At 71.4% G+C, this 56842-nt stretch carries 56 protein-coding genes and 1 rRNA gene (1 of these 57 running past the window's edge); 42 read left to right on the top strand and 15 right to left on the bottom strand.

Annotated features, from left to right (window positions below; translation table 11 throughout):
• A 5S ribosomal RNA gene (gene rrf / locus OQ02_RS41375) occupies positions 1-98 on the top strand; the annotation flags it as partial.
• A gap of 88 nt (positions 99-186) precedes the next feature.
• Here the strand turns inward: rrf and OQ02_RS41370 are convergent.
• A complete protein-coding gene (locus OQ02_RS41370; protein WP_051772895.1) occupies positions 187-1608 on the bottom strand; it encodes a hypothetical protein in 1422 nt (473 codons plus the stop codon).
• A 153-nt stretch (positions 1609-1761) separates the two neighbouring features.
• On the opposite strand from OQ02_RS41370, the gene OQ02_RS28515 reads away from it, so the two are divergent.
• The 13 genes from OQ02_RS28515 to OQ02_RS28460 all read left to right on the top strand — a co-directional run bounded on the left by OQ02_RS28515 (position 1762) and on the right by OQ02_RS28460 (position 14069).
• Positions 1762-2715: a tetratricopeptide repeat protein gene (locus tag OQ02_RS28515; protein ID WP_231500268.1), complete on the top strand. Its 954-nt coding sequence runs from the start codon at positions 1762-1764 to the stop codon at positions 2713-2715.
• A 128-nt stretch (positions 2716-2843) separates the two neighbouring features.
• Positions 2844-3629 carry an HAD-IIA family hydrolase gene (locus OQ02_RS28510; protein ID WP_033441669.1) on the top strand — a complete coding sequence of 262 codons (786 nt, stop codon included), beginning with the start codon at positions 2844-2846 and terminating at the stop codon, positions 3627-3629.
• 5 nt (positions 3630-3634) lie between these two features.
• Complete coding sequence (locus tag OQ02_RS45070) at positions 3635-3808, top strand: hypothetical protein (RefSeq protein ID WP_197043527.1); 174 nt, start codon at positions 3635-3637, stop codon at positions 3806-3808.
• A 3-nt stretch (positions 3809-3811) separates the two neighbouring features.
• Complete coding sequence (locus OQ02_RS28505) at positions 3812-4618, top strand: TlyA family RNA methyltransferase (RefSeq protein ID WP_033441668.1); 807 nt, start codon at positions 3812-3814, stop codon at positions 4616-4618.
• Positions 4615-5550 carry an NAD kinase gene (locus OQ02_RS28500; RefSeq protein WP_231500267.1) on the top strand — a complete coding sequence of 312 codons (936 nt, stop codon included), beginning with the start codon at positions 4615-4617 and terminating at the stop codon, positions 5548-5550. Before OQ02_RS28505 ends, OQ02_RS28500 begins: the two co-directional genes overlap by 4 nt.
• Positions 5551-5629: 79 nt before the next feature.
• The gene (gene recN / locus OQ02_RS28495) at positions 5630-7411 is read left to right on the top strand and encodes a DNA repair protein RecN (RefSeq protein ID WP_033441667.1); all 1782 of its coding nucleotides are present in this window, start codon (positions 5630-5632) and stop codon (positions 7409-7411) included.
• Entirely contained in the window at positions 7408-8022 is a 615-nt protein-coding gene (locus OQ02_RS28490; protein WP_156077357.1) for a hypothetical protein, read from the top strand. The genes recN and OQ02_RS28490 overlap by 4 nt, the downstream gene beginning before the upstream one ends.
• Positions 8019-8663, top strand: a complete 645-nt coding sequence (locus tag OQ02_RS44185) for a hypothetical protein (RefSeq protein WP_033441665.1) — start codon at positions 8019-8021, stop codon at positions 8661-8663. Before OQ02_RS28490 ends, OQ02_RS44185 begins: the two co-directional genes overlap by 4 nt.
• Before the next feature lie 150 nt (positions 8664-8813).
• Positions 8814-9998 (top strand): putative cytokinetic ring protein SteA, encoded by a 1185-nt coding sequence (steA, locus tag OQ02_RS28480; protein WP_033441664.1) that lies wholly within the window; start codon positions 8814-8816, stop codon positions 9996-9998.
• On the top strand, positions 9995-10933 hold the full coding sequence (locus OQ02_RS28475) for a copper transporter (protein WP_033441663.1): 939 nt from the start codon (positions 9995-9997) through the stop codon (positions 10931-10933). The genes steA and OQ02_RS28475 overlap by 4 nt, the downstream gene beginning before the upstream one ends.
• A gap of 233 nt (positions 10934-11166) precedes the next feature.
• Positions 11167-12855 carry a CTP synthase gene (locus tag OQ02_RS28470; RefSeq protein ID WP_051772894.1) on the top strand — a complete coding sequence of 563 codons (1689 nt, stop codon included), beginning with the start codon at positions 11167-11169 and terminating at the stop codon, positions 12853-12855.
• A complete protein-coding gene (locus OQ02_RS28465; RefSeq protein ID WP_033441661.1) occupies positions 12852-13469 on the top strand; it encodes an NUDIX domain-containing protein in 618 nt (205 codons plus the stop codon). Before OQ02_RS28470 ends, OQ02_RS28465 begins: the two co-directional genes overlap by 4 nt.
• A 213-nt stretch (positions 13470-13682) precedes the next feature.
• Positions 13683-14069 (top strand): DUF2752 domain-containing protein, encoded by a 387-nt coding sequence (locus tag OQ02_RS28460; protein ID WP_033441660.1) that lies wholly within the window; start codon positions 13683-13685, stop codon positions 14067-14069.
• On the opposite strand, the gene OQ02_RS28455 is transcribed toward OQ02_RS28460, so the two are convergent.
• The gene (locus tag OQ02_RS28455) at positions 14058-14660 is read right to left on the bottom strand and encodes a DUF1707 domain-containing protein (protein WP_033441711.1); all 603 of its coding nucleotides are present in this window, start codon (positions 14658-14660) and stop codon (positions 14058-14060) included. The genes OQ02_RS28460 and OQ02_RS28455 overlap by 12 nt on opposite strands.
• Positions 14661-14984: 324 nt before the next feature.
• Between OQ02_RS28455 and xerD the strand changes: the two genes are divergently transcribed.
• The 10 genes from xerD (at position 14985) to OQ02_RS28405 (ending at position 22508) form a co-directional block, all read left to right on the top strand.
• A complete protein-coding gene (gene xerD / locus OQ02_RS28450) occupies positions 14985-15866 on the top strand; it encodes a site-specific tyrosine recombinase XerD (protein WP_156077356.1) in 882 nt (293 codons plus the stop codon).
• A 102-nt stretch (positions 15867-15968) separates the two neighbouring features.
• Positions 15969-16334, top strand: coding sequence for an ArsR/SmtB family transcription factor (locus OQ02_RS28445; RefSeq protein ID WP_033441659.1), 366 nt, complete (start codon positions 15969-15971; stop codon positions 16332-16334).
• A gap of 246 nt (positions 16335-16580) precedes the next feature.
• Positions 16581-17405: a ParA family protein gene (locus tag OQ02_RS28440; RefSeq protein WP_231500274.1), complete on the top strand. Its 825-nt coding sequence runs from the start codon at positions 16581-16583 to the stop codon at positions 17403-17405.
• Positions 17402-17743 carry a hypothetical protein gene (locus tag OQ02_RS28435; protein ID WP_033441657.1) on the top strand — a complete coding sequence of 114 codons (342 nt, stop codon included), beginning with the start codon at positions 17402-17404 and terminating at the stop codon, positions 17741-17743. Before OQ02_RS28440 ends, OQ02_RS28435 begins: the two co-directional genes overlap by 4 nt.
• On the top strand, positions 17740-18579 hold the full coding sequence (locus OQ02_RS28430; RefSeq protein WP_033441656.1) for a segregation and condensation protein A: 840 nt from the start codon (positions 17740-17742) through the stop codon (positions 18577-18579). Before OQ02_RS28435 ends, OQ02_RS28430 begins: the two co-directional genes overlap by 4 nt.
• On the top strand, positions 18513-19196 hold the full coding sequence (gene scpB, locus OQ02_RS28425; protein WP_442973684.1) for an SMC-Scp complex subunit ScpB: 684 nt from the start codon (positions 18513-18515) through the stop codon (positions 19194-19196). Before OQ02_RS28430 ends, scpB begins: the two co-directional genes overlap by 67 nt.
• Positions 19189-19932: a pseudouridine synthase gene (locus OQ02_RS28420; protein WP_033441655.1), complete on the top strand. Its 744-nt coding sequence runs from the start codon at positions 19189-19191 to the stop codon at positions 19930-19932. Before scpB ends, OQ02_RS28420 begins: the two co-directional genes overlap by 8 nt.
• Before the next feature lie 130 nt (positions 19933-20062).
• Positions 20063-20830 carry an ABC transporter permease gene (locus OQ02_RS28415; RefSeq protein ID WP_033441708.1) on the top strand — a complete coding sequence of 256 codons (768 nt, stop codon included), beginning with the start codon at positions 20063-20065 and terminating at the stop codon, positions 20828-20830.
• Positions 20827-21630 (top strand): ABC transporter permease, encoded by an 804-nt coding sequence (locus OQ02_RS28410; protein WP_033441654.1) that lies wholly within the window; start codon positions 20827-20829, stop codon positions 21628-21630. Before OQ02_RS28415 ends, OQ02_RS28410 begins: the two co-directional genes overlap by 4 nt.
• Entirely contained in the window at positions 21627-22508 is an 882-nt protein-coding gene (locus OQ02_RS28405; RefSeq protein WP_033441653.1) for an ABC transporter ATP-binding protein, read from the top strand. The genes OQ02_RS28410 and OQ02_RS28405 overlap by 4 nt, the downstream gene beginning before the upstream one ends.
• Before the next feature lie 547 nt (positions 22509-23055).
• Here OQ02_RS28405 and OQ02_RS28400 read toward each other — a convergent pair.
• Positions 23056-24213 carry a 4-hydroxybenzoate 3-monooxygenase gene (locus OQ02_RS28400; RefSeq protein WP_033441652.1) on the bottom strand — a complete coding sequence of 386 codons (1158 nt, stop codon included), beginning with the start codon at positions 24211-24213 and terminating at the stop codon, positions 23056-23058.
• A 278-nt stretch (positions 24214-24491) separates the two neighbouring features.
• Here OQ02_RS28400 and OQ02_RS28395 point away from each other — a divergent pair, with 278 nt between their 5' ends.
• The 5 genes from OQ02_RS28395 (at position 24492) to OQ02_RS28375 (ending at position 30757) form a co-directional block, all read left to right on the top strand.
• Complete coding sequence (locus tag OQ02_RS28395) at positions 24492-25469, top strand: ABC transporter substrate-binding protein (protein ID WP_231500266.1); 978 nt, start codon at positions 24492-24494, stop codon at positions 25467-25469.
• Positions 25470-25837: 368 nt separating this feature from the next.
• Positions 25838-28870, top strand: a complete 3033-nt coding sequence (locus OQ02_RS28390) for a sensor histidine kinase (RefSeq protein WP_231500265.1) — start codon at positions 25838-25840, stop codon at positions 28868-28870.
• The gene (locus tag OQ02_RS28385; protein WP_033441650.1) at positions 28867-29289 is read left to right on the top strand and encodes a roadblock/LC7 domain-containing protein; all 423 of its coding nucleotides are present in this window, start codon (positions 28867-28869) and stop codon (positions 29287-29289) included. The genes OQ02_RS28390 and OQ02_RS28385 overlap by 4 nt, the downstream gene beginning before the upstream one ends.
• A 47-nt stretch (positions 29290-29336) precedes the next feature.
• Entirely contained in the window at positions 29337-29933 is a 597-nt protein-coding gene (locus OQ02_RS28380; RefSeq protein ID WP_033441649.1) for a GTP-binding protein, read from the top strand.
• 71 nt (positions 29934-30004) lie between these two features.
• Positions 30005-30757: a class I SAM-dependent methyltransferase gene (locus tag OQ02_RS28375; RefSeq protein WP_033441648.1), complete on the top strand. Its 753-nt coding sequence runs from the start codon at positions 30005-30007 to the stop codon at positions 30755-30757.
• On the opposite strand, the gene OQ02_RS28370 is transcribed toward OQ02_RS28375, so the two are convergent.
• From OQ02_RS28370 to OQ02_RS28355, 4 genes are all read right to left on the bottom strand, one after another.
• Positions 30711-32303: a diguanylate cyclase domain-containing protein gene (locus OQ02_RS28370; RefSeq protein ID WP_051772892.1), complete on the bottom strand. Its 1593-nt coding sequence runs from the start codon at positions 32301-32303 to the stop codon at positions 30711-30713. The genes OQ02_RS28375 and OQ02_RS28370 overlap by 47 nt on opposite strands.
• A 136-nt stretch (positions 32304-32439) precedes the next feature.
• Positions 32440-32904: a hypothetical protein gene (locus OQ02_RS28365; RefSeq protein ID WP_231500264.1), complete on the bottom strand. Its 465-nt coding sequence runs from the start codon at positions 32902-32904 to the stop codon at positions 32440-32442.
• On the bottom strand, positions 32870-33502 hold the full coding sequence (locus OQ02_RS28360) for an RNA polymerase sigma factor (protein WP_033441647.1): 633 nt from the start codon (positions 33500-33502) through the stop codon (positions 32870-32872). The genes OQ02_RS28365 and OQ02_RS28360 overlap by 35 nt, the downstream gene beginning before the upstream one ends.
• Before the next feature lie 132 nt (positions 33503-33634).
• Positions 33635-34681 (bottom strand): S8 family peptidase, encoded by a 1047-nt coding sequence (locus OQ02_RS28355; protein WP_231500263.1) that lies wholly within the window; start codon positions 34679-34681, stop codon positions 33635-33637.
• A gap of 226 nt (positions 34682-34907) precedes the next feature.
• Between OQ02_RS28355 and OQ02_RS28350 the strand changes: the two genes are divergently transcribed.
• Positions 34908-37529, top strand: a complete 2622-nt coding sequence (locus tag OQ02_RS28350; RefSeq protein ID WP_051772891.1) for a CHAT domain-containing protein — start codon at positions 34908-34910, stop codon at positions 37527-37529.
• Between the two features lie 61 nt (positions 37530-37590).
• Entirely contained in the window at positions 37591-38025 is a 435-nt protein-coding gene (locus OQ02_RS28345) for a nucleoside deaminase (protein ID WP_033441703.1), read from the top strand.
• Between the two features lie 78 nt (positions 38026-38103).
• On the opposite strand, the gene OQ02_RS42805 is transcribed toward OQ02_RS28345, so the two are convergent.
• The 6 genes from OQ02_RS42805 to OQ02_RS28315 form a co-directional block, all read right to left on the bottom strand.
• Positions 38104-38433 (bottom strand): STAS domain-containing protein, encoded by a 330-nt coding sequence (locus OQ02_RS42805; protein ID WP_033441702.1) that lies wholly within the window; start codon positions 38431-38433, stop codon positions 38104-38106.
• Between the two features lie 86 nt (positions 38434-38519).
• The gene (locus tag OQ02_RS28335) at positions 38520-39608 is read right to left on the bottom strand and encodes a carboxylate-amine ligase (RefSeq protein WP_033441645.1); all 1089 of its coding nucleotides are present in this window, start codon (positions 39606-39608) and stop codon (positions 38520-38522) included.
• A 75-nt stretch (positions 39609-39683) separates the two neighbouring features.
• Entirely contained in the window at positions 39684-40607 is a 924-nt protein-coding gene (locus OQ02_RS28330; RefSeq protein ID WP_033441644.1) for a baeRF2 domain-containing protein, read from the bottom strand.
• Between the two features lie 161 nt (positions 40608-40768).
• The gene (locus OQ02_RS28325; RefSeq protein ID WP_156077354.1) at positions 40769-41134 is read right to left on the bottom strand and encodes a hypothetical protein; all 366 of its coding nucleotides are present in this window, start codon (positions 41132-41134) and stop codon (positions 40769-40771) included.
• A 52-nt stretch (positions 41135-41186) separates the two neighbouring features.
• Positions 41187-41936, bottom strand: coding sequence for a SigB/SigF/SigG family RNA polymerase sigma factor (locus OQ02_RS28320; RefSeq protein WP_033441642.1), 750 nt, complete (start codon positions 41934-41936; stop codon positions 41187-41189).
• A gap of 13 nt (positions 41937-41949) precedes the next feature.
• On the bottom strand, positions 41950-42312 hold the full coding sequence (locus tag OQ02_RS28315) for an ATP-binding protein (protein WP_033441641.1): 363 nt from the start codon (positions 42310-42312) through the stop codon (positions 41950-41952).
• Positions 42313-42525: 213 nt separating this feature from the next.
• On the opposite strand from OQ02_RS28315, the gene OQ02_RS28310 reads away from it, so the two are divergent.
• From OQ02_RS28310 to OQ02_RS28265, 11 genes are all read left to right on the top strand, one after another.
• On the top strand, positions 42526-43311 hold the full coding sequence (locus OQ02_RS28310; protein WP_033441640.1) for an ABC transporter ATP-binding protein: 786 nt from the start codon (positions 42526-42528) through the stop codon (positions 43309-43311).
• A complete protein-coding gene (locus tag OQ02_RS28305) occupies positions 43308-44120 on the top strand; it encodes an ABC transporter ATP-binding protein (RefSeq protein ID WP_033441639.1) in 813 nt (270 codons plus the stop codon). The genes OQ02_RS28310 and OQ02_RS28305 overlap by 4 nt, the downstream gene beginning before the upstream one ends.
• Complete coding sequence (locus tag OQ02_RS28300) at positions 44117-45982, top strand: AMP-dependent synthetase/ligase (protein WP_033441638.1); 1866 nt, start codon at positions 44117-44119, stop codon at positions 45980-45982. Before OQ02_RS28305 ends, OQ02_RS28300 begins: the two co-directional genes overlap by 4 nt.
• Positions 45979-46866, top strand: coding sequence for a branched-chain amino acid ABC transporter permease (locus tag OQ02_RS28295; RefSeq protein WP_033441637.1), 888 nt, complete (start codon positions 45979-45981; stop codon positions 46864-46866). Before OQ02_RS28300 ends, OQ02_RS28295 begins: the two co-directional genes overlap by 4 nt.
• Entirely contained in the window at positions 46863-47963 is a 1101-nt protein-coding gene (locus tag OQ02_RS28290) for a branched-chain amino acid ABC transporter permease (protein ID WP_033441636.1), read from the top strand. Before OQ02_RS28295 ends, OQ02_RS28290 begins: the two co-directional genes overlap by 4 nt.
• 13 nt (positions 47964-47976) lie before the next feature.
• On the top strand, positions 47977-49269 hold the full coding sequence (locus OQ02_RS28285) for an ABC transporter substrate-binding protein (RefSeq protein WP_033441635.1): 1293 nt from the start codon (positions 47977-47979) through the stop codon (positions 49267-49269).
• A 124-nt stretch (positions 49270-49393) separates the two neighbouring features.
• Entirely contained in the window at positions 49394-50194 is an 801-nt protein-coding gene (locus OQ02_RS28280; RefSeq protein ID WP_033441634.1) for a hypothetical protein, read from the top strand.
• Positions 50195-50385: 191 nt separating this feature from the next.
• Positions 50386-50754, top strand: coding sequence for a hypothetical protein (locus OQ02_RS44180; RefSeq protein WP_156077353.1), 369 nt, complete (start codon positions 50386-50388; stop codon positions 50752-50754).
• A gap of 164 nt (positions 50755-50918) precedes the next feature.
• Positions 50919-51527, top strand: a complete 609-nt coding sequence (locus tag OQ02_RS28275) for a DUF4255 domain-containing protein (RefSeq protein WP_033441633.1) — start codon at positions 50919-50921, stop codon at positions 51525-51527.
• Positions 51524-53518: an ATP-binding protein gene (locus OQ02_RS28270; RefSeq protein WP_033441632.1), complete on the top strand. Its 1995-nt coding sequence runs from the start codon at positions 51524-51526 to the stop codon at positions 53516-53518. Before OQ02_RS28275 ends, OQ02_RS28270 begins: the two co-directional genes overlap by 4 nt.
• 99 nt (positions 53519-53617) lie before the next feature.
• Positions 53618-54337: an eCIS core domain-containing protein gene (locus OQ02_RS28265; protein WP_033441631.1), complete on the top strand. Its 720-nt coding sequence runs from the start codon at positions 53618-53620 to the stop codon at positions 54335-54337.
• 33 nt (positions 54338-54370) lie between these two features.
• On the opposite strand, the gene OQ02_RS28260 is transcribed toward OQ02_RS28265, so the two are convergent.
• Both OQ02_RS28260 and OQ02_RS28255 read right to left on the bottom strand, forming a co-directional pair.
• Positions 54371-54760 (bottom strand): hypothetical protein, encoded by a 390-nt coding sequence (locus OQ02_RS28260; RefSeq protein WP_033441630.1) that lies wholly within the window; start codon positions 54758-54760, stop codon positions 54371-54373.
• Positions 54750-56842, bottom strand: partial view of a phage tail protein gene (locus tag OQ02_RS28255; RefSeq protein ID WP_231500262.1) — the 3' portion only. 1243 nt of this gene lie beyond the right edge of the window; the window shows 2093 of its 3336 coding nt (coding positions 1244-3336); its start codon lies off the right edge, out of view; it ends in the stop codon at positions 54750-54752. The genes OQ02_RS28260 and OQ02_RS28255 overlap by 11 nt, the downstream gene beginning before the upstream one ends.

Raw genomic sequence — 56842 nt, 5'->3', positions numbered from 1 at the left:
GGGGAACACCCGGTCCCATTCCGAACCCGGTAGTTAAGCCTTCCAGCGCCGATGGTACTGCACTCGTGAGGGTGTGGGAGAGTAGGACGCCGCCGAACATTCTTCCCTGAAAGGGCTTGTGGTTGGGGGCACATTGATTTGTGCTCCAAACCGCAAGCCCTTTCGGCGTGTCCACAGTAGGAGGAGCTAGTGCCCAGGTTCGGGGATCGACCCGGCGACCGTCAGCGTGGCCAGGGAGACCGACCGCGCCGATCCGACGACGGTGGCCGTGCCCAGGGAAATCGCAAGCCGACCGCGAGCAGTGGCGGTGGCCGTGACGCGCGCGGGTCGGGTGACCGGGCGACCGGTGGACCGCGTCGCGACGACCGGCCCGGCAACGACCGGTACCGCAGCGCTGACAAGCCGCGCGGCGGCGACCGGCGAGATGACAACCGAGGCGAGCGGCCTCGCTACGACAAGCCCCGTGACGACCGTGGCGCGGCTCCGCGCCGGGACGACAACCGGGGTGGGGGCTTCCGCCGGGATTCCGGTGAGCGCCCCCGCTATGACAAGCCTCGTGACGATCGCGGCAGCGCGCCGCGTCGCGACGACCGCACCGGTGACCGGGGCGGGTTCCGGCGCGATGACAGCCGTGGCGAGCGGCCTCGTTACGACCGTGGTTCCGCTGATCGCGGTGCGCCCCGTGGGGCCGACCGCGGTGGTGAGCGCTCCAGCTACCCGCGCCGGGACGACCGACCGAGTGGCGGCTACCAGCGCCGGGACGACCGGTCCGGTGGCGACCGCACCGGTGGTTACCCGCGTCGGGATGACCGGCCGAGCGGTGACCGTGGTGGGTTCCGCAAGGACGACCGCGGTGGCGAGCGCAGCAGCTACCCGCGCCGGGATGACCGTCCGAGTGGCGAGCGGACCAGCTACCCGCGCCGGGATGACCGGCCAAGCGGTGAGCGCAGCAGCTACCCCCGTCGTGACGACAGGGCCGGCGGCGGGCGTCCGAGCAGCGGTGGCGGTTACCCGCGTCGGGACGACCGACCCAGCGGCGACCGCGGTGGGTTCCGCAAGGACGACCGTGGCGGCGAGCGCAGCAGCTACCCGCGCCGGGACGACCGGCCGAGCGGTGAACGGACCAGCTACCCGCGTCGCGACGACCGGCCGAGTGGTGAGCGCAGCAGCTACCCGCGCCGGGATGACCGTCCGAGTGGTGAGCGGACCAGTTACCCGCGTCGGGATGACCGTCCGAGTGGTGACCGCAGCAGCTACCCCCGTCGCGACGACCGTTCCGGCGGCGAGCGCAGCAGCTATCCCCGTCGGGACGATCGGCCGAGTGGCGAGCGGACCAGCTACCCGCGCCGCGACGACCGTGGTGGCACTGGGCGTCCGAGCAGCAGCAGCGGCGGCGGTTATCCGCGGCGGGACGATCGGCCGAGTGGTGACCGCACCGGTGGTTACCCGCGTCGGGATGACCGGCCGAGCGGTGACCGTGGTGGGTTCCGCAAGGACGACCGCGGTGGTGAGCGGCCGAGTTACCCGCGTCGTGATGACCGTGGTGGCGAGCGCACCGGTGGTCACCAGCGTCGGGATGACCGGCCTCGCTACGACAAGCCGTCGCATGACCGGCCTGCGTACGACAAGCCGAGTGACGACCGTCGGGACGCCCGCAGCCGTGATCGGGCCGCGAGGTTCCAGGACCGGGTTGCGCAGGCCGATGACCCGCAGGTCACCAAGGACACCGAGGTCACCGAGGGAACTGCTGCCGACGAGGCCGTGACCGACGCTGTTGTGACCGACGCGGCTGTTGTCGACGCGGCGGTGACCGAGGCGGCTGAGGTCGGCGAGGCGGTGACCGAGGCGGCTGAGGTCGGCGAGGCCGAGGACCAGGACGAGACCGACGGCGAAGCAGAGACCGAGGCTGAGGCTGGGGTCGACGCTGAAGCTGAAGCTGAGGCCGACGCTGAGGCTGATGGGACTGGGGCCGGCGAGCTGGACGCGCCTGCGGCGGCCGAGAGGGCTGTGGCGCCCGAGTCCGACGAGCCGGTGTTCGTGCGGACCCGTACGCCTGAGGTGCCTGAAGGCGCCGACATCATCGCGCTCGACCCCGAGGTCAAGCAGGAGCTGCGCGGGCTGCCCAAGGGTCTCGCCGAGATCGTCGGTCGGCACCTCGCGGCGGCGGGCATGCTGATCGACAGCGAGCCCGAGCTGGCGCTGGAGCACGCGCGGTACGCGCGGTCGAAGGCGGCGCGGGTCGCGGTGGTTCGCGAGGCCGCCGGGCTGACCGCGTACCACGCGGGCGAGTGGGCCGAGGCGTTGTCCGAGCTTCGCGCCGCGCGTCGCATGTCGAACAGCACCGGGCACGTCGCGGTGATGGCGGACTGCGAGCGGGCGCTGGGGCGTCCGGAGCGGGCGATCGAGCTGGCACGTGAGGCGCAGGCGTCGACGCTGGCCCCCGAAGAGGCGGTGGAGCTGCGGATCGTCGCGGCCGGCGCCCGTCGGGACATGGGCCAGCTGGACGCGGCCGTGGTGGCCCTGCAGGGCGACGACCTGGACGAGAAGCGGCGTGAGCCGTGGAGCGCCCGGCTGTTCTACGCCTACGCGGACAACCTGGAGGCCGCGGGCCGCACCGACGAGGCCGTCAAGTGGTTCCTCAACGCGGCCCAGGCGGACGACGACAACGAGACCGATGCCGCCGAGCGGGCGTTCGACCTGAGCCCGCAGGAGTGAGCTCGCGGGCGTGAGCGCCGAACCGGCGTGAACCCCGAAGTCGCAACACAAGTCACACCTGAAGGCTCGGCGCCACCCGGCGCCGAGCCTTCAGACTGTCCACCAGGACACCGCGAACGGAGACGCCTGTGCTGCTGGCCCGCTACGACGCCCTGCTGCTGGACCTCGACGGAACGGTCTACCGGGGCCGGGAAGTCGTCCCGGGCGCGGTGGAGGCGGTCGCCGCCGCCCGTGAGCACGGCACCGGCATCCGGTTCGTCACGAACAACGCGTCCCGCTCGCCGGAAGCCGTCGCCGAGCACTTGAACGAGCTGGGCTTCCACGCCGCGCTGGACGAGGTGAGCACGAGTGCCCAGGCGGGCGCGGCGATGCTGCTGGACCTGGTGCCCGCCGGTACCACCGTGCTGGTCCTCGGCACGGACGCGTTGGCGGAGCAGGTGCGGCTGCGCGGGTTCCAGCCCACGGACCGCGCCGACGACGCCCAGGCCGTGGTGCAGGGTTTGTCGCAGGACCTGGGGTGGCGTGAGCTGGCCGAGGCGTGCGTCGCGATCCGCAACGGCGCGCACTGGGTCGCCTGCAACGTGGACGCGACGCTGCCCACCGAACGCGGTCTGCTGCCGGGCAACGGTTCCCTGGTCGCCGCCCTGAAGACGGCTACCGGCGTGGAACCGCTGGTGGCGGGCAAGCCGGCGACGCCGTTGCTGGAGCAGGCGGCGAAGTCCGCGGGCGCGCAACGGCCGCTGGTCGTGGGCGACCGGCTGGACACGGACATCGCGGGCGCGGTGCACGCGGGCATGGACTCGTTGCTGGTGCTCACCGGCGTGTCCACGGAGGCGGAGGCGCGGAGCCTGCCCGAGGAGCTTCGGCCGACCTACGTGGCTGCCGACTTGTCGGTCCTGTTTCGGCTACCTTGAATCCCGTGAGCTTCGAGGTTCCCCTTCCCGGCCCGCCGCGTGATCCCGTGGTCGGGATCGACGACGCCCTGGCCGGTCTCGACGGGCTGGATCAGCTCGACGTGGTCGAGCACGTGGCCCGGTTCGACGACGCGCACACGGCGTTGACCGCCGCGTTGTCCACCATCGACAAGGTCTGACCGGTGCCGCGCAGGGCTCGGCTGGACGCCGAACTGGTCCGCCGCGGGCTGGCCAGGTCACGGGAGCACGCGAGCCAACTCGTCGCCGAGGGCAAGGTGACCGTGCGGGGCACGGTGGCCACGAAACCCGCGACCGCCGTCGAGCTGGACACCGCGCTGGTGGTCCGGGAGACCGACGACCCGAACTACGCCTCGCGGGGCGCGCACAAGCTGGTCGGCGCGCTGGAGGCGTTCGAGGCGGTGGCGGTCGAGGGCAGGCGCTGCCTGGACGCGGGCGCGTCGACGGGCGGGTTCACCGACGTGCTGCTGCGCGCGGGGGCACGGCAGGTCGTCGCGGCCGATGTGGGTCGGGGGCTGCTGGACTGGCGGTTGCGCACCGACGACCGGGTCGTGGTCAAGGACAAGACGAACGTGCGGTCGTTGACCCGTGAGGACATCGGTGGTCCGGTCGACCTCGTCGTGGCCGACCTGTCGTTCATCTCGTTGCGGCTGGTGCTGCCCGCGCTGGCCGCGTGCCTCGACGAGGGCGGCGACCTGGTGCCGATGGTGAAGCCCCAGTTCGAGGTCGGCAAGGACCGGCTCGGTTCGGGCGGTGTGGTGCGGGACCCGGAGTTGCGCGCCGAGGCGGTGCTGGACGTGGTCGCGTCCGCGGCCGGGCTCGGCCTGCGGCTGCACGGGGTCACCGCCAGCCCGCTGCCCGGACCGTCGGGCAACGTCGAGTTCTTCGTCTGGCTGCGCCGGGGCGAGCCCCTGGACGCCGCGGACGCCACCGCGCTCGTGCGCGCCGCCGTAGCGGAAGGGCCCCAGTGAACGCCTCCTCACTGAACGCGTCGGTGTCCGGGAACCCGGCGACGCGGGAGATCCTGCTGGTCGTCCACACCGGACGGCGCAGCAACGTGCTGGTGGCCCAGGAGGTCGCGGCGCGGTTCGCGGCGGGCGGGGTGAGGCTGCGGGTGCTGGAGGACGAGGCGCCCGAGCTGGACCCGTCGTGCTTCACGCAGGTGGTGCCGGCCGACGAGAAGGCCGCGGAGGGCGCGGAACTGGTGTTCGTGCTCGGCGGTGACGGCACGCTGCTGCGCGCGGCCGAGTTGGCGCGGGCGGCGGGTGTGCCGGTGCTGGGGGTGAACCTGGGCCGGGTCGGTTTCCTGGCCGAGGCGGACTCGGACGCGCTGTACGAGGCGATCACGCACGTCGTCGACCGCGACTACGAGGTCGAGGAGCGGATGACGGTCGACATCACGACGTCGGTGAACGGCGACGTGCTGGAGAGCACGTGGGCGCTCAACGAGGCCAGCGTGGAGAAGAGCACGCGGGAACGCATCCTGGACGTGGTGGTGGAGGTGGACGGCCGGCCGGTGTCGGCGTTCGGCTGCGACGGCGTGCTGGTGGCCACCCCGACGGGGTCGACGGCGTACGCGTTCTCGGCGGGCGGGCCGGTGGTGTGGCCGGACGTGCAGGCGCTGCTGGTGGTGCCGAGCAACGCGCACGCGCTGTTCGCGCGGCCACTGGTCGTGTCGCCGGGGTCCGTGGTGGCGTTGGAGGTCGACCCGGAGGGGCATCCGGCGGTGCTGTGCGCGGACGGCCGCCGCACGGTGAACCTGCCGCCGGGCGCGCGGGTCGAGGTGGTCGGTGGCCGGACCCCGTTGCGGCTGATCAGGCTGCGGCAGGGACCGTTCACGGATCGGCTGGTGGAGAAGTTCGGGCTGCCGGTGCAGGGGTGGCGCGGCCCGTCCGCCGGCTGACGTTCGACCTGAAGATCAAGTGGGGCGCACCGGCCCCCGAGCACACGCTTTGTCCGTGTCGCCCAGTAGTGTTCGGCACGTGCTGGCCGAGATGCGCATCCAGGGCCTCGGTGTGATCGACGAGGCCACCCTTGAGCTCGACGCGGGTTTCACCGTGGTGACGGGTGAGACCGGTGCGGGCAAGACGATGGTCGTGACCGGGCTCCACCTCCTGGGCGGTGGCCGGGCCGAAGCGTCCCGCGTGCGCAACGGCGCGGACAAAGCGGTGGTGGAGGGGCGGTTCAACGCGCCCGCGGGCAGTCCGGCGGCGAAGGTCGCCGAGGAGGTCGGCGGCGAGCCGGACGACGACGGCAGCGTGATCGCGATCCGCACCGTCGGCGCCGACGGACGTTCCCGCGCCCACCTCGGCGGCCGTTCCGTGCCGGTCGGGGTGCTGGCCGAGCTGGCCGAGCAGCTGCTCGCGGTGCACGGGCAGAACGACCAGCTGCGGCTGCTGCGACCCACCGAGCAGCGCGCGGTGCTGGACCGGTTCGCCGGTGACGAGGTGGCCGAGCCGCTGCGCGCGTACCGGAAGGTCCGCGACGAGTGGCTGCGGGTGGCGACGGAGCTGACCGAGCGCACCGCGAGGTCGCACGAGCTGGCCCGCGAGGCCGAGATGCTGCGGCACGGCCTGGCCGAGATCACCGCGGTCGACCCGAAACCTGGTGAGGACGAGGAGCTGGTCGCCGAGGCGCGCCGGCTCGCCGACGCCGACCAGTTGCGCGAGTCCGCGTCCGGCGTGCAGTACGCGGTGGCGGGCTCACCGGACGGCGACCCGGACGCGCCCGGCGCGATGGGGCTGATCGGGGAGGCCCGGCGGCGGCTGGCGGCGTCCGACGACCCGCAGCTGCGCGGGATGGAGTCGCGGCTGGTGGAGGCGGAGACGCTGCTGGCCGACGTGGGCGCGGAGATCGCCTCGTACCTGGAGCACCTGGACGCCGACCCGGCGCGGCTGGAGCAGGTGCTCGCCCGCCAGGCCGAGCTGAAGTCGTTGACCCGCAAGTACGCGGCGGACGTGGACGGTGTGATCGCGTGGGCGCAGGACGCGTCGTCGCGGCTGTCCGGGCTGGACACGTCGGACGAGGCGTTGGCGGCGTTGGCCGCGCGGCGCGACGAGCTGGCCGTGGAGCTGGCCGGGTACGCGCGGCAGGTCACCACCGAGCGGGTCGCGGCGGCGGAGGAGCTGGGTCGGGCGGTGTCCGACGAGCTGACCGGGCTGGCCATGCCGCACGCCACGGTGGAGGTCGCGGTGCGGCCCCGGGTCGCCGAGCAGGGTGATCCGCAGGCCGTCGAGGTGGACGGGCAGCGGTTGCACGCGGGCTCGGGCGGTGTGGACGACGTGGAGCTGCGGTTGATCGCGCACCCCGGCGCGCCCGCGCTGCCGGTGCACAAGGGCGCGTCCGGTGGTGAGCTGTCCCGGGTGATGCTGGCGCTCGAGGTCGTGCTGTCGCACTCCGACCCGGTGCCGACGCTGGTGTTCGACGAGGTCGATGCGGGTGTCGGCGGTCGGGCGGCGGTGGAGGTCGGTCGTCGGCTGGCCCGGTTGGCGCGCAGCCACCAGGTCATCGTGGTGACGCACCTGCCGCAGGTCGCGGCGTTCGCGGACCGTCACCTGGTGGTGGACAAGACGGCGGACGGCGTGCTGACGCGCAGCGGTGTGCGGAAGTTGGACGAGTCGCAGCGGGTGGTCGAGCTGGCCCGGATGCTCGCGGGCATGGATTCGACGGACACCGGTCGGGCGCACGCCGAGGAGTTGTTGGCGGCGGCGAAGGCGGACAAGGAGAGCGTGCCGGTGGTGCGCCGCAAGGTGCGCAAGAAGTGAGCCGGAGACTCCTTGGGGTCCTGCTGCTCGTGGTGTCCGCGGCGGTGGCCGTGATCGGCACGTTCCTGCCGTTGATGTGGGAGGGCAGCGAGTTCGGCCTCCGCGGGGAGGCCTCGGTCGGGGTCAGCACGACGTCGTGGCGCTTCACCTCGGATGCCGGCGGGCTGGACATCGACCTCCTGCTGGGGCAGAGCCCCCAGTTCGGGGTGCCGATCGTCCTCGCGGCGGTGCTGCTGGTGGTCGCGGCTGTGCTCGTGTTCCTGCCCGAGCACCAGCGGCTGGCCGCCCGGTACACGGCGGTCGGCGGCGCGGGTCTGCTCGTGGGTGCGGTGTCGGCGACGGGCGCGGTGGTCGTGGCCGCGGTGTCGCAGGACGACGAGGTCCCGCTGGACAGCTACGCGGAGCACGTCCGCGAGGGCACCTGGGCGTTGGTCGCGGCGGCGGTGGTCGCGATCGTCGGCACGGTGCTGATCCACAGCCGGCGCGTGGTCGCCGCGGACGGGCCGGTGGTGCACCGGGTCGACGGCGTGGACGAGGCGATGGACACCCCGCCGTTCGGTCTGCGGGTGGTCGAGATCGCGCCGATCCCCGAGACCACGGGGGAGAAGTGAGCAGACGGCTGTTCGGTGCGGTGCTGCTGCTGGTGGCCGGTGTCGCGGCGGTGGTCGGCACGTTCCTGCCGCTGTACTGGCAGGGCGCACCCGTCGGGACGATGGAGCCGCGGGGGGTCGTTTCGTCCTGGAAGGTGGAGTTCCAGAACGTGAGGTCGGAGTTCGTCGACGTCACGCCCTGGAAGGTCCCCCAGTTCGGGGTGCCGATCGTCCTCGCGGCGGTGCTGCTGGTGGTCGCGGCGGTGCTCGTGCTCCTGCCCGAGCACCAGCGGCTGGCCGCCCGGTACACGGCGGTCGGCGCGACGGGCGTGCTGGCCGGCTCGGTCGCGGCGACGGGGGCGTTCGTGGTGTCGGTGGTCGGCAACACGCCTCCGGCCGACGACTCCGGCGCCCGCTCCGGTGGGGCGGGCGAGGGTGTCCTGGTGCTCGTGGCGGCGGCACTGGTCGCGCTGGTCGGCGTGGTGCTGATCCACGGCCGCCGCGCCGAGTCCCGGCCCGGGGGACCGGTGGTGTACCGGGTGGACGACGGCGGCGACGAGGACCTGGACACCCCGCCGTACGGCATCCCGGTGGTCGAGTTCGAGCCGATCCACGACACTGGGCACGAGCGGCCCGCCGACGGGCCGGACCACACGAGGTAGCACCGCGGGTCGACGTGACGGCGGTGCGCCGACTGGCGTCACCCTACCGGGCGAATCCGTCCACTGTGGAATGGTGACGGCACTGACCAGCCCGGATTCGTTCGGCGTGTTGCCTGTGGAACCGCGCATGACGTGAGTCACCATCGGTTCATGAAGCTCTCCGGGTTGCTCGGCCGCGCGAACCACGAACTGCCAGGGGTCACCGGCGTGGCGCGGGTCGACCGTCGTTCGGGCGACCTGCTGCGCCGGCTGAGTCCCGGTGACGTCGCGGTCCTCGACCACGTCGACATCGACCGCCGCACGGCCGAGGCCCTGGTGCACGCCGGGGCGGTGGGCGTGGTCAACGTGTCGTCGTCCATCTCCGGCCGGTTCCCGAACCTCGGCCCGGAACTGCTGGTCGAGGCGGGCATACCGCTGATCGACGGCGTCGGCACGTCGGTGCTGCGCGACCTTCGGGACGGCACGAAGGTCCGCCTGCACGAGGGCGCTGTCTTCGTCGGCGGCAAGGAGGTCGCGCGCGGCGCCGAACAGACCGCCGAGTCGATCGCCGACGCGATGATCGAGGCCAAGGCGGGCATGGCCGCGCAGCTGGAGGCGTTCTCCGCGAACACCATCGAGTTCCTGCGCCGGGAACGCGCGCTGATCCTCGACGGCGTCGGCGTGCCCGAGCTGTTCGTGCCGATCCGCGACCGGCAGGTGCTGGTCGTCGCGGGCGGACCACGGCACGCCGAGGAGCTGCGGAAGCTCCGCAAGTACGTCCGGGAGTACCGGCCGGTGCTGATCGGTGTCGACGCGGGCGCGGACACCCTGCACGCGGCCGGGTTCAAGCCGGACGTGATCGTCGGCGACCCGGACACCATCAGCACCGAGACGCTGAGGTCGGGTTCCGAGGTCGTGGTGCCGGCGCAGGTCGACGGCCACGCGCCCGGTTTGGAACGCATCCAGGACCTGGGGATCGGCGCGGTGACGTTCCCCGCGACGGGCAACGCGGAGGACCTGGCGCTGCTGCTCGCGGACGCACACGGGGCGTCGTTGGTGGTGACCGTCGGCCTCCAGGCGGGCCTGCGCGAGTTCCTGGACCGCGGGCACTCCGGGTCCAACCCGTCGACGTTCCTGACCCGGCTGAAGCTGGGCAACAAGCTCGTGGACGGGCACGCCGTGGCCGCCCTGCACCGCAGCCGCGTGTCCTTGGGTGCGATCGCCCTGCTCGTGCTCTCCGCGGTCGTGGTGATGGTCGCCGCGCTCGCCGTGTCCGGGGTCGGCCAGGTCTACGTGGACCTGGCGGCCGGCGCGTTCCGCTCCGTCGTCGACTGGTTCAGGGGGTTGTTCGCGTGATCTCGCTGCGCTACCACATCGTCTCGATCACCGCGGTGTTCCTGGCGCTCGCCGTCGGGGTGGTGCTCGGCTCCACCGCCATCAGCGGTCGGCTGCTGTCCGGGCTCAACGACGACAAGAGCGCGTTGGGCGAGGAGGTCTCCGCGCTGCAGGCCGAGCGCAACGCGCTGGACGCCCGCCTCGCCGACTCGGACCGGTTCGCCACGTCCGTCGGCCCGCTCGCGGTGAAGGGGCAGCTGGCGGAGCGGACCGTCGTGGTCGTCACCACCGCCGACGCCAGGCCGGACGACCGGGACGCGCTGACCGAGCTGCTGCGCGCGGCGGGCGCGACGGTCACCGGGGAGGTCCAGCTCACCGAGTCGTTCGCCGACCCGGACAAGGGCGACCAGCTGCTGAACCTCGTCGCCCGGCTCCAGCCCGCGGGCACCCAGCTGCCCACCGGCGCCGACCCAGGCACGCGGGCGGGCGCGCTGCTCGGCGCGCTGCTGCTGATCGGCAAGGACGACAACCAGCCGCAGGCCACGCCGGACGAGACGGCGGCGGCGCTGGGCGGGCTGGCGAGCGCCGGATTCGTGAAGCCGGGCCAGGACCTGCGGCCGGCCCAGCTCACCGTGGTGCTCACCGGCGGGGCGGTCCAGGGTGACTCGGCGGCGGACCGGGCGGCGACGGTGGCGCGGTTCGCGAGCCAGCTCGACCGGTCCGGCGCGGGGACGGTGCTGGCGGGCGGCTCCGGTTCGGCCGACGGGACCGGCGCGGTGGGCGTGGCGCGGGCGGACACGGCGGCCACGTCCGTGCTGTCCACCGTGGACAACCTGGACACGGCCTCCGGTCGGGTGGTGGCGGTGCTGGCGTTGCGGGAGCAGCTGGAGGGCAGGGCCGGGCGGTACGGGGTGGCGGGCAACGCGGAGGGAACCGCGCCGGGGGCGGCGGGCTGACCCCGACGCGGGCGTTCCCCCGGGTGTTCTTCGGTGTTCGCTCGTGGTTCACCGGCAGGTGACGTGCGGTCCGGGAGGCCGTACTCCATCCGAGTGAAACGCCACAGGGCCAGCCGGCGCGCTGGGTGACCGGCGGCGTGTTAGCGTTAGGGCCCGTGGACAGGGCGCTGAGCTGTGCGGAACCACCGCAGCCGGCCCCCTTGCGGACATCCAGACCACGGGGAGCCTCTTTGGTGCAGCAGGCACGTACGACCAAGCACGTTTTCGTCACCGGGGGTGTGGCGTCGTCCCTCGGCAAGGGGTTGACCGCGTCGAGCCTCGGACAGCTGCTCACCGCACGTGGACTCCGCGTGACCATGCAGAAGCTGGACCCGTACCTCAACGTGGACCCGGGCACGATGAACCCGTTCCAGCACGGCGAGGTGTTCGTCACCGACGACGGCGCGGAGACCGACCTCGACATCGGCCACTACGAGCGGTTCCTCGCCCGTGACCTGTCCGGTGACGCGAACGTCACCACCGGGCAGGTGTACTCCGAGGTCATCGCGAAGGAGCGGCGCGGCGAGTACCTGGGCGACACCGTCCAGGTGATCCCGCACATCACCGACGAGATCAAGCGGCGCATCCGCGCCATGGCCGAACCGGGCACCGACGGCGTCACCCCGCACGTGGTGATCACCGAGGTCGGCGGCACGGTCGGCGACATCGAGTCGCTGCCGTTCCTGGAGGCGTGCCGGCAGGTGCGCCACGACGTCGGCCGCGACAACGTGTTCTTCCTGCACGTCTCGCTGGTGCCGTACCTGGCGCCGTCGGGCGAGCTGAAGACCAAGCCGACGCAGCACTCCGTCGCGGCGCTGCGCAACATCGGCATCCAGCCCGACGCGATCGTGTGCCGGGCCGACCGGGAGATCCCGGACGCGCTGAAGCGCAAGATCGGCCTCATGTGCGACGTGGACACCGACGCGGTGGTGGCGGCGGTGGACGCCCGGTCCATCTACGACATCCCCAAGGTGCTGCACGGCGAGGGCCTGGACGCGTACGTGGTGCGGCGGCTCGGGCTGCCGTTCCGCGACGTCGACTGGACCGTGTGGGGCGACCTGCTGGAGCGGGTGCACAACCCGGCCGAGAAGGTCCGCATCGGGCTTGTCGGCAAGTACGTCGACCTGCCGGACGCCTACCTGTCGGTGACCGAGGCGCTGCGCGCGGGCGGTTTCGCGCACCGCACCAAGGTCGAGATCGTGTGGGTGCCGTCGGACGAGTGCCAGACGCCTTCCGGCGCGGCGCACGCGTTGGGCGGACTGGACGCGATCCTCATCCCCGGTGGTTTCGGGGTGCGCGGCATCGAGGGCAAGATCGGCGCGATCACGTACGCGCGGACCCGCGGCCTCCCGTTGTTGGGGCTGTGCCTGGGGCTGCAGTGCATGGTGATCGAGGCGGCGCGGAACCTGGCCGGGATCGCGGACGCGAACTCGGCCGAGTTCGAGGACACCGGCACGCCGGTCATCAGCACCATGGCCGACCAGGAGGACGTCGTCTCCGGGCAGCGGGACATGGGCGGCACCATGCGGCTCGGCGCCTACCCGGCGTCGCTGGCGCCGGGGTCGCAGGTGGCCGCGGCCTACGGGTCGGTGGAGGTGTCCGAGCGGCACCGGCACCGGTACGAGGTGAACAACGCCTACCGCTCGCAGCTGAGCTCGGCGGGGCTGGTGTTCTCCGGCACGTCGCCCGACGGGCGGCTGGTGGAGTTCGTGGAGCTGCCGGCCGACGTGCACCCGTTCTTCGTGGGCACGCAGGCGCACCCGGAGCTGAAGTCGCGTCCGACGCGTCCGCACCCGCTGTTCGCGGCGTTCGTGAAGGCGGCGTTGGACTACCGGCTGGCCGACCGGCTGCCGCTGCCCGAACCGGCGGGGGCGGCGCAGTGACTTCTCCGAGGCACGAGTTCTCGACGGTGTCGTCGCAGGACGTGCACGTGGGGCGGGTGGTCGCGTTGCGGGTGGACGAGGTCGCCATGCCCGGTGGTGGGACGGCGTCGCGCGAGGTGGTGGAACACCTCGGTGCGGTGGCGGTGGTGGCGTTGGACGAGGCAGGCGCGGTGACATTGATCCACCAGTACCGGCACCCGTTGGGGCGTCGGCTGTGGGAGTTGCCCGCCGGGTTGCTGGACGGGGGTGACGAGACGCCGCTGGCCGCCGCGCGCCGTGAGTTGGCCGAGGAAGTAGGGCTGGCGGCGTCGGAGTGGGTGACGTTGGTGGACGTCGCCGTGTCGCCGGGGTTCACCGACGAGGTGGTGCGGGTGTTCCTGGCCCGCGGGCTGACCGCGGTGGACCGCGAGGTGCAGGGTGAGGAGGAGGCCGACTTGGAGGCGCGCAGCGTCCCGTTGGCCGAGGCGGTGGACATGGTCCTGGCCGGGGAGATCGTGAACGGCCCCGCCGTGTCCGGCCTGCTCGCCGCGCACACCGTGATCACCGGCGGCGCCTCCGGCCGCCCGTCCGACGCACCCTTCCCCGACCGCCCCACCCGCTTCGCCTCCCGCTGACCCACTCCCCCCCCGCGTGAGTCCTACGTTCGCGTCGCGTGAGTCCTACGTTCGGAACGGGTGTGTCCTACGTTCGGAACGCCTGAATTCAACGCTCGGAACAGTGTTGGCTGTCGTGAGCGTTGAACTCGGGGGTTCTGAACGTAGGACACACGGGTCCTGAAGGTAGGACACACGGGTTCTGGATGTAGGACTCACGATGGGGTGTGGGGTGTGGGGTTGGGGTTGGGTGGGGTGCGGGGGCCGTTGGCGGTGGTCGGGGCGGCCGTCGGCGGGTGTGGGGTGTTGGTGTTCGTCGACCCCAACGAGCCCGGGGCGTTGCTGCCGCCCTGCCCGCTGTTCGCGTTGACGGGCATCCAGTGCCCGGCCTGCGGGTCGACGCGGATGGTGCACGCGCTGCTGCACGGTGATCCGGTCGCGGCCTGGCAGTTCAACGCCGTGATGCTGGTCGTCGGGCTGCCGTTGCTGGCGTGGCTGTGGGTGCGGTGGTTCCGCGCGGCCAGGGCGGGTCGCCCCGCGCCGCCGGTGTCGCGGAAGGTCGGCGCGCCGGTGGTGGCGCTGGCCGTCACGTGGATGCTCGTGCGGAACCTAGTCGCGTAGCGTCCGGCCTTCGCCGTCCGTGCCGCCGTTGACCAGCAGGATGATCCCGTCGATCAGGGACCAGACGCCGCAGCCGCCGCACGTCAGCAGCTGCGCGATGCCGATCGCGGTGTCGCCGATGTAGAACCGGCCGATGCCGAACGGCAGCACCAGTTGCAGCACGCCGGCCGCGATGCGCGACTTGTCCGACAGCGGGTTGCCGGTGAACGGGTCCACGCCGAACGGTGCGTCGGGGGAGAAGCCCGGGTAGCCCGGAGGCAGGTAGCCGGGCTGCGCGTAGCCCGGGTAGCCCGGCGGCGGGTAGCCGGGAGCGGCGTAACCGGTCTGCGCGTAGCCCGTCTGCGGGTACGGAGGTGGGTAGGTGGGCGGGTTGGTCGGCGGGTACGGGGGCGGCAGGAACACCGGGTGCGGCTGCGGCAGGTCCTGGAACAGGGCGGCCAGCTCCTGCGCGGTCTGCGCTGCGGACGCGTAGCCGACGCGCTGCTCGTACTCGCCGATCTCCAGCCGACCGGCCGCGAAGTGGTCGTTCAGCGCGCTGATCGCCTCTTCGCGCTGCTGGTCGCCGATGCGCGCCTGGTGTGGTTCCGACACGGTCGGCACGCTAACAGCCGGTAGGGCCGGACGAGCCGGAACGCGTCGGGCGACCTACGCTCCGGTGGTGCCGGCCGGAACCGCCCGAGACGTGAACCCCGAGGTCCCGGTGGTGATCACCCCGGGAACGGCACCGCCCGGCTCGACTTGGGCGCCCGTGAAGTTCACACTGCCGTGCGTGACAGCGTTGGCGGACAAGGGTTTCGGACCGGCGATCAGCACGCCGGACCAGCGGTGAACGGCGGCGAGGCGGCGGAATTGTCGGACCCCGGAAGTAAAGTGAAAGCAGGGGACCCCCTGGCGGGGACCCCTGCGGGGCGTGCGATGACGGCCTACCTGGACCACCTGGCGGTGGAGCGGGGCACGGCGCGCAACACGCTCGACTCCTACGGCCGCGACCTCCGGCGGTATGCCGCGCACCTGGCCGGCAAGGGGGTCGCGGACCTGGCCGACGTCACCGAGCCGCTGGTGGGCGACTTCCTCGCGACCCTGCGCGAAGCCGGCCTGGCCGCCTCGTCCGCCGCGCGCACCCTGGTCGCCGTGCGCGGGCTGCACCGCTTCGCCCACCGCGAAGGCCTCACTCCGCACGACCCGGCCCGCGCCGTCCGCCCGCCGACGCCACCACGCCGCCTGCCCAAGGCGCTGCCCGTGGACGACGTGCTGAAGCTCCTCGACGGCCCCGGCGACACCCCCGCGCAGCTCCGCGACCGCGCCCTGCTGGAACTGCTGTACTCCAGCGGCGCCCGGATCTCCGAAGTCGTCGGGCTCGACGTGGACGACGTCGACGCCACCGAGCGCACCGTGCTGCTCGACGGCAAGGGCGGCAAGCAGCGCGTCGTGCCCGTCGGCCGCCCCGCCCTCCAAGCCCTGGACGCCTACCTGGTGCGCGCCCGCCCCACCCTGGCCAAGCGCGGCACCCCCGCGCTGTTCCTCAACGCCCGCGGCGGCCGGCTGTCCCGGCAGACGGCGTGGCACGTGCTCAAGACGGCGGCCGAACGGGCGGGCATCGAGGCCGAGGTCTCCCCGCACACGCTGCGCCACTCGTTCGCCACCCACCTGATGGAGGGCGGCGCCGACGTGCGGGTCGTGCAGGAGCTGCTGGGCCACGCCTCCGTCACGACGACGCAGGTGTACACGCTGGTCACGGTCAACACCTTGCGCGAGGTCTACGCGACCGCCCATCCTCGCGCATCGGGTGGAATATGAGTGCTCCACGGGTACCGTGTGCGCACACCTGACCGGGTACTCCACCCACGATCACAGAGTCCGACGAGCCACAGAGCCCGACGAGCTGGAGGTGCCGACCAGGTGCCGAACTTGGACGAGCCCGAGCGCCGGGCGATCGACCTCGGCGCGGTGCTGCACGCGTTGAGCGATCCCACCAGGCTGGCGGTGGTGCGGCAGATCGAGGCCGACGGCGAGTGCCTGTGCGGCGCGCTGACGGTGAACGTCGCCAAGTCCACGCTGTCGCAGCACCTGCGCGTGCTGCGGGAGGCGGGCATCACCCGGACCAGGGCGCGGGGCAACCAGCGGTGGGTGTCGCTGCGCCGCGACGACCTCGACAAGCTGTTCCCCGGACTGCTCGACGTGGTGCTCCTCGCCGCCGACCGGACGTGTGGCCGTCCGGCCGAACGGACACCCGCCGGGGCCGGCGGACAAGGCACAACGCGCTGAGAACGGTTGCGCGCGCTTCGGCGAGGCGCGTTGCCGGTGGACCCCGGTGTGCCTAGGCTGCGCCCAGGCAGAGGACTAGGAATCGGGAAGGCGATGTCGACACCGGAGCACGCGGGCCAGACGTGGGGCGCACCACCCCCACCGCCCCGTTCACCGTCCGGTGTGCCGCGCGCCTCGGTCGAGCTGAGCCTCGCCCCGCACGCCGCACCCGCGGACGAGGACCACACCGAGCAGGTGGCGGGTGACATGGGGCCGACCGGCCGCCCCCTGCGCCAGATCGCCGATCCGCCGTTGGTCGCCGGGCACGGGCCGGCGAAGATCCTGGCGGTGTGCAACCAGAAGGGCGGGGTCGGCAAGACCACGTCCACCATCAACCTCGGCGCGGCGCTCACCGAGTTCGGCCGGCGGGTGCTGCTGGTCGACTTCGACCCGCAGGGCGCGCTGTCCGTCGGTCTCGGCGTGCACCCGCACCAGCTCGACCAGACGATCTACAACGTGATCATGGAGCGCAACGTCGCCGTCGACGACGTGATCATGCGGACGCCGGTCGAGGGCATGGACCTGCTGCCCAGCAACATCGACCTGTCCGCGGCGGAGATCCAGCTGGTGTCCGAGGTGGGCCGGGAGCACACGCTGGTGCGCACGCTGCGGCCCGTCATCGAGCACTACGACTACGTGCTGGTGGACTGCCAGCCGTCGCTCGGCCTGCTCACGGTCAACGCCCTCGCGGCGGCCGACGGCGTCCTCATCCCGCTGGAGTGCGAGTTCTTCAGCCTGCGCGGGGTCGCCCTGTTGATAGACACCATCGAGAAGGTCAGGGAGCGGTTGAACCCGAAGCTCGAGATCACCGGGATCCTCGCCACCATGTACGACCCGCGCACCCTGCACTCCCGCGAGGTGATGGCGCGCGTCGTCGAGGCGTTCGGCGACGTCGTGTTCGACACGGTGATCAACCGCACGGTCAGGTTCCCGGAGACGACCGTCGCCGGCGAGCCGATCACCAGCTGGGCGCCGCGCTCGGCCGGGGCGAAGGCGTACCGCGCGCTGGCGCGCGAGGTGATCGCCCGGTGACCCGACGCCCATCACTGCCGGGCGCGTCCGAGCTGTTCCGCCTCACGACCGCTTCCACTGCTCCTCCCGCCGATGTGCCGGACGAGGAGCAGGCGGAGCGGGAGCAGTCGACGCAGCGGCGCGGCACCGGGCGGCAGAAGCACTCCACGAAGATCACCGTGTACGTGTCCGACGAGGAGCTGCTGGCGCTGGAGCACGCGCGGCTGGCGTTGCGCGGCGAGCACGGCCTGGCGGTGGACCGGGGACGCGTGGTGCGCGAGGCCATCGCGATCGTGCTGGACGACCTCGAAGGACACGGCGACGACTCGCTGCTGGTGCGTAGGTTGCGCGAGCGGTGAGCGGTGACGCACCCGGAGCGGAACCCGAGGTGCCGGCCGGGCAGCCCGACGACGGCCGGTTCAAGGTCAAGCTGACCAACTTCGAGGGCCCGTTCGACCTGCTGCTCCAGCTGATCTCGCAGCACACCCTGGACGTGACCGAGGTGGCGTTGCACACGGTCACGGACGACTTCATCGCGTACATCCGGGCGTTGGGCGACCAGTGGGACCTGGACGAGACGACCGAGTTCCTGGTCATCGCGGCGACCCTGCTCGACCTCAAGGCGGCCCGGCTGCTGCCGCAGGGCGACGTGGAGGACGAGGACGACCTGGCGTTGCTGGAGGCGCGTGACCTGCTGTTCGCGCGGCTGCTCCAGTACCGGGCGTACAAGCAGGTCGCGGCGCTGTTCGCGGAGTTGGAGCGCGGCGCCTACCGGCGTTATCCCAGGTCGGTGGCGTTGGAGGAGCGGTACGAGGGTCTGCTGCCCGAGGTGATGCTGGGGGTGGACGCCCGGCGGTTCGCCGAGATCGCGGCGGTCGTGTTCCGGCCCAAGCCGCCGCCGACGGTGTCGACCTCGCACATCCACCAGCACCGGGTGTCGGTGCGCGAGCACGCCGAGATGCTGCGTGAGCGGCTGGCCGAGGTGGGCACGGCGACGTTCGCCGAGCTGATCGCCGAGTGCACGGAGACGATGGAGGTCGTGGCGCGGTTCCTGGCGCTGCTGGAGCTGTACCGGGAGAGGGCGCTCGCCTTCGACCAGCCGGACCCGCTGGGCGAGCTGCGCATCACGTGGGTCGGCGGGACCATCGAGGAGGCGCAGGCGCACGCCCGCGACGAGGACGAGGAGTACGGGTGAGCGACCACCTGGCAAACGAGCCGGAGCCGGGGCCGGAGGCCGAAGCCGACGGTGACGCCGGTGGGATGCCCGACCTCGCCGGGGACGCCGAGTTCGAGGGCGCGCTGGAGTCCATCCTCCTCGTCGTGGACTCGCCGATCTCCGAGGAACAGCTCGCGGGTGTCCTCGACCAGTCCGTGAGACGCGTCACCGCCGCCCTCCGCCGGCTCGCCGCCCGGTACACCGAACAGGGCAGTGGTATCGACCTGCGTAGAATCGGAGACGGCTGGCGGTTCTACACGCGGGACCGCTTCGCGCCATTCGTGGAGAAGCTGCTGCTCGACGGGCAGCGCGCCAAGCTCACCCGGGCCGCGTTGGAAACCCTCGCGGTCATCGCCTACCGGCAGCCCGTGACCAGGGCCCGCATCGCGGCGGTGCGCGGGGTGAACGTCGACGGGGTCATCCGCACGCTCGTCGCGCGCGGCCTGATCGCGGAGACGGGCACCGACTCCGACACGGGTGGCATCCTTTACCGCACGACCGAACTGTTCCTGGAGCGGTTGGGGCTGTCGTCGTTGGGCGACCTGCCGCCGATCGCCCCCCTGCTGCCCGAAGTGGATGCGATCGACGATGTCTGACCAGGACCACCCCGAGGGGATCCGGCTCCAGAAGGTGCTCGCCAAGGCGGGCATCGCCTCGCGGCGGGTCGCCGAGGAGCTGATCGAACTCGGCCGCGTGCAGGTCGACGGCGAGGTGGTCCGCGAGCAGGGCCGCCGCGTCGACCCGGACACCGCGGTCGTGCACGTGGACGGCGTGCGGGTGGTCCTCAAGGAGGACGTGGTCACCCTCGCGTTCAACAAGCCGCGCGGAGTGCTCTCCACCATGCACGACGACGCGCACCGCCCGTGCGTCGGCGACTACCTGCACAACCGGAAGGAACGCCTGTTCCACGTCGGCAGGCTGGACGCCGACACCGAGGGCTTGCTGCTGCTGACGAACGACGGCGACCTGGCGCACCGGCTGATGCACCCGTCCTACGAGATCTCCAAGACGTACCTCGCCGAGGTGCCGGGCCCGATCGCGAAGGACCTGGGCAAGCGCTTGCGGGCGGGCATCGAGCTGGAGGACGGCCCGATCCGGGTCGACTCGTTCAAGCTGATCTCCGCGATGCCGGGCAAGGCGCTGGTCGAGGTGGTCCTGCACGAGGGGCGCAAGCACATCGTGCGCCGCCTGCTGGACCACGTCGGTCACCCGGTGCTCAGCCTGGTCCGCACCGCGGTCGGCGAGGTGCGCCTGGGCAACCAGCGCCCCGGTTCGATGCGGGTCCTCAACCGACAGGAAGTCGGCTCCCTCTACAAGGCGGTCGGCCTGTAACCCGTTGGTGGAGCCGCGCGCTGCGAAGATCACTTCCTGAAGTTTCCCCGCCACTCGTTGTGGCGACGCCTTTCACTCTCTAGATTGAGCCAGTCAGCTGGCGTTGATCAACTGGGAAGAGGCGTTGCGCGTGCGTGCGCTCACCCGAGGACTGCTCGGTGTGGCCGGGTTCCTCGTCGTCTGGGAGCTGTTCGGTCGCTCCGGACTGGTTCGCTCGGAGTTCCTTCCACCGCCGTCCGTAGTAGCGGTGGAACTCGTGAAGTTGTTGGGGGATGAGGCGTTCCTGAGGGACGTCATCGCGACGGTCCTCGCGTTGCTCATCGCTGTCGGGCTGTCGGCCGGGATCGCCGTCCCGCTCGGCCTCGTCCTCGGCAGCGTGGCGTCGGTACGGCACGCGACCCGGGCCGTGGTCGAGTTCCTGCGCCCCATCCCGTCGGTGGCCATGATCCCGCTGGCGATCGTGGTGCTCGGCATCGGGCCGGAAACCAAGATCACCCTCGCGGTGTACGCGGCGATCTGGCCCATCCTGTTCAACACCATCTACGCGCTGGACGAACTCGACCCCCTGCTGGTCGAGACGGCGCGCGCGTTCGGCACCGGCCGGGCGCGGGTGCTGGTCTCCGTGGCGCTGCCGAGCGCGTTGCCGTTCGTGCTCACGGGCATCCGGCTCGCCGCCACGACGAGCCTGGTCGTGGTGGTCAGCGTGGAGCTGCTGGAAGGCGGCTCCGGCGGGCTCGGTGAGTTCATCGCGATCGCGCGCAGCGGCGCCGGGCGGATGGACATCGTCCTCGCCGGCACGGTGGTCGCGGGCGTGATCGGCTACCTGCTCAACGAAGGCCTGGAACGCGCTCAGCGGCGCTGGGTCGGCTGGAGCTCGGTCACCGGAGGTAGGTCGTGAACCGGTTCGTCCAGCGGTGGGCGGTGTTCCTCGGCCTCGTCCTGGTGTGGGAACTGCTCACCTGGTACGCCGAGGACCCGTTCTTCCCGCAGCCGTCGGAGATCGTCGAGGCGGCGCACGGGTTGTGGTTCTCCGGCGACGTCGGCGACCTCTTCCTCACCGACACGGTGTTCGAGCACGTCCTGCCGAGCATCGGCAGGCTGCTCGGCGGGTGGGCCGCCGCCGCCGTGCTCGGCGTCTCGCTCGGCGTGGCGCTCGGCCGTTCCGAGAAGGCCGCGGAGTACGCCGGGCCGCTGCTGACGTTCATGCGCTCGATCCCGCCGCCGCTGCTGGTGCCGGTGTTCCTGCTCGTGTTCAACGTCGGCACGCAGATGCAGGTCGCCACGATCGTCTTCGGCGTCCTGTGGCCCATCATGCTCAACAGCGTCGACGGCGCCCGCTCCGTCGACGCCACGAAGTTCGAGACCTCGGCGGTGTTCCGCATCCCCAAGATCCACTGGATCCTCGGCGTCGTCCTGCCCTCCGCGGCGCCGAAGATCTTCGCCGGGTTGCGGGTCTCCCTGTCGCTGTCGCTGGTGCTCATGGTCGTGTCCGAACTGGTCGGCACCGACAACGGGATCGGGTCGCAACTGCTCGTCGCACAGCGGCAGTTCGACTTCCCCGACATGTGGGCCGGGATCGTCCTGCTGGGCGTCCTCGGCTACGCCCTCAACACCGTGCTCCTCGGGTTCGAGCGCAAAGCCCTTGCGTGGCAACCGAAGCAGGAGCGCACCCCCGCGACGGTGGAGGAAAAATCATGACCGCGATGCTCGAAGTGGCCGACCTCGGCCACACGTACCAGGCGAAGGACGGCGCGCACACCGCGATAGCCGACCTGTCGTTCACCGTCGGAACCGGCGAGCTGGTCTGCGTGGTCGGCCCGTCCGGCTGCGGCAAGTCCACGCTGCTGCGCACGATCTCCGGCCTGATCCGCCCGACACGGGGCGAGGTCAGCCTGCACGGCAACGAGGTCCGCGGCGTGCCCGAGGACCTGGCCGTGGTGTTCCAGGACTACAGCCGCTCGCTGTTCCCGTGGCTGTCGGTGCAGAAGAACGTGGAGTTCCCCCTGCGCCGCACCCTGGGCCGTTCGCAACGCCGTGAGCGCGCGGCCGAGGCGTTGGAGTGGGTGGGCCTGTCCGGCGCCGGCCGCAAGTACCCGTGGCAGCTGTCGGGCGGTATGCAGCAGCGGGTCGCCATCGCCCGCGCGCTGGCCTACCGGCCGGCGTTGCTGCTGATGGACGAGCCGTTCGCCTCGGTGGACGCGCAGACCCGGTTCGAGCTGGAAGACCTGCTGCTCAAGGTGCGGACCGAGCAGGACACCACGGTGCTCGTGGTGACGCACGACATCGACGAGAGCGTGTACCTGGGCGACCGGGTGCTGGTGCTCTCCACGTCGCCCGCGTCCGTGGTGGCCGACCTGAAGGTCGACCTGCCGGCGGAGCGGGACCAGATCAGCACGCGCGAGTCCGAGGCGTTCGTGGCGCTGCGGGCGGAGGTGGCGCGGCTGCTGAACGTCGGCAAGACCTCCGAGGAGGTCAAGGCGCGGCGCAAGGAGAACGAGCAGCAGGCGGCGAAGTGGGCCGAAGCCGAGCGCGCGGAGGTCTCGCGGGTCGAGGCGGAGGACCGCGCCACGACGTGAGCCCCGGCGTGGGCTGAGGAAGCGTCCAGCGGGCGATCTCCGGCTTTCGTCGGCCCTCCAGGGGGCCGGCGCCGGGGGTCGCCCGTCGTCGTGTCCGGGGAACGCGGGGCGCACGCGGCCGAAGGGCCGTTTCGACGGGGGTCGTTCGCAACGATTCGACATCGTTCCTGTCCCGCACAGCCGCCGTGCGGCCGTCCCAAGGTGCGCCGCTGTGGTGGAATAGTCACGCAGGGTAGGCGTCAGGCGGCTTCCGGGCGTCTCGCGGGTCATTCCCATTAATGATTCCGATGGGTCGCCGCGGCGCCTGCGGAGGATGTGTGCGGTGCTCGCGACCGTCCAGGAAGTGGAATCGGCGGCCGATGCATCCGAATGGCCGGCACAATTGCGGCGTTTAGCCGGGCTTGGAATGTGTCGGAAAGCGGGGCGCTCGCCTTGTCCTCCGGCGCGGAGTACACCGGTGGACTTCGGTGGAGAACAAGGCGGCGGTGGTCCCTCGTTTTACAGTCCGTTCCCTGGTGTAACGGTCCCGTTAATCGCCCGTGGCGCCTCAAGGCCCCACGTAGTTCTGCGCGAAATACCCGGCGGAGGACCCGGAGGCGATGAGGTGTTCGAGTCTGGCTTGACCCAAACGGCTCAAGAACGGTTCCGGCGAACGGTGGATCATGAACACCATCCACTGCGAGAACTCCTGCGCACGCCACACGCGACGGAGGCAGATTTCCGAGTAGCTCCGCAAGCCCGTCTCATCACCCGTTCGGTGGTAGCGCACGAGTGCGTCGGCCAGCACCTCGGCGTCGTGCAATGCGAGGTTCATTCCCTTCGCGCCCACGGGCGTGATGATGTGCGCGGCGTCCCCGAGCAGGTAGAGGTTGCCGTGGTTCATCGGTTCCACGACGTGGCTGCGCATGTCCAGGATGCGCTTCTCCACGATGCGACCCTCGACGAGTTGCCAGTCGGAGTCCCGCAGTTCAAGCCGCTTGCGCAGCTCGGACCACACCCGTTCGTCCGGCCAGTTGTCCACCGTGTCGTCCACCGGGACCTGCAGGTAGTAGCGCGAGACGGTGGCGCTGCGGAGCATGTGGCCCGCGAACCCGTCCGGGTGCAGCGCGTAGATCACCTTGTGGGTGGACGGCGGCGCCTCGGCGAGGATGCTCAGCCACTCGATGCCGTGCTGGTGGCTGAACTCCTGGACGGCGCCGGCCGGGATGCTGCGCCGCGTCACGCCGTGGAACCCGTCCGCTCCGGCGATGAACGAGCAGTCGAGCCGCTCCGCGGTGCCGTCGGCGTTCGTCCAGGTCAGAGCCGGTTCACTGGACTCGATGTCGTGCAGCTCGACGTCCGTGACGGACCACCGCACCGCACCGCCGCGGTCGTCGACGTACACCCGGGCGAGGTCCTGGACGACCTCCTGCTGCGGGTAGATGTAGTGCGTCTGGCCGTCGTACAGGGTGGCGTAGTCCACCTCGTACGCCTTGCCGTTCACCCGGAATTCGCAAGCACCATGCCTGTCCGCCTCTCGGAGCAACCGGTCCGCGAGCCCGTGTTCTGTCAACATTTGCACCGCCCGGTGCTCGAGCACCCCGGCACGGGGCCGGCTCTCGATGTACTCCCGAGTGCCTTTTTCGAGCACCACGCAGGGGATTCCGGCTTCACGGAGCAGGTTCCCCAATGTCAATCCCGCCGGGCCCGCTCCGACGATGCCCACGGGACGCCGGTTGCTCTGTACGGCCCATTCCGCGTCAAGATCGCTCACCGCATACCCCAACCTCTGGACAGCCTGTGCAAAGATGCTCACCGAAGGTAGTGGATCAGCCTTCGAGTGTCGGTCGACTGGGGTCTTGCCGAACCACACGTGTCACGTTGAGTGGTTCCGCAGTGCCCCCGTCGCTCGTGCATCCTGCCCCCGCAATGTCGCCACTCCAACAGGAGATGCCCCCCATGACTCGAAGAGTCGGCCTCTCGGCCCGAAGGATCTTCGGCGTAGTGTCCGCTGTCGCGATGCTCGCCGTGGTATCCGGCTGCGGTCTGCTCGGCGGAGCCGAGGAGAAGCCCGCCGAGGCCGCCGCACCGGGCAAGATCGAGAAGGCCAAGATCACGCTCGGACTCCTCCCGATCCTCGACGTCGCGTCGGTCCACGTCGCGATCAAGAAGGGTTACTTCAAGGAGGAAGGGCTGGAGGTCGAGCCCAAGATCATCCAGGGTGGCGCCGCGGCCATCCCCGGTCTGATCAGCGGTGACCTCGACATCAGCTTCGGCAACTGGGTTTCGTTCATCAGCGCCGAGACGAAGGGCGTCGCCAAGGACGTCGACGGCCTCAAGCTGATCAACGACGGCTACCAGGCCAAGCCCGAGATGTTCCTGATCCTCGCCAAGTCCGACTCGGCCATCAAGTCGCCGAAGGACCTGGAGGGCAAGACCATCGCGATCAACACCTTCAACAACATCGCCGAGCTCACCGCGAAGGCCGCGTTGGAAGCGAACGACGTGAACCCCGCCAACGTGACGTTCAAGGAGTTCCCCTTCCCGGACATGGAAGCGGCGGTCCAGAACGGCACGGTCGACGCGGCGTTCATGGTGGAGCCGTTCATCAGCCGCGCCCAGCGGGCCAGCGGCCAGATCACGGTGCTCGACGCGGCGTCCGGCCCGACCGACGGCATCCCGATCGCGGGCTACGGCACGACCGGCAAGTTCGTGAAGGAGAACCCCAACACCGTCGCGGCGTTCCAGCGCGCGATGGCGAAGGGTCAGCGCGACGCCGCGGACCGGCCCACGGTGGAGCCGCTGCTGGTGGAGTACGCCAAGGTCGACAAGGAAACCGCCAGCCTCGTGCACTTCGGCGAGTTCCCCACGACGCTGGACGCCACCCGGTTGCAGCGCGTCGCGGACCTGATGGAAACCTACAAACTGCTGGAGACGAAGTTCGACGTCAAGACGATGTTGGTCGGGGCGTCGGGTAGCTGATCGGACGGGGGAGTCCAGTCCTGGTCGGGCTCCCCCTCCGGTGTTTCCCGTCCGGGTCGGGCGTATGAAAACTCCGTGAACGCCGGTTAGCGATCGTTTAGCGCGTCCGACTGTGGTGCGCGCGACAATGGTTGATTTGCAAACTACCGGCTTCTCGTCCGAACGGCGGTATGACTCGGGGGAAATTTCCACCAAGATCCACCGGGTTTGGCAGGGAAGTGTCGATATCACTGGCTGGGGGGCTGGGGAGTGTGCTGACGGTGCGCGGTCACGACGACCACGCCTCCGGGAAAGATCCGGAGCGGATTCAACTCGACGCGGGTGCCGCGGGTAGCGGTCCACCCGACTCGGGGCCCAGCACAGGCGCCGTGACCGCCGACCGGGGAATGTCCCGGTGGCGTCTGCGGAACTGGCGCCTGCGCAGCAAGCTGGCCGTGGTGCTGTTGGTGCCCGCGCTGAGCACGCTGACCCTCGCGGGGCTGAGGCTGAACACGCAGCTCGACGACGTCGAGCTGTTCGGCCAGGTCCAGCGGGAGCTCCAGCTGTCCGCCCAGACGGCGGCGGTCGCCGACGCGCTGCAACTGGAGCGCGACGCCGCGGTCGGGTTCGTCGCGGGCGGCCGGGAGGCGAACGCCAACGAGCTGCTGACGCGCTCGAGCAAGGTCGACGCCGAGGTCGGCAGGCTGCGCGACGTCGCCGCCGCCACGACCGGCATCGACGAGGCCGTGCGCGAGGCGTTCCAGAAGTCGTTGCAGTCGCTGGACGGGCTCAACGCGCTGCGGAACACGGTCACCACGACGAAATATCCCGACATCTCGGTGCACAGCGCCTACGGCCAGCTCCTGGCCGCGTTGGCGCAGGTGCACCGCGCGACCGCGAGCAGTGAGAGCCACGAGCGGATCACCCCGCTGTCCGGGGCGAACCTCGCGCTCTACAGCGCCAAGGAGCAGCTGAGCCAGCAGAACTCGATCCTGCTGTCCACGGCCAAGCGCGGCGAGTTCGCGCCCGGACAGGTCAACGCGCTGCGCGCGGCCCAGTCCCGGCTGGACGCCGCATTCACCGACTTCGCCACCACCGCGAGCCCGGAGAACCGGCAGCTGCTGTCGGACAAGGTGTCCGGCTCCTCCGTGGACGGTCGCAACCGGCTCGTGCAGCTGGCGCTCGTGCAGCAGGCCGACGCCGGCCGCGTGTCCATCTCCGACGCCGACGTGCTGCGCGTCGGCGAGGAGACCGCGGCGCTGCTGCGGTCCGTTTCGCAGGACATCGAACGGCAGGCGGAGGCCGAGTCGGTCGAGCTGACCGAGGCGGCCCGCGCGTCCGCGTGGCGTGACGCGGCGCTGGTGGCCGTGGCGCTGGTCGCCGCGTTCGCTTTGATGGCGTTCGTCGCCCGCTCGATGCTGACGCCGCTGCGCTTGCTGCGCCGCACCGCGCTCGACGTGGCCCGCAACCGGCTCCCGGACGCGATCAAGCGGATCCGGACGCACCGCGACCCGTCCCGGGCCGCGGAAGAGGCGCTGGTGCCGGTGCCGATCAACACGACCGAGGAGGTCGGCCAGCTGGCGCGGGCGTTCGACGCCGTGCAGCGCGAAGCCGTCCGACTCGCGGTCGAGCAGGTGGCGCTGCGCGCGAACGTCAACGACATGTTCATCAACCTGTCCCGGCGTTCGCAGGCGCTGGTCGAGCGGCAGATCACCGTCATCGACCGGCTGGAGCAGGACGAGCAGGACCCGGACCAGCTGGCCAGCCTGTTCGAGCTGGACCACCTGGCCACCCAGATGCGCCGCAACAGCGAGAACCTGCTGGTGCTGTCGGGCACCACGGTCAACCGCCGGGTCACCCGGCCGGTGCCGATCTCCGAGGTGCTGGGCGCCGCGGTCTCCGAGGTGGAGAAGTACGCCCGCATCCAGATCGCGCCCGCGCCGGAGCTCAAGGTCCAGGGCCGCGTGGTCAACGACCTCGCGCACCTCATCGCCGAGCTGCTGGACAACGCGACCGCGTTCTCCAAGCCCACCACCAAGGTGACGGTGCGGGCCATCGAGACCCGGCGCGGCGAGGTGTCGATCCGCATCCACGACCGCGGTGTCGGCATGCAGGAGCAGGACGTCATCGACGCCAACATCAAGCTCGCCGACCCGCCCGAGGTCGATGTGTCGGTGGCCCGCGAGATGGGCCTGTACGTGGTCGGCCAGCTGGCCAAGCGGCACGAGATCCGGGTGACGCTGACCAACAACGACGACATAGAGGGTGGCGTGACCGCGCAGGTCGTGCTGCCGGTCGGACTGCTGCACCGCGGCCCCGAGCCGATCCAGGCACCGCCCGCACCGCTCGCGCTGCCGCAGCGGCAGGCGAACCCGGACGTGGAGGAGAGCGGCGTCGGCGTGCTGGCCGGCGTGCCCAAGTGGACGCCGGAGATCGCACCGGGCGGCTACCAGCCGCTCGACGCGACGCCCGCGCCGTTCCCCCAGGTCGTGCACACGCACGAGGCCGAGCCCGGCGGCTACTTCGAGATCGAGCAGACCCCGGCGGCCGACCTGTTCACCGCCACGGTGACCGAGACCGTGCCCCCGGTGGACGACGAGCTGCCCGACTACTCGTACCCGCCGTCCACCAGGCAGCCCGAACCGCCACCGGCGGTCGAGTACGAGGACGACGCGTCCACCCAGCGGCTGCCGATCTACGAGGACGTGCTGTCGCGCTGGTTCCAGGGCGGCGAAGCCGAGGCGGCGGCGAACGCGAGCGGCGAGCCGGCCGAGCGGAAGCCGAGCGCGGTGCCACCGGAGACCGCGTCCGAGCGGACGATGTTCGCCGACCGCACCGAGCTGATGGGTTCCGACAACTCGATCGCCAACGCCAAGGGCACGGCGTCGGAGCAGACGGCGTACACCGACCGGTCCGACCTGATCACGCCGCCCGCACCGGCCGCGGCGCCGAAGGCCGCGACGCCTCCGCCGGCTCCGCGCTCCGCCACGCCGGCGGGTCTGCCCAAGCGCGAGCCCGCGCCGTCCGCCATCCCCTCGTCCGGCGCGGTGGCGGCACCGTCCCCGGGCTGGGGCGCCGCGGAGGACAGCTGGTCGACGGCCAGCAGCGTGCTCAAGGCGCCGGTCGACGACACGACGAACGCGGGTCTGCCCAAGCGCGTGCCCAAGGCGCGCCTGGTGCCCGGCTCGCTCACCGCGCCCGCGCCTCGCGGGTCCGCGCCGACGGCCCAGCCGTCCGCGAACGGCTCGACGCCGTCCGGTGTGGCGACCGCCGCACCGCCGCGCCGGTCCGCCGACCGGTTGCGGCAGCGTTTCGCCACCTACCAGCGTGGCGTGCAGCTGGGCCGCCAGTCCGGCGACGAAGCAGGGATGCCGTGGGAAGGCCCGTCATTCGGCAACGTTGACAACAAGGAGCAGAAGTGACCACCGCAGCCGAGGAAATCGACAACTTCAGTTGGCTGGTCGACGACTTCGTCGCCCGGGTCGCGGGCGTCGCGCACGCGATCGTGGTCTCCGCGGACGGCCTGTTGCTCGCGTCCTCGGAGCGGTTGCCGATCGACCGCGCCGAGCAGCTCGCGGCCGTCTCGTCCGGTCTGGTGAGCCTGAACCTCGGTGCGGCGCGCTGCTTCGAGGCCGGTGACGTCAAGCAGACCGTGGTGGAGATGGAGCGGGGCTACCTGTTCCTGATGTCGATCAGCGACGGCTCCTGCCTGGCCGTGCTGGCCGCGCCCAACTGCGACATCGGCCTCATCGGTTACGCGATGACGCGGCTGGTCGAGCGGGTCGGCGTCCAGCTCACCCCGGAGATCCGCTCGCAGCTGCACGTCGCCATGCGCGGCTGAGGTCCCACCACCCGGCGAGGTCCTACTACTAGGGAAAGCAGAGCAACATGAGCGGTGGCGCTCCCGGGCGGTCGGGGACACCCGCGGCGAGCCTGACGGTCACGTCGACCAAGATCGTGGTGGCGGGAGGGTTCGGTGTCGGCAAGACGACCTTCGTCGGGTCGGTGTCGGAGATCGTTCCGCTGACCACCGAGGCGGTGATGACCGAGGCCAGCGTCGGCGTGGACGACCTGTCCGCGACGCCGAACAAGATGACCACCACGGTGGCCATGGACTTCGGCAGGGTGTCGCTGGACAGCGACCTGATCCTGTACCTGTTCGGCACACCCGGTCAGCACCGGTTCTGGTTCATGTGGGACGACCTGGTGCGGGGCGCGATCGGCGCGGTCGTGCTCGTCGACACCCGCCGGCTGTCGGACGCGTTCGCCTCGATCGACTTCTTCGAGGACCGCGAGCTGCCGTACGTGGTCGGCGTGAACTGCTTCGACGGGCTGCTGCACCACCGCATCGAGGACATCAGGGAGGCGCTGACGATCGACGAGTCGGTGCCGATCATGCCCTGCGACGCGCGGAACCGGCAGTCCACCAAGCAGACGCTGATCACGCTGGTCCAGCACGCGATGCGGCAGCCGACGTTCGCCTGACCGCCTGATCGAGGGGGCCGCGACCGGAAATCCGGTCGCGGCCCTTCGTCGTGCGGGGCAGGATCGGGCGGGTGGCGGATGCCTTCGAGGACGCGGACCTGGCCGGCTACTACGACCTGATCAACGAGTTCGGCGAGGGTGACCGCTTCTACCTGGAGCTGGTGCCGGCCGCCGACGCCGTGCTCGACGTGGGCTGCGGCACGGGCACGCTGCTCAAGGCCGCCCGCGCCGGCGGTCACCCCGGTCGGCTGGTCGGGCTCGACCCGGCCGAGGGCATGCTCCTGCAGGCGCGGCGCGAACCCGACGTGGAGTGGATCAGGGGCGACCTCGGCACGGTCGCGTTCGACGGCGGGTTCGACCTGGTCGTGATGACCGGGCACGCGTTCCAGGTCTTCCTCACCGACGACGAGGTGCGCACCCAGTTCACCGCGATCCGCCGGGCGCTCGACCCGGGCGGGCGGTTCGCGTTCGAGACCCGCAACCCCGGCGCGCGGGCGTGGGAGCGGTGGACGCCGGAGAACGGCACCGACATCGTCGGCCACGACGGGGAGCGGGTGCGCGTCGAGCACTTCGTGGAGAGCGTGGCGGACGGGCTGGTCACGATGACCGAGACGTTCAGCTGCCCGGACTGGCCGGAACCCCGCGTCGACCGCGGCACGCTGCGGTTCACCGACGCCGACCACCTCGACTCGCTGCCGGTCGGGACCGGGTTCGAGGTGGCCGAGCGCTACGGCTCCTGGGACCGCGCCGCGCTGACCGGCAGCAGCCGCGAGATCATCACGATCGCACGACCAGGTCGCACCCCGGCAGGTCTTCAGCGCTGATCACCAGGGCGCCGGTCGCCCGCACGAGCGGCAGCAGGGCGGTCAACGCCTGGCGTGCCAACGCTTCCGGTGGCGCCGCGGCCGGTTCGACGCCGTGCAGGGCGTGACGCTCCACAGTGGACAGCTCCGGCAGGGCGAACGTGACGCCGTGCAGCAGGCGGCGGACACCCATGTCCGCCAACGTGGTCAGGTTGTCCTCCACCGCGTCCAGGTCCTCGGGCAGACCGCGGTCGGTGAGGGTCGACGCGGCCAGGCTCAGCCACAGCTCCGGCGCCGCGAGCTCGGACGTGCGCAACGCCTCCGCCACCCGCGCGGCCAGGTCCGGGTCGCGCGACTGGTCCGGTGACAGCTGCACCAGCACCGGCAGCCGCTCGGCGGCGGCGAACTCGCACGCCTCGTCCAGCACCCACTCGGCCAGCGGGCCGCTCAGCCCCAGCTCGTCGGCGAACCGCAGGCACTCCGCGTGCGACACCGGGCCGCTTTCGGCGTCGTGCCACCGCAACCGGGCCGCCACCGCGACCTGCTCGCCGTCCCGCGTCACCGGCTTGTAGTCGAGCGCGATCTCGCCGTTCTGCAACGCGCCGGGCATGGTCGCGATCAGCGACAGCCGGGTGCGGTCGCGGGCGTCCTGCCCGGCGTCGTAGATGCCCCACTGGCCCTTGCCGCCGCTCTCCGCGCGGCGCAGCGTGCTGTGCGCCTGGCGCAGCAACGCCATCGCGTCCGACGCGCGCGCCGACGTCCGGACGAACCCCATGCCCGCGGACACGCCGACACCGTGCCCGGCGAGCTGCACCGGCTCGGTGATCGCGGCCTCGATCGACCGGGCCAACGCGGAGATCCCCGGCGTGGTCGGCGAATCCTCGATCAGCACCACGAACTCGTCGCCGCCGATCCGCGCCACGGTGGCGTTCTCGCCCGACACCACCTCGGTCAGCCGCCGCGCGACCACCTTCAGCAGTTCGTCGCCGTACTCGTAGCCGAGGCCGTCGTTCACGATCGCGACGCTGTCCACGTCCAGGTAGCACAACGTGATCGAGCCCGGCCGGCTCAGCACCTGCTCCACCTTCGGCAGGAACCCCTGCCGGTTCGGCAGCCCGGTCAGCACGTCGTGCAGCGCCTGGTGCCGCAGGTAGTCGCGGAGCACCCGCTGCTCGGTGGTGTCCTCGACCACGGCGACGTGCCACCGCGGCCGTCCGTCCGGGTCGCGCACCACCGACATGGCCACGTCCACCCACACCGGGTCGCCGGACGCGTCGGTGAACTCCCGCTGCACCTTGACCTCGTCCGCGACGAACAACGTGGACAGGTCGGCCGACGGCAGCATCGCCTCCAGCGCCGGGTTGGCCACCACCAGCGCGCCGTCCGCGTCGAAGATCGCGATGCCCGCGGTGGAACCGACGAAGACCTGCCGGAACAGCTCCGGCAGCTCCACGGCCCAGACCTCGCCCGCCGACAGCTCGCCCGCGGGCAGCTCGCCGTTCGGGCGCGCCACCAGGGCCGAGGCGGCGTCGCTCCCGGCCGGGATGGTTCGGGCCTGCTGGGTCATGTGGTGGTGTGCGGCGGTGGGTGAAGATCAGGTCGGTGAATCTTGCGGACCCGAGGCCATCGCCGTCAAGTGGCCGGCAGCGCAGCGGCCCGGCGTGCGAACGCCCCGCCACGGGCACCTGGATGCCGTGACGGGGCTAAACGCAGACCCAGTCGGTCATGACGGTCGTGCCGCCGACGTCGCAGCGGAACCGCACGGGACCGGAGGGCGGCGGGCCGAGCAGGAACATGCCCAGCTCGTCCAGCTCGGCGTCCTCCACCGGCCCGGTCGCCGTCAGCAGCCACACCCGGCCCGGCCGGGCGGGCAGCACCTGGCCCGCGACTCCGGCCTCGGTCACCTCGACCTGCACCGAGAAGCCCTCCGCGTCGAACACGAGCTGCCGCGCCGTCTGCGCCGCCCGCGCCCGCGCCACCAGCCCGGCGTCCAGGATCGAGTCGTAGCTCGTCAGCGCCACCAGCTCGGCGTCGACCGTGCGCCACGTGTACGCGGCACGCGCCGCCTGGAGCAGGTGCTCGGGCACGTCGCGCTCCTCGGCGAGCGCCGCGCGCAGCTCGCGCAGCAGCACCTCATCGCTTTCCCACCCCGGATCGTCCCTCAGCACCGAGCACACCTCCTCCGTCGACCGGGTGCGGGTCGACCAGCCGCAGCACCGCGGGAGTCTTGCGCAACTTGTCCAGGCACCTGATCCGGGTGGGCCCGATGCTGCCCACCGGCATCTCCAGCTCCTCGCTGACCGCCGCGTAGCTGGGCGGCGGGTCCGCCATGAGCTTCGCCAGCAAGGTCCGGCACTGCTCGGACAACGACCGGAAGCCCTCGCGCAGCGCCTGCCGACGCTGGGCGGCCTCCATCTCCTCGTCCAGGTCCGCGACCGCGTCGTCCGGGCTCGCCGGCTCGTCCTCGGACTGCGGGTCGTACGGCTGGGTGCGCTGCTGCATGCGCAGCATCCGCAGGCACTCGTTGCGGGTCGTCGTGGCGATCCACCCGGGCAGCGCGTCCGCCTCGCGGAGCCGGCCGACCTGCTCCACCAGCCGCAGCCACACCGTCTGGTGCACGTCCGCGACGTCCGCGGGGCGCAGCCGGTGCCGGTGCACCACCGCCAGGACGAGCGGCGTGTAGCGCTCGACGATCTCGTTCCAGGCGCGCTGGTCGCCCTCCGCCGCCGCCGCGACGAGCACGGCGATCGGGGATGCAAGGGTCACGTCCCCTCCTCTTGTCCAGGGGATGCTGCGCCTCCGCCCCGACCTGCACCGGTGCGGACCCCAGCCGGGTCACGGACTTCGGATTCGTTGCTGCCACACACTACGGAGCGCCGACCCCACCGCCAGATACAGCTAGTCGACCAGAACCCCGTAGCCGGGGAAGAACTCCGGTCCGGCCAGCAGGTGGTCGCGCGCCAGCGCCGCCGACAGGCCCAGGGTTGTCATCCTCTCGGCGATCCGCCCGGCGACGTGCGGCGCGGCGAACGACGTGCCCAGCCAGTACGCGAACCGGTCGTAGACCTCCGGGGTCTCACCCGGCAGCACCCACTGGCCCTTGAGGAACGTGCTGGTCCGGTTGCCGACCGCGCAGGCGTCCACCCAGTGCCCGTGATTGGAGTAGCAGGCCGGGCTCCGGGTGCCGTCGAGCTCCTGCGCGACCGCGGCCACGGCGACCACGCTGGGGAGGGCCGCGGGCCAACTCGGCCGGTTCGTGCCCTGGTTGCCCGCGGAGGCGACCACCACCACGTCGGTGGGCAGCGCCGCGACCGCGCGGCGGACCGGTTCGGACGCCACGTCGTCCTGGGTGAAGCAGCCGAGCGAGATGTTGACGACCTGGACCTTCTCGTCGAACGAGGACAGCGCCTTGACGAAGTCCTCCTCGGTGCCGATGCCGGCCGGGTCGAGCGCCTTCTCCGGGTCGAACCGGACACCGGGCGCGGCCTGCCGGACCACGCCCGCGACGAACGTGCCGTGCCCGCCTTCCACCGCGAACACGTCGTCGTGCGCGTAGGCGGCGTCGACCTCCTCGAGCTTGGCCAGGAACGCGCCGGAGAGCCACAGCGGGTGGTCGGTGCCGGCGCTCTTGGAGATGCCCGTGTCGACGACGCCGACGACGACGCCCTTGCCGTGCCCGAGGGAGGCCTTGTCCGGGTCCGGCAGCGGGCCGGCGACCTTCGGCGGCTGGCCGGGGTGGCCGTGCATGTTGCCGCCGTGGCCGACCAGCACGTGGTGCGGCTGCACGAACGGGGTGCGTTCACCGGGCCACTGCAGCGGGTCGCGCAGCAGGCGGACGATGTCCGGGATGTCGTCGGAATTGCGCGGCAGGACGAACCGGACCATTCCGGCGAAATCTCTGCCCCGCTGGTAGGCGATGCCGTTCTGGGCCAGTTTCCGGGCCACCCGATCGGCGTCCTGCGGAATGGTCAGCAGCTCAGCCGCGACGAAGATGAATTCCCGTCCGCGCTCCGCGTGGAGACGGTAGTTCTTGTGTTCGAGGAGGGCCTGGTGGAAGGCTTCTTGATACAGCTCGGAGCGATTCGATGGTTCGGACACCGAGGCCTCACAGCAGCGTCGACGGGTGCTGACCAGCAAGCTACCACAGCGGTCTTGGCAATAAGGTGGTTCCGTGACAGGGGTTTCCGCCGCCGCGGCACTCGAAGCCCGACAACGGGATCCGCGGGCGGCAATCGGGATGGGCCGTTCGGCGCTGAAGGCGGCGTGGGCCGCAGGTGACGCCGAGGAGGCGTCGATAGCCGAGCGCGCGATCGGGTTGTCACTGCGCGAACTGCACGACTTCGAAGGCGCGCTGACCCACCTGCGCCGGTCCGTCCGCGCCGCCGAACGCGCCGGTTCGACACGATTGGTGGCACTCGCCCGGGTGAGCCTCGCATTCGTGCTGTCGAACACCGGGCGCCACGCGCTGGCGTTGCGCGCCATCAACGCGGCGCTGCCCGAGCTGCGCGGCGGCGACGCGGACATCGCCCGCATGCAACGGGGCCTCGTCCTGCACTACCTCTGCCGGTACGAGGAGGCCCAGCGCGAGTACAACTGGGCGATCGAGGCCGCCCGCCGCACCGACGACAAGCTCGGCGAAGCGCGCGCCCGGAACAACCGGGGTCTCCTGCGCGCCTACACGGGCGGCCTGCGCGCGGCGGACGAGGACTTCGACCGCGCGGCCGTGCTGTACCGGGAGCTGGACCAGCGGCTGGCCGTCGCGGACGTGCGGTGGAACGCGGGCATCTCGGCGTCACGGGCGGGTGACGTGCCGAGGGCGTTGACCATGTTCGCCGAAGCCGAGCACGAGTACCGGCTGCTGGAGGTGCCGCGGCCCGCGCTGCTGATCAACCGGCTGGAGCTGCTGGTGTCCGTGCCGCTGCTGGAGGAGGCGCGGGCGGCGGCCGACCGGGCGCTCGCGGAACTGGGCGGCGACCTGGTGCTGGCCCGGTCCGAGGCCTTGTTCCACCGGGCCCGCATCGCGCTGCTGGAGGACGACCTCGACCTGGCCGTCGAGCTGGCGGTCGCGGCGCGCAAGGGGTTCCGCCGGGAGAAGCGCGAGGTATGGGAGGCGGGCGCCCGGCACGTCGAGCTGCGCGCGGCCTACCTGAGCGGGCAGCGGACCAGGGCACTGGTGACCGCGCTGACGCGGGTGGCGTCCCGGCTGGACGAGCTCGGCTGGCGGATGGCGGGCCTGGAGGCGCGGGTCGACGCCGCCCTGGTCGCCCGGGACATCGGCGACCGCAAGCGGGCGGTGGCCGAGCTGTCGACGGCGGGCGCTGCCCGGCGCGGCGGCCCGGCGGCGCACCGCGTGCAGGGCTGGTACGCCGAGGCGCTGCGGCGCGACCTGCTGGGCAACCGGCGCGGCGCGCAGATCGCGTTGCGGCAGGGCTTGGCGCTGCTGGACGAGTACCGGGTGTCGCTCGGCGCGTCGGAGCTGCGGGCGTTGAGCGGCGCGCAGGGCAAGGCGCTGGCGTTGGAAGGCCTGCGGACGGCGGTGGCCGGCGGGCAGGCCGGGCGGGTGCTGAGCTGGGCCGAGGCGTGGCGGGCGGGCGCGCTGCGGATGACACCGGCCCGGCCGCCGGAGGACTCCGGGCTGGCCGACGCGCTGGCCGAGCTGCGGGCCGTGACGGCCGACCTGGAAGCGGCGTCCACGGCGGGTCGCCCGACGGCGGCGCTGCGGCAGCGGCAGGTGCGCGGCGAGCAGCGGGTGCGTGAGCTGACCCGGCAGGCCGGTGGCGGCGGCGCGGTGTTCAAGCCGCCCGCCGTGCGCGATTTGGCGCGGGCCCTGGGCTCGTCGGCGCTGGTGGAGTACATCGACCACGACGGCGCGTTGCTGGCCGTGGTGGTGGCGGGCGGCCGGGCGTCGCTGCACCGCCTCGGTCCGCTGGACGCCGCCCTGCGCGAACTGCGGCTGCTGCGGTTCGCCCTGCACCGGCTGGTCACGCTGCCCGAGCACGTCGACCGGACGGCGGTCCGCGCGGGTGCCGAGCACGCGGCGAAGTTGTTGCAGGACAGGCTGTTGGAGCCGGTGCGGCGGCGGCTCGACGACCGGCCGCTGGTGCTCGTGCCGACCGGGAAGCTGGGCGGCCTGCCGTGGTCGGCGCTGCCTGCGTGCCGCGGCCGGTCGGTGACCGTCGTGCCGTCGGCGACGGTGTGGCTGCGCGCCGCCACCTCCACCCTGATCTCACACGACCGGGTGGTCTTGGCGGCGGGTCCGCGGCTGCCGGCCGCGCCGACCGAGATCGCCGCGATCGACGCGGGCTCGCCACCGGGCGGCTCCGCGTCGGTGCTGGTGGGCGCGTCCGCGACGGTGGACGCGGTGGCGGCGGCGATGGACGGCGCACCGCTGGCGCACGTGGCGGCGCACGGCTCGTTCCGCGCGGACAACCCGCTGTTCTCCGCGCTGGAACTCGCCGACGGTCCGCTCACCGTCTACGACCTGGAGCGGCTGCGCACCCCGCCGGCGCGGGTCGTGCTGTCCGCGTGCGACTCGGGCCTGTCCGCGGTGCGGCCCGGTGACGAGCTGATGGGGTTCACCGCCGCCCTGCTCGGGCTCGGCACCCGGACCCTGGTCGCGCCGGTCGTCCCGGTGCCCGCCGAGGTCACCACACCGCTGATGGTCGACCTGCACCGCCGGCTGGGCAAGGGCGACTCGCCCGCGGTGGCGTTGGCCGGCGCGCAGGAAGCGCACCGGGACGACAGCGACGCCGCGTACGCCGCCGGCGCCGGGTTCCTCTGCTTCGGTGCCTAGTGCGTCGGGGTTCGTGGAGGCGCTGCCACACCAGTAGGTTGGCCGGGTGGACGCACACGACATGCTCGCCGTGGCGGTGGCCGAGGCCCGCGCGGGACTCGCCGAGGGCGGCATCCCGATCGGCGCGGCGCTGTTCGCCGCCGACGGCACCCTCCTCGGTCGCGGCCACAACCGGCGCGTGCAGGACGGCGACGCCTCCACCCACGCCGAGACCGCCGCGTTCCGCGCCGCGGGACGTCGGGCCGGCTACCGGGACACGATCATGGTCACCACGCTGTCACCCTGCTGGTACTGCAGCGGTCTCGTGCGCCAGTTCGGGATACCCCACGTGGTGATCGGCGAGGCCCGGACGTTCCACGGCGGTCACGACTGGCTCGCCGGGAACGGGGTGCGGATCACCCTCCTGGACGACCCGGAGTGCGCCCGGCTGATGACCGACTTCATCGCCGCCCGACCGGAACTGTGGTTCGAGGACATCGGCGAGGACCGGGCCTGACGCAGTGGTGAGCCCTGGCGGGCGCACTGCCCCCGAGGGGGCCGTGCGCTGCGCCGTCAGGACTGTCCACCGGTTCGGCTAGAACCGGCTCAACGCCTCTTCGACGGAACCGACGACCGTGAACACGGAGTTCAGGCCGGTCGCCTCGATCGGCCGCTGCGTCGCCCGGCTGGTCGCGACCAGCACCAGCGGGATGCCCAGTTCGCTCGCCCGCTGGCGGCCGACCACCAGCGACTCCAGGCCTGCGGAGCCGAGGAAGCGCACGCCGCCCAGGTCCACCACCACGGCCCGCACCTTCTCGGCCAGGTGCTCCTGGAGCGGCCTGGCCAACTCGTCCGCACTGCTCGTGTCCAGCTCTCCGGACACGTGTAGCACCACCACGCCGTCCGAGGGTCTGTCGACCCTCACGGAAGCGAGCGTCGCCGCGGGTTCCGGCACTCGGGTTCTCCTCTCACTCGGTCGACGCCGGAGCGGCGTCGACTTCACGGTAGTCCTCAGAAGGCCTCGTCGACCGTCTCGGCGAGGACCAGGTCGACGAGCCTGCGCGCGTCGGGCGAGCTGCCGAACGCCCTGCGCTGCCGCGCCGCGCCGCTGCCGTGCGAGTCGAGCCACCCGAGGTGGTCCTCCACAGTGGACAGGGCGCCGGCGTCGCGGAGCGCGTTGCCGCACCAGGCAACGAGTTCGGCGAGTCGGTGGCGCGCGGGCACCAGGTTACCGGTGCGCGGGTCGACCGCCAGACCGTCGACGCCGTCACGGGCGGCACGCCAGTAGGCGGCGCGCAACAGCACGTCATTCACCCGTTCGGCATCACCCGTGTCGGCGGCGGTGCGGGCGAACGCGCGGATGATCTCGGCGATGACGACGGCCTCGCGGGCGGTCATCGGGATGTCGGACACCCGCACCTCGACCGTCGGGTGCTGCGCGGACGGGCGGACGTCCCAGTAGACCATCCCGGCGTCGAGCAGCACCTCGGTCGACTCCAGGGCGCTCACCAGCCGGTCGTACTCGTCACCCGACTCCAGGTGCGGCGGCGGGCCGCTGATCGGCCAGCGGGACCAGACGACCGAGCGCCAGCTCGCGTACCCGGTGTCCTCGGCCTGCTCGATGGGGGAGTTGGCGCTCAACGCGAGCAACGTCGGCAGCCACGGGCGCAGGGCGTTGGACACGCGCACCGCGACGTCCCGGTCAGGCACGCCCACGTGGACGTGCATGCCGCAGACGCCCTGGCCACCGATGACCTTGCGGTGCGAGTACCGCATCAGCCGGTAGCGGACGTCGTCGGTGTCCGGCGGCGGTCCGAGCGTGCCGATCGGCGGGACCGCGGAGGCCAGCAGCCGGCAGCCCGCCGCGTGCGCGGCCTTCGCCAGGTGGGCCCGGCCGAGCATGACCTGCTCCGCCAACTCCTCGGCCGTCGCGCACACCGGCGTGGCCACCTCGATCTGGAACGGGGTCAGCTCGCGCTGCACGTCCAGGCTGGTTCCCGCGTGCTGCGCGACCGACTCGGCGAGCGGCACGGGTCGGCGCGACTCCGGGTCCACGAGCAGGAACTCCTGCTCGACCCCCGCGGTCCACGGCGGTGTCATGACGCACTCGTACCCAATCGGAGGACTTTTCAATCCTCCGTGTCGGGTGGTTTGCCGGGGTCCGCCGGTCCTCGATCACTCCCGCAGCAGCGCGCCCACGTCCTCGTGCAGCCGAACCGCCTCGCCGACGAGCGCGATCTCGGCGCCACAGGCGACAGCCCGCATCGGCAGCACCTCGTCGGCCCGCCCACCGTCGACCTCCTGCGACCCCACGAGGGTGTCGGTGAGCAGCAACGTGTCGACGTTCCCGGCCTCCAGCGCCCGCGCCACGGCCTCCAGCCCGTGCACCGCGCGCCCGGTGACCCGGGTCGACTCGTCCCGGAACCGCTCGACCACCGCCCGCCGAGCGTCCTTGTTCGCCCGGCCCGCCAGGTGCAGCACCGCCCGGTCCGGCGACCCCTCCACCTCGACCACCAGGTGGTGGTACCGGGTGGGCAGTGCCACCCGCAGCGATCGCCGCCCGGCCGCGGGTCCGGCCAGCACGAGCAGCGGTGCGTCCAGGCGGTCCACCAGCGTGGCCGCCTCCTCGGCGACGTCCGCCAACTCGGCCGCGTCCAACCGCCGCCCCGGTCGCCGCGCGCCCACCGTCGCCACGGCCACCGGCCGCCCGGTCGGGTCCACCGCGCGCAGGTCCGCGCCGTGCTCGCCGACCTCGACAACCACGTGCGGCAGGAGCGGTTGGGAGAGGGCGACCAGCGGGAGCACGTACGGGAGCGGTCCGTAGCGCGCGGTGTAGCCGGGCGGCGGGACGGGGACGTAGCGGTCGAGCAGGATCCGCCCGCCGCCCACGACCAGCCCGCGGCCGGCCAGGCCGCGCGGGGTCACGCTCGAAGTGATCGCGTTGTGCGCCAACGCGACCAGGAACGCGTCGGCCTGCTGGGCCTGGAGCTGATCGCGCATCGCCCGCCACCGCAGGTCCACGTGATCGCCTACGTCGAGGAACACGGAGACGAACGGGCCCTCGACGTCGAGCAGGTTGTGGAGACTCGCCGTGTGCATCGGTCCTCCCCGATCGGTCACTCGGGTGGTACCCGAAAGTGGCTCGATGCAACCGTTCTGGTGGAGTGGCACGGGAGGCGGACGGGTGGGGGCCGGCGGTGGCGGTGCGCGAAAGCGTGGCCGTGTAACGCGAAAGTGTGAGGCGCCCGAAGCAGTGGGGGTCAGGGGGAGGGGGTGGTGCGGTTGGAGTGCTGTTCGCACCAGGCGCAGCTCTCGGCCACGGCCACCGAGGCGAAGCCGATCAGGAGGTGCACCACGTTCCCCACCGTGCCGGCGTCCATCACGCCACCGGGCTCACCCACGCCGAAGGCGAACACGACCAGGTACACCACGCCCAGCAGCGTCCCGGCGAGTCGGGCCACCCGCGTGCGCGTCGCCGCCGCGCCGATCACCACACCGGTCACCACGTGCAACACCCCCGGCGGCACGTCACCGCGCACGAAATCCACCACACCCCACAGCGTGAGCACCACACCCAACGCCAAGGCTGCCCGCTGCGGCCACGCGAGGCTCTCCAGGCTCGTCACCACTGCGACCACCCCTTCCACGGGCAGTGTGCGGTTCGGTCACTGAGCGCTATCACTGCTCATCATCGAGCAGAGACCGCAATCGGGCCAGAGATCGGCTCAAAAGCCGTGAAACGTGCATCTGCGACACGCCGACCGAGTCCGCGATCTGGCTCTGCGTCATGTTCCGGAAGAACCGCAGCACCACGATCTTCCGCTCCCTCTTGGGCAGCCCGCGCAGCATCGGATCCAGCGCGTGGTGCAGCTCGACCACTTCCAGGGCCGGATCGTCGCAGATCAGGGAGTCGGCGTAGGTCAACTCGTCGCTGGTGGACTGCTCGTCCAACGACAGCAGGTGGTACGCCGACGTCGCGTGCAGCCCTTCGTACACCTCGTCCACCGCGATCCCGAGGTGCCGCGCGACCTCGCTGGGCGTCGGCGTCCGCCCGGTGTGCCGGGACAGCTCCACCCGCGCCAGGTCGATGGCGACGCACAGCTCCTTCAACCGCCGCGGCACGCGCACGGCCCACCCCTGGTCACGCAGGTACCGCCGCACCTCGCCGGTGATGGTGGGCACCGCGAACGCCAGGAAGTCGATCCCCCGCGACACGTCGAACCGGTCGACCGCGTTGATCAGCCCGACCGCCGCCACCTGCCGCAGGTCCTCGACCGACTCGCCGCGCTCGGCGAACCGGTCGGCGATGTGCCTGGCCATCGGCAGGTGCTCGGTCACCAGCCGGTCGCGCAGCCGCTGGTAGCGCTCGCCGTCCCGGTCGGCCTCCGCCAGCTCGTGGAACAGCGGCTGGTAGTCCACCGCGTTCATCCGGGACACCCGCTCATGCCCGACACCTCAGCTCTACCCGCAACCGGCCTTCGCCGTCGACCCAGGTGGCCACCGCGTCGGTCACGGAACTGACCACCCTCCAGTACAACGAGTCATGGTCGGGCACGGTCACGGCGGCGGACCTGACCTCCGCCCGGAAGCGCACGGAATCACCTTCACGAGCGAACTGGCACCGCAGTTCGGACGAGGGCGCCAGCGACCGCGCGATGAGCGCCGTGCATGCCTCGTCGACCGCGATGACCAGGTCGATGGCCAGCTCAGGCGTGGACCGGGCGAGCGCACCCGCGACCGCGCGGACGGTCGAGAGGTAGGCCGGTCTCGCCGCCACCCTGAGCTCAAGTTCCGAGCCGTCCATGTGTGGCGAACGCTCCTCACAACCCCGGTTGACGTCGCCGAGGGCATACCCACGGCCACCCCCCGCTACACCCGTCCACACAGGACTGAGCAACAGAATCGTGAAAGCCGAACATGCCGTGAGCTGGTTCATCACGGTTTGCGAACAGCGGTAGGTAACCATGTGATCGGAGTCATACTGATCGCCACCCCGACACCCCCACGGAGGCGCCTGGTGCTTGAGGCGAACAACCTTGAGGTGGTCTACGACGACGTGATGCTGGTGCTGCGCGGTGTGAGCCTGAAGGTGCCCGAAGGGCGCATCGTCGCACTTCTCGGCGCCAACGGAGCAGGTAAGACGACCCTGCTCAGGGCGTTGTCCGGCCTGCTCGACGTGCACGACGGCAAGATCACCCGAGGTCGGATCACGCTCGACGGAGAACCTGTCCACCGCTCCTCCCCGACCCGCATCGCGTCGCTCGGCGTGAAGCAGGCGCTGGAGGGCAGGCGCATCCTCGGCGAGCTCACGGTCGAGGAGAACCTGCGCGTCGGCGGGCACAGCAGGCCGCGCGGCATCAAGCAGAACCTCGAACGCATGTACGAATTGTTCCCCAGGCTGAAGGAGCGGCGAAGGCAGAGCGCGGGCTACCTGTCCGGCGGCGAGCAGCAGATGCTGTCCATCGGCCGGGCGCTCATGTCCGAGCCGCGCTACCTGCTGCTGGACGAGCCCAGCCTCGGCCTCGCGCCGCTCATGGTGCAGCAGATCCGCGACCTCATCGTGAAGATCAACGCGGCGGGCACGACCGTGCTGCTGGTCGAGCAGAACGCGACCATGGCGCTGTCCATCGCCGACCACGGCTACGTGCTGGAGAACGGCAAGGTCGTGATGGACAAGCAGGCCGCCGCGCTGCTGGCCGACGAGGACGTGCGCGAGTTCTACCTGGGCCTGCGCGGCGAGGGCGCCACGCAGTCGTTCCGCGACGTGAAGCACTACAAGCGGCGGAAGCGGTGGTTGTCGTGAGCCTTCCCGACGAGGGCGCTCGGGCGAACGTCCTGGAGATGGACGACGTGACGCTGGCGTTCGACGGCGTCACGGCCGTCGACGGCGTGTCGTTCCACGTGGCCGCGGGCGAGTTGTTCGCGATCATCGGTCCCAACGGCGCGGGCAAGACGTCGATCTTCAACGTGCTGTCCGGCGTCTACCGGCCGCAGAAGGGCTCGGTCCGGTTCCTCGGCGCCGAGATCGTGGGCAGGCGCCCGCACAAGATCGCCGCCATGGGCGTCGCCCGGACGTTCCAGAACATCGAGCTGTTCGGGCACCTTTCCGTGGTGGAGAACCTGATGCTGGGCCGGCACAACCACATGCGGTACGGGGCGCTCGCCGCGTTCGCGTGGGTGGGCCGGGCCCGGCGCGAAGAGCTGGCGAACCGGGCGGCCGTGGAGGAGGTCGTCGACTTCCTCGAACTGGAGCAGTGGCGCGGCCACCCCGTCGGCCTGCTGCCGTACGGCGTGCAGAAGCGCGTCGAGCTCGGGCGCGCGCTCGCGATGGAGCCGAAGGTGCTCCTGCTGGACGAGCCGGTCGCGGGCATGAACGTCGAGGAGACCGAGGACATGGCGCGGTTCGTGCTGGACGTCCGGGACGAGCTCGGCATCGCGATGGTCATGGTCGAGCACGACATGGGCCTGGTGATGGACCTCGCGGACCGGGTGATGGTGCTGGACTTCGGCAAGCCCATCCGGACCGGCACGCCCACCGAGGTGCAGCAGGACCCGAACGTGGTGCGCGCCTACCTGGGCGAGGCGCACCAGACCGTGGGAGGTGGCGCATGACCAGCCCCACCGCCAGCCCGACCGCCACCGCCCGGACCACCATCGTCACCCGCGTGCGTGACCGGGCGGGATCGGCGCCGGACGCGGTGGCGTTGCGGGCCAAGGACTTCGGCATCTGGCGCGAGGTCACCTGGTCGCGGTACTGGGACCAGTCGGAGCTGGTCGGGCACGCCCTGCTGGCGCTCGGCGTCGAGGCGGGGGACCGGGTCGCGATCCACTCGGAGAACCGCCGGGAGTGGCTCTACTCCGACATCGGCGCGGTGGCCGTCCGCGCGATCACCGTGGGCCTGTACCCGACGAACCCGGCGAGCGAGGTGGCCTACCTGCTGTCGCACTCCGGCGCCCGCGTGCTCATCGCCGAGGACCAGGAGCAGGTGGACAAGGCGCTCGCCGTGCTGGACGCCCTGCCCGACCTGGAGCGCATCGTCTACCTGGAGCCGCGCGGCATCCGGCACCGCTACGACAACCCGAAACTGCTGGCCTGGGACGACTTCCTGGCGCTCGGCGCGCAGCACCGGGACGCCGACCCGGGCGCGGTGGACCGGCGGATGCGGGCGGCCGAGCCGGACGACGTGATGACGTTGATCTACACGTCCGGCACCACCGGGCCGCCCAAGGGCGCGATGCTCACCGTGGCGAACGTCGAGTTCGCCATCGAGTCGCTGGTCGACGGCGGCGGGTTCACCGACCCACCGCCGTCGCCGAAGGACGTCACCCTCTCGTACCTGCCGCTGTGCCACGTGGCCGAGCGCATCTTCACCACGTGGTTCAGCGCGTCGGCCGGTGTCCAGGTGCACTTCGCCGAATCCATCGAGACCGTGCAGGCGAACCTGCGCGAGGTGCAGCCGACGATCCTGTTCGGGGTGCCCCGGATCTGGGAGAAGGTGCTGGCGGGCATCACGATCAGCGCGTCCAGCGCGACCCCGTTCAAGCGGCTGATGACCCGGTGGTGGCTGCGGGTGGCCGACGGGCTCGGTGAACGACTGGTCCGCAACGGCGGCAGGCACACGGTCGGCACCCGGCTGAAGTACGGCGTGGGCTGGCTGTTCTGCTACCGCGCGCTGAAGGCGCGGATCGGGATGCGGCACATCCGGTACGCGTCGTCGGGCGCCGCGCCCATCGCGCCGGAGGTGCTGCGGTTCTTCATGGGCATCGGCGTGCCGATGCACGAGGTGTACGGGATGACCGAGAACAGCGCCATCGCCACCGGCAACCGGCCCGGCCGGGTGAAGGTCGGCACGGTCGGCGAGCCCCAACGCGGCGTGGAGCTGCGGATCGCCGACGACGGCGAGATCCAGACCCGGCACCCCGGCGTCTTCGCGGGCTACTGGCGCGACGACGACGCGACCCGGCGGGCGATGACCCCGGACGGGTGGCTGCGCACGGGTGACGTCGGCGTGTGGGTGGACGGCACGCACGTCCGGATCACCGACCGGATGAAGGACATCATCATCACCGCGGGCGGCAAGAACGTGGCGCCGTCGGAGGTCGAGAACGCGCTGAAGACCTCGCCGTACATCAAGGAAGCCATCGTGGTGGGCGACCAGCGGCCGTACCTGGTCGCGCTGATCGGCATCGAGCAGGACACCGTCGGCCACTGGGCCAGGCAGCGCCGGATCGCCTACACCACCTACCGCGACCTGGCGGAGAAGGACGAGGTGCGGGAGTTGGTGCAGGACATCGTCACGAAGGTCAACGAGAAGTTCGCCTCCGTGGAGCAGGTGAAGAAGTTCCGCATGCTGCCCAAGGAGCTCGACCACGAGGACGGCGAGCTGACCGCGACGCAGAAGGTGAAGCGGTCGGCGCTGGCCAAGGTGTTCGGCGACCTCGTCGACGACATGTACCTCGGGGGTCGCGGATGAGCGAGTTCGTGCAGTCGATGCTCCGCGGCCTGGGCTCCGGGTCGATCTACGCGCTGCTGGCGCTGGGTTTCGTCATCATCTACAAGTCCACCAGGGTGATCAGCTTCGCCCAGCCGGCGTTCATGCTGGCGGGCGCGGTGCTGGTCAGCTACCTCGCCGCGGACATCGGGTTCTTCGCGGCCGTGCCGGTCGCCGCGGTGCTGATCGCGGTGCTGGCGCTGGGCGTCGAGCGGACCGTGCTGCGACCGATGATCGGCAAGCCGGTGTTCGTGGTCGCGATCATCACCATCGGTGTGGACGTGGTGGTGCGGGTGGTGACCAACTCGTTCATCGGGCTGGACGTCCGCCAGGTGGGCGACCCGTGGGGCCTGTCAACGGTGACGCTGCTCGGCGTCGACGTGCAGCAGCGGTACCTGGTGATGTTCGCGACGACGGCGGTCGTGGTCGCCGTGCTGTTCGCGTTCTTCCGCTTCTCCCGGATCGGGCTGGCCATGCGCGCGGTGGCCTACGACCAGGAGGTCGCGCTGGCGCAGGGCATCTCGGTCGGTTCCGTGTTCGCCCTGTCGTGGGCCATCGCGGGCGGGCTGGCGGCGCTGGCCGGCGTGTTCGTGGCCACCGGCGCCGGTGTCGACCAGCAGCTGTGGGTGATCGCGCTGAAGGCGTTGCCGGCGATCATCCTCGGCGGGCTGGACTCGCTCGGCGGCGCGGTCGTCGGCGGGCTCGCGGTCGGGGTCGTGGAATCGCTCGTCGGCACCTACCAGGGTGACGTCGCGCCGTGGCTCGGGCCGAACTTCGCGCTCGTCGCGCCGTACGTGCTGATGCTGGTCGTGCTGCTCGTCCGGCCCTACGGGCTGTTCGGCAGCAAGGAGGTGGAACGAGTGTGAAGGGCCGTCCCGGGCTGTACACCTCTTACGCGCAGGACACGGCGTTCCTCAACACGCGGCCGAAGCGGGCGTGGACGGGTGCGCTGGTGGTGTTCGCGCTGCTCCTGCCGTTCGCCGTCACCGACGACCTGCTGATGCTGCTGGCCACCGGTTTCGTGGCGGCGATCGGCGCGATCGGGCTGAACATCGTGACCGGGTACGCCGGTCAGGTGTCGTTGGGCCACGCGTTCTTCCTGGCCATCGGCGCGTACACGGGCGCCGCGCTGTCGGGCGACCCGGACGGTCGGGTGCTCGGGTTCGGCGTGACGGAGCTGCCGGTGTGGCTGCTGGCGTCCGGGCTGGTCGCCGGGCTCGCGGGGCTGGTCGTGGCCCCGATCGCGGCCCGGCTGCGCGGGCTGTACCTGGCGATCGTGACGCTGGGGCTGGTGTTCCTCGGCGAGCACGTGTTCCGGGAGTGGACGTCGCTGACCGGTGGCCCCGGTGTGGGCCGGCCGGCGGCGGTGCCGGAGCTGTTCGGCGTTCGGCTGGACCGGGCGTCGGCCTTCTTCACCGGGCCGCAGCAGCTGTACCTGCTGATGTTCGTGCTGCTGGTGATCTTCGGCGTGCTGGCGCGGAACCTGGTGCGGTCGCGGATCGGGCGGGCGTTCGCGGCGGTGCGGGACCGGGACCTGGCGGCGGCCGTGATCGGGGTCGACCTGACCCGGTACAAGGCGCTGGCGTTCGCCGTGTCGTCGTTCTACGCCGGTGTGGCGGGCTCGTTGCTGTTCGTGGTCAACGGGTTCTTCGACCCCGGCTCGTTCGGCCTGCTGCTGTCGGTGCAGTACATCGCCATGGTGCTCATCGGCGGTGCGGGCACGATCTCCGGCGCCGTCATGGGCGCGCTGTTCATCACGCTGCTGCCGCGCATCACCCGGGAACTCCCGACGGTGTTGCCGTTCATCAGCGCCGACGCCACCGGCGGGATCTCGGTGTTCCAGGTCGAGGCGGTCCTCTACGGACTGCTGCTCGTGGTGTTCCTGATCGTGGAGCCGCGGGGCCTGTTCGGAATCTGGGTGCGCGTGCGCAACTACTGGCGCACTTGGCCTTTCTCGTACTGAAAGGGTGGATGGGATGGCAAGTCACAGAGTGGTGCTCGCGGTGCTCTCCGTGGTGGCACTGGCCTCCGTCGCGTGTCGCGGCGGCGACGGCGCGGCCCCGCAGGAGGGCAAGGGCGGTATCAAGGTCGATTTCGGCGTGACCAGTGAACCGTGCCCGGACACCGGCCACAGTGACCGGGGCTGCATCTACCTCGGCTCGATCTCGGACCTGACCGAAGGGCCGTTCAAGGCGTTGGCGGTGCCGATCACCGACGCGCAGAAGGCGTTCTGGAAGCGCGTCAACGACCAGGGCGGCATCGGCGGCTACGACGTGGACGCCACGTCGTACGTGAAGGACAACAAGTACAACCCGCAGATCCACAACCAGGTGTACCAGGAGATCAAGGGCAAGGTGCTGGCCCTGACCCAGACCCTCGGCTCGCCCACGACCGCCGCGATCCTGCCCGACCTGGAGAACACGCAGATGGTCAGCGTGCCCGCGTCGTGGACGTCGCTGTGGGGCGTGGAGGAGGTCATCCTGGAGTCCGGCGCGAACTACTGCGTCGAGTCGATGAACTCGGTGGACTACGCGGTGGACAAGCTCGGCGCGAAGAGCGTGATGGCCGTGCACCTGCCCGGCGACTACGGCGACGACGCCGCGGCGGGCGCGAAGATCGCGGCGGAGAAGCGCGGGGTGCCGTACACGAACGCCGTCACCCAGACCGGGCAGGACAACCAGGGCGGCGCGATCGACGCGGTGCTGGCCAACAAGCCGGACGTGGTGATCCTGACGACCGGGCCGACGGACGCGGCGGTGATCATCGGCCAGACCGCGGCGCGCGGGTTCAAGGGCAAGTTCATCGGCACGTCGCCGACGTGGAACCAGGGCCTGATGCAGAGCCCGGCGGCGCCCGCGATCAAGGCGCTGTACATGCAGTCTGCGCCGTGGAAGACGTGGACGACGGACTCGCCGGGGCACAAGGCGCTGCGCGAGGCGCTGCCGTCGGTCACCCCGAACGACGGCTACACGTCCGGTTGGGTGTGGGCGTACCCGTTGAAGGCGGCGCTGGAGAAGGCGGCCGAGAACAAGGACCTGACCCGGGCCGGCGTGCTGAACGCGGTGCGGCAGCTGAAGTCGGTGGACTACGAGGGCATGCTGCCCGAGGGCGCGGGCAACTTCGCCGGCAACCCGAACGACAGCACGTTCCGGCAGACGCTGATCTACAAGCCGGACGAGGCGGGGCAGACCGGGCTGGGCCTGGTGGAGGACTTCTTCACCGGTCCGACGGCGAAGGACTTCAAGTTCGAGAAGCCGTGTTACACCTGATCACGTGACGTCGGCGCCCCGGCCGTTCTTCCGGCCGGGGTTTCGTCGTCCTATCGTGGGAGCGCCCGGGTCGCCCTGGTGCGGGTGGCCGGGAACTCGTCACACCCGAGAACCGGAGGACACCGTGTCGCTCGCCCGGGAACCGGACGCCACCTCGACCGCGAAGACCCGCCGGACCGGTCGCGGACGAGTCGAACCCGACATCGACCCGGCGACGGCGCCCGTCTCGCGGCAGCCGCACCCCGCACCGCCCGGTGTCGTCCGCTCCCTCGCCCTGGCGTTGCAGCGCACGGCGGGCAACGGCGCCGCCACCGCGCTGGTCAGGGGAGCCGGGCCGACCGTCCAGCGCACGGTCGGCGTCGTCGAAGAGCCGTCCTACGTGCAGTCCGGAGTGCTCCCCGGCGAGAAGGTGGGCAACCACAAGAACGCCGAGTTCGACTTCACGGCGAAGTTCGACCCCGCGCCCGCAGGCACCTCACCTCACCCCCTGGAGGTGCGGCAGGACATCCGGTGGGACAAGAAGTACGAGGAAACCGCCGGCGGCCCGCCGCCGCACTTCGGTACCGCCGCAGCGGGCGAGTGGCACGAGGACCGCTTCCCCGACACCCCCGCCACCGACACCGAGCCCGCCGTGCCCGGGACGCGGTACGGCCACCGGAGCGGCCCGTACGCCAACCCGTTCCAGGAACGGGACGACCTCGACAAGTACGTGGAGCACGGCCAGGGGTACGCCTCGGACCGGCTGATCGGCGAGGAGTACGTGGGGAGCGACTCGCCGAAGGTCCTGCCCACCTCCCAGGGGCAATTCGACTTCCGCCTGACCGCGGTGGACATGAGCAAAGGCGGTCAGGTCGTCGCCACCAGCGAAATCCTGACCGTCGACTGGAACGACGCCACCGGCGAGGGGCACCGCGCCGAGCAGTGACGGACCGCGTGGTCACCGCTGCCCACAGTGGCAACCGGTGCTGCCCAAAGGTTCGCCGACGAATTGTCCGAGATCGTCACGCGGGCGGTGATGCGGAAAACTTGTGCGACGCCCTTTACTCGCCTGAATGGGGGGTTCATACTCCGTTCAGACGAATCTGCAAGTGCGCTACTGCTCCGAAAGGAGCTGTCATGCGATTTCCTCGCTTCCGTGTCTTCACGTGGATCATCCTGGCGATCAACGCGTTGTTCCTGGTCTGGATCATCGGCGGCGTGTCCGGGCGCCCAGATGCGCAATGCGACAGCCTTGACCAGGGAACATGTCAGGCGGCCAGTGATGTCGGTACCGGCCTCAGTGTCCTTGTGATCATTTTCCTCTGGGTGGCGGCAGACGTCATACTCGGAGTCCTGTGGCTCATCACGAGGCGCAAGACTCGTGACTGTCCGGCTTGTGGACGTTCAGTCAAGCGTGGAATGACGGTGTGTCGAGGTTGTGGCTACGACTTCGCGCAGGCTTCTCAAGCGATGCGTGCGCAGTCGTACCCGCCTAATCCGGCCTAGTCGGAAAACGTCGACTCGATCGCCCCGCGCGGCAGCGCGAACCGCGGTTTCGGCCAGGTGACAAGTGCGAGGTGGCGGGCCTGCCCACAGGGGCAACCGGTGCTGCCCCAAGGTTCGCCGAAGAGCCGCTGGTCGCGGGCGTGGGGCGGGGTCATCGTGGGTGGGTGATCCACGAGGTTGACGAGGCGTTGAGGCGGTTGGTCCGGGACGACGCGTTGCGCCGCACGGACGTCGAGGTCGCGTTCGAGGCGCCCACCAAGGACTGGGCGGCCCGGCGCAACGCGCCCACCGTCAACGTCTACCTCTACGACATCCGCGAAGACCTCCGCCGCCGGCAGCGCGGCCTGCTGAACGAGTACGACAACGGCCAGGTCACCGCCCGCCGCCTCCCGCCCCGGCACATCAAGCTGTCCTACCTGGTCACGGCCTGGACCCAGCGGTCGGAGGACGAGCACCGGCTGCTGTCGGAGCTGCTGCTCGGCTTCCTGCGGCACGAGGCCGTGCCGGCCGGGCTGCTGACCGGGTCGCTGGTCGAGCTGGGCCTGCCGGTGCCGATGACGGTCGCCCTGCCACCGCCGGAGGACCGGGCGTTCGCGGACGTCTGGACCGCGCTGGGCGGTGAGCTGAAACCGTCGCTGGACGTGGTGGTGTCCGCGCCGATCGACTCCGGCCGGGTGTTCGCGGCCGGTCCGCCGGTGGACGAGGGCATGCGGCTGGCCATGGGCGACGACTCGGTCTCCCACCGCGTGGCCATGAGCCGCAGGCGACCGTGAACACCGGCAGCCTGCCCCACCTGTTCGCCCGGCTCGCCGCGCTGGAGCGGCGGATCAGGGCGGCGGTGGCCGTGCGGCGCGGCTCGGACCACAACCCGGACGACCCGTTCCGCGGCCTCTACCTGTCCGACGAGGCGATCGACGCCCTGCTGGAGTCCCGGCGCGAGCCGTACGTGCCGTTCCAGGCGTCGGCGGCGTCCGGTCGGCTCGGTCGGCTCGCCGAGACGGCCCGGCTGTCCGGGCTGGACGTCGAACTGCTGCTGGTGGCGCTCGCGCCGGACGTGGACAGCCGGTTCGAGCAGTTCTACGGCTACCTGAACGACGACGTGACACGCCGCCGTGCGACCGCCGGCCTGGCGTTGCGGCTGTGCGGGCTGCCCGAGGCGTCCGCGGCGGGACGTGCGCGGCTCGACCCGTCGTCACCGCTGCGCTCGGCCGGCCTGCTCGTGGTGGACGACGGCGAGCGACCGTTCCTGTCCCGGTCGCTGCGGGTGCCGGACCGGGTCGTCAACCACCTGCTCGGCGACGACCTGTCGGACGCGGCGCTCGCCGGTGTCGCCGTGGTCGTGGACGAGGTCACGGCGGCCGATGTCGGGAACCTCGTGCGCGCGCTCCGGGCCCACGTTCGGCTCGCCTACCTGCGCGAACGTCCCGGTGGGGGTGCCCGTGAGGTCGCTGCCGCCGCGTTGCGGCACGCCGGGTTCGCCGTGCTGGAGGTCGACGCGGCCCGCCTGCGCGCCCAACCGGACGTGTCGGCGGTGGCCGTGCTGCGGGAGGCGGTGCTGCGTGGCGCGGGGGTGGTGCTCGGGCCGGTCGAGGAGGAACCTCCGCTGGCCGCGTTGACCCATCCCGCGATCCCGCTGGTGGTGTTCGGCCCGAACGTGTGGGACCCGAGGTGGAGCCCGGACCCGCCGCTGCTGCACGACGCGTCACCGCTGCCCGTCGCCGACCGCGCCGACCTGTGGCGCTCGAAGCTGGACGGCAGGCTCGCGCCCGGCGTCGACCCGGCCGCCGCCACCGCGCACTTCGTGCTCGGCCCCGGCCAGATCACCCGCGCCGCCCGCGCCGCGTCGGTGTCCGCGCTGGTCGACGGCGGCGTCGTCACCACGGAACACCTGCGCGCGGGGGCGCGCAGCCAGAACGCGGCCGGCCTGCAACGCCTGGCCCGGCGCATCGAGCCCGCCGTCGGCTGGGACGACCTGGTGCTGCCGACCGGCGTGGTGGGCCTGCTGCACGAGTTGGCGGCCCGCGCCCGGCACCGCGACCAGGTGATCGACGAGTGGCGGATGCGTCCGGGCGGTGGGCGCGGACGCGGTGTCACCGGGTTGTTCGCAGGCGATTCCGGCACGGGCAAGACGATGTCCGCCGAGGTCATCGCCTCGTCGCTGGGACTCGACCTGTACACGGTGAACCTGGCGACCGTGGTGGACAAGTACGTCGGCGAGACCGAGAAGAACCTGGAGCGCATCTTCACCGAGGCGTCGGGCGTGAACGGGGTGCTGCTGTTCGACGAGGCCGACGCGATCTTCGGCAAGCGGTCCGAGGTGCGGGACGCGCACGACCGGTACGCAAACATCGAGAGCGCGTACCTGTTGCAGCGCATGGAGACCTTCGACGGGATCGCCGTGCTGGCCACGAACCTGCGGGCGAACCTGGACGACGCGTTCACCCGCAGGCTGGACGTGGTGGTCGACTTCCCGCTGCCGGACGAGCCGCTGCGCCGCCTGCTGTGGGACCGGTGCCTCGGCGAGACCGCGCCGCGCACCGAGGTGGACCTGGACTTCCTGGCCGGCGCGTTCGAACTGGCCGGTGGGCACATCAGGTCGGCCGCCGTGACCGCCGCCTACCTGGCGGCCGAGTCCGGCGGGCCGGTGGGGATGGCCGAAGTGGTGGGCGCGGTGGCGCGGGAGTACCGGAAGCTGGGGCGGTTGGTGGGGGAGCGGGAGTTCGGGCGCTACCTCGGCCTCGCGGCGGACGGCGCGGCCCGGTGAGTGCCCTTTCGGGCAGCGACCACCGCCCTCGCGGTCATGGCACGGCCGGTGGGGCCGGGTTCAGGATGGAAGCGGACTCCGAGGTACCAGGAGGCGGCCATGCGTGGGCACGAGCACGAGCACGACGGTGAGGGCGCGTTCCGGCCGAGAGGCGACCGCGTCGAGCGCGAGGATCACGACCTGCTGGGACGCGCGGCAGCCGCCGGGCGACCGGACGTGCTGGGCGCCGCCGGGATGCTCGACCTGCAACGGGCGGTCGGCAACGCGGGCGCGAGCACGCTGGTCGAGGAGTCGTCCGTGCACGACGTGGTGAACTCCGGCGGTTCGCCGTTGGACGCCGGTGTGCGCGAGGACATGGAGGGCCGCTTCGGCCAGGACTTCGGCGACGTGCGCGTGCACACCGACGGCGCGGCGCACGAGTCGGCGAAGTCGCTCAACGCGCAGGCGTACACCGTCGGCTCGAACATCGTGTTCCAGCGCGACAAGTACGACCCGGCGTCCGATGCGGGCAAGCACGTGCTGGCGCACGAGCTGACGCACGTCGTGCAGCAGCGCAGCGGCCCCGTGGACGGCACGGACACCGGCGGCGGCGTCAAGGTGAGCGACCCGTCGGACCGCTTCGAACGGGAGGCGAGCGCCAACGCCGACCACGTCATGTCCACGGCTCCCGCCCCCGCTCCCGCCGTGCAGCGCGTCACCGACTCCGTGATCCAGCGCGAAGAAGCCCCGCCCGCCGAAGAGGGCGAGGAGGAGAAGATGGCGCAGACCTACGTCGAGCCGGCCTCCGTGCAGCGGGAAGAGGACGAAGAGGTCGAGTAGCCCCGACGGGGGACGCGCTCCGACGAGGCGGTGTTACCTCGTGTCCTTCGATCGGATGCGTTTCCTGGTGTGCTCGGTCAACTCGTAAGTGTCGGGGTACTCGGCCACGACGTCCTCGACGAAGTCACGGAAGTTGCCCTCGTCAAGCCGCGGTTGCCACGCGGTGAGCGTCGCGAGCAGCGCGTCCGGCCTGCCGTGCATGTCCACCAGCACGGACGACTTGCCTGCCTCGGCCGACATCGTCACGAGCAGCTCCGACTTGAGGATCTCGTGGCTGACGTGCACCGCCATCGAGCCGTTGTCGTGTTCCAGATCGGCGATGCCGAACGCGTCGCCGTGCGTGGTCGACCGCCAACCGGCGGCGAGCAGCGCCTCCCGGACCCGTGTGTCCTCGGCGTGCCATTGCTGTTCGTCAGGGGCCACCGGCCTTGACCTCCGCTTCCTTGAGCAGTGCTGCGAGTATCCGGTTCAACTTGGCGATCTTGGCAGCGACCTGCCGCTTCTGCTCGGGTGGCAGGTTCAGTTCTCTCATGGTCGCATCGGTCAGCTCGACCACACCGAGGTCCACACCGGCTTTGCGGAGGATCTCCAGCCCTTTGATGCCTACCTTGTCCCCTGTCTCTTTGGGGGCTTCGGGCGTGCCGGGATCGCGGGGCGAGTACAAGCTCAACGCCCGCACGGACGTGGTCAGGTCCCAACCGGCGGCCTTCGCCGCCGGCGCGAGCCCCGCGATCACACCGGCGCACTCGGGGCATGGCGACCGGGTCACCTTGACGGTGATCGTGGCTCGGGGCGGCCGACCGGCTTCCGCCTCCGCCTTGGCGTCGGGCAGGAGCCTGCCGAACGTCGCGGCCAGTCGGAACGGGCTCAGCAGGCGCTGCTCGGCGTGCTCGCCGCCGATGCTCGTCTGCCGTCCCAGCGATCGGCTGCCGCCCGCCCAGCTGATCGTGCCGCTCGCCGCGGTCGACGCCGACTTGTGCAGCCGCATGTCGGCGGTGGTGAAGCTCTCCTCCGGCTCCGCGATGGTGACCTCGTGTTCCGGGGTCTTGGCGCTGGCCGCCACCAAGACGTCGAACGTGCCCGGCTTGTGCGGGTGGGGCACCACCTCAAGCGTCTTGAGACCCTCGGGTTTGCGCGCGGTGTGGATGGCGCGGATCACCGGAGGGATCTCTGCTGCCTTCATCCCGTTGCGCAGCCGGCCGGCCAGGTCGGACTTGACCGCGGCGCGCACCTTCGCACTGCGGTCCGAGTCCGCGGTCCCGGCGTCGGCTCCGTCCTCTTTCCTGGTCTTGCCCTTGAGCTTGCCGAGCAGCTTCTTGCCGGCCTTGACGACCGTGCCGACGACCGTGTCCACGACCCGGCCCACCGGCGCCTGGACCTTCTCCAGGATCGCCTTGATCTTCTCCGAGATGCCGCCGAGGCCGAGCAGGCTCGCCAGGAAGCCCAGCACCATCGGCAGCGCCTTGGCCAGGGTGTTCTCGATCAGCCCGGCCACCGCGCCGACGCCGCCGCGGGCGATCGACTCGACCGAGTCGAGCACGGAGTCGACGAACTCCTTGATCTGCGCCGCCTTGTCCACGAAGAACATGACCACGTCGTAGATCGCCTTGCACGCCTTGATGAACGCCGCCGCCGGGTTGAGCATCGAGATGATCCAGGTGATGCCCGCCTTGACGATCTTCTCGACGACGAACTCCTTGATCTGGCCCATGACCAGCTCTTTGAGGTCGCCGAGCTTCTCCACCACCCACTTCCACAGCCCCGGCAGGCCCTCCGCCACCATGATCTTCACGACGTCGAGCGTCTGCTCCAGCCTCGCCATCACCGGCTCGGGGATGAACCGGACGATGCGCGCCCGCACGTTCGCCCACGTCAGGCCGAGGATGGACATCACCATCCGCAGGATGCCCTTGACGTCGAACGTCTCGGGGATCTCGACACCGGCGTTCGCCAGGTTGCCCAGCAGCCACGCCTTGAGGCCCTGCTTGAGGTGCTCGGCGATGCGCGAGCCGAAGTTCACCACGCCCGTCTTCACCGCGTCGACCAGGTTGCCCAGGAAGCCGATGGGGTCCTTGATGATCAGCTCGACCGCGCCCGCGGCCCGCGCCAGGACGCCGAGCAGCATGTCCTTCAGCTTCCCGATCGTCTCGATCGCGCCCCCGACGGCCTCCTTCGCCTTGTCCCACAGCCCCTTGTTCTCCTCCTGGAGCTTCTTGATCTCGTCGTCCACCGCGTTGCGCGCCTCGACGTACTTCTGCGCCAGGTCGTCCACGAGGCCCTGCTGCTTCTCGTCGACCGACTTCTCCAGGTCCTCGAACTGGCCCTCGAAGTCCTTGGCCGCGTCACCGGCGATCTTGCGCAGCGCGGGCGGCTGGTCGGCGATCTTCGCCTTGACCCGCTCGCGCCCTTCGGCGATCAGCCGCTTCGCCTCCGCGAGCCGCGCGCCGATGTGGTCGGCGACCTCGCCGATGACCACCTGCATCTGCGCCTCGTAGACCTTCTTCG

Origin of the sequence: Saccharothrix sp. NRRL B-16314 (assembly GCF_000716595.1) — a bacterium.
GTDB lineage: Bacteria > Actinomycetota > Actinomycetes > Mycobacteriales > Pseudonocardiaceae > Actinosynnema.
Note: the sequence above shows the minus strand (reverse complement) of the source record. Positions and strands in the feature narration are given on the sequence as shown.

Coding starts and splice junctions, on each gene's coding strand:
- OQ02_RS28265 (WP_033441631.1), top strand. CDS start 53,618: ATGCGTGGGCACGAGCACGAGCACGACGGTGAGGGCGCGTTCCGGCCG.
- OQ02_RS28440 (WP_231500274.1), top strand. CDS start 16,581: ATGGGGCCGACCGGCCGCCCCCTGCGCCAGATCGCCGATCCGCCGTTG.
- OQ02_RS28300 (WP_033441638.1), top strand. CDS start 44,117: ATGACCAGCCCCACCGCCAGCCCGACCGCCACCGCCCGGACCACCATC.
- OQ02_RS28370 (WP_051772892.1), bottom strand. CDS start 32,303: ATGACCCAGCAGGCCCGAACCATCCCGGCCGGGAGCGACGCCGCCTCG.
- OQ02_RS28320 (WP_033441642.1), bottom strand. CDS start 41,936: ATGAACGCGGTGGACTACCAGCCGCTGTTCCACGAGCTGGCGGAGGCC.
- OQ02_RS28345 (WP_033441703.1), top strand. CDS start 37,591: ATGCTCGCCGTGGCGGTGGCCGAGGCCCGCGCGGGACTCGCCGAGGGC.
- OQ02_RS28335 (WP_033441645.1), bottom strand. CDS start 39,608: ATGACACCGCCGTGGACCGCGGGGGTCGAGCAGGAGTTCCTGCTCGTG.
- OQ02_RS28330 (WP_033441644.1), bottom strand. CDS start 40,607: ATGCACACGGCGAGTCTCCACAACCTGCTCGACGTCGAGGGCCCGTTC.
- OQ02_RS28315 (WP_033441641.1), bottom strand. CDS start 42,312: ATGGACGGCTCGGAACTTGAGCTCAGGGTGGCGGCGAGACCGGCCTAC.
- OQ02_RS44180 (WP_156077353.1), top strand. CDS start 50,386: ATGCGATTTCCTCGCTTCCGTGTCTTCACGTGGATCATCCTGGCGATC.
- OQ02_RS28295 (WP_033441637.1), top strand. CDS start 45,979: ATGAGCGAGTTCGTGCAGTCGATGCTCCGCGGCCTGGGCTCCGGGTCG.
- steA (WP_033441664.1), top strand. CDS start 8,814: ATGAAGCTCTCCGGGTTGCTCGGCCGCGCGAACCACGAACTGCCAGGG.
- OQ02_RS28285 (WP_033441635.1), top strand. CDS start 47,977: ATGGCAAGTCACAGAGTGGTGCTCGCGGTGCTCTCCGTGGTGGCACTG.
- OQ02_RS28405 (WP_033441653.1), top strand. CDS start 21,627: ATGACCGCGATGCTCGAAGTGGCCGACCTCGGCCACACGTACCAGGCG.
- OQ02_RS28420 (WP_033441655.1), top strand. CDS start 19,189: ATGTCTGACCAGGACCACCCCGAGGGGATCCGGCTCCAGAAGGTGCTC.
- OQ02_RS28380 (WP_033441649.1), top strand. CDS start 29,337: ATGAGCGGTGGCGCTCCCGGGCGGTCGGGGACACCCGCGGCGAGCCTG.
- OQ02_RS41370 (WP_051772895.1), bottom strand. CDS start 1,608: ATGCGACGGCTTGTCGTAGCGAGGCCGGTCATCCCGACGCTGGTGACC.
- xerD (WP_156077356.1), top strand. CDS start 14,985: ATGACGGCCTACCTGGACCACCTGGCGGTGGAGCGGGGCACGGCGCGC.